General features: G+C 44.5%; 73 protein-coding genes and 1 tRNA gene (2 of these 74 cut by a window edge). 27 read left to right on the plus strand and 47 right to left on the minus strand.

The window, feature by feature from the left end; translation table 11 throughout:
* Positions 1-2,137, minus strand: partial view of an ATP-dependent helicase gene (locus J5X94_RS02515; RefSeq protein WP_210539793.1) — the 5' portion only. Its footprint begins 50 nt before the window's first position; 2,137 of the gene's 2,187 nt are visible here — the first part of the coding sequence; its start codon is at positions 2,135-2,137; its stop codon lies off the left edge, out of view.
* 445 nt (positions 2,138-2,582) lie between these two features.
* On the opposite strand from J5X94_RS02515, the gene ychF reads away from it, so the two are divergent.
* The 3 genes from ychF to J5X94_RS02530 all read left to right on the plus strand — a co-directional run bounded on the left by ychF (position 2,583) and on the right by J5X94_RS02530 (position 6,144).
* Positions 2,583-3,674, plus strand: a complete 1,092-nt coding sequence (gene ychF / locus J5X94_RS02520) for a redox-regulated ATPase YchF (protein ID WP_189581133.1) — start codon at positions 2,583-2,585, stop codon at positions 3,672-3,674.
* A 173-nt stretch (positions 3,675-3,847) separates the two neighbouring features.
* The gene (locus J5X94_RS02525; protein WP_210539795.1) at positions 3,848-5,269 is read left to right on the plus strand and encodes a deoxyguanosinetriphosphate triphosphohydrolase; all 1,422 of its coding nucleotides are present in this window, start codon (positions 3,848-3,850) and stop codon (positions 5,267-5,269) included.
* A gap of 191 nt (positions 5,270-5,460) precedes the next feature.
* Positions 5,461-6,144 (plus strand): TetR family transcriptional regulator, encoded by a 684-nt coding sequence (locus J5X94_RS02530; RefSeq protein ID WP_026037055.1) that lies wholly within the window; start codon positions 5,461-5,463, stop codon positions 6,142-6,144.
* Between the two features lie 28 nt (positions 6,145-6,172).
* Here the strand turns inward: J5X94_RS02530 and gspK are convergent, their stop codons facing one another.
* The 6 genes from gspK to J5X94_RS02560 form a co-directional block, all read right to left on the minus strand.
* Positions 6,173-7,255 carry a type II secretion system minor pseudopilin GspK gene (gene gspK / locus J5X94_RS02535; protein WP_228293118.1) on the minus strand — a complete coding sequence of 361 codons (1,083 nt, stop codon included), beginning with the start codon at positions 7,253-7,255 and terminating at the stop codon, positions 6,173-6,175.
* A gap of 42 nt (positions 7,256-7,297) precedes the next feature.
* Positions 7,298-8,146 (minus strand): type II secretion system minor pseudopilin GspJ, encoded by an 849-nt coding sequence (gene gspJ / locus J5X94_RS02540; protein WP_210539796.1) that lies wholly within the window; start codon positions 8,144-8,146, stop codon positions 7,298-7,300.
* Positions 8,143-8,634: a type II secretion system minor pseudopilin GspI gene (gspI, locus tag J5X94_RS02545; protein WP_210539798.1), complete on the minus strand. Its 492-nt coding sequence runs from the start codon at positions 8,632-8,634 to the stop codon at positions 8,143-8,145. Before gspI ends, gspJ begins: the two co-directional genes overlap by 4 nt.
* A 3-nt stretch (positions 8,635-8,637) precedes the next feature.
* Positions 8,638-9,450 (minus strand): prepilin-type N-terminal cleavage/methylation domain-containing protein, encoded by an 813-nt coding sequence (locus tag J5X94_RS02550; protein WP_210539799.1) that lies wholly within the window; start codon positions 9,448-9,450, stop codon positions 8,638-8,640.
* Positions 9,451-9,649: 199 nt separating this feature from the next.
* Positions 9,650-10,333 carry a TetR/AcrR family transcriptional regulator gene (locus J5X94_RS02555; protein ID WP_010196194.1) on the minus strand — a complete coding sequence of 228 codons (684 nt, stop codon included), beginning with the start codon at positions 10,331-10,333 and terminating at the stop codon, positions 9,650-9,652.
* 233 nt (positions 10,334-10,566) lie between these two features.
* Complete coding sequence (locus tag J5X94_RS02560) at positions 10,567-11,355, minus strand: TatD family hydrolase (protein WP_010196197.1); 789 nt, start codon at positions 11,353-11,355, stop codon at positions 10,567-10,569.
* A gap of 311 nt (positions 11,356-11,666) precedes the next feature.
* On the opposite strand from J5X94_RS02560, the gene J5X94_RS02565 reads away from it, so the two are divergent.
* Positions 11,667-12,332 carry an acyltransferase gene (locus J5X94_RS02565; RefSeq protein WP_210539801.1) on the plus strand — a complete coding sequence of 222 codons (666 nt, stop codon included), beginning with the start codon at positions 11,667-11,669 and terminating at the stop codon, positions 12,330-12,332.
* A gap of 53 nt (positions 12,333-12,385) precedes the next feature.
* Here the strand turns inward: J5X94_RS02565 and J5X94_RS02570 are convergent, their stop codons facing one another.
* Complete coding sequence (locus tag J5X94_RS02570) at positions 12,386-14,173, minus strand: GspE/PulE family protein (protein WP_210539803.1); 1,788 nt, start codon at positions 14,171-14,173, stop codon at positions 12,386-12,388.
* Between the two features lie 102 nt (positions 14,174-14,275).
* A complete protein-coding gene (tsaA, locus tag J5X94_RS02575) occupies positions 14,276-15,127 on the minus strand; it encodes a tRNA (N6-threonylcarbamoyladenosine(37)-N6)-methyltransferase TrmO (protein ID WP_210539805.1) in 852 nt (283 codons plus the stop codon).
* 618 nt (positions 15,128-15,745) lie between these two features.
* On the opposite strand from tsaA, the gene J5X94_RS02580 reads away from it, so the two are divergent.
* The 3 genes from J5X94_RS02580 to J5X94_RS02590 all read left to right on the plus strand — a co-directional run bounded on the left by J5X94_RS02580 (position 15,746) and on the right by J5X94_RS02590 (position 18,120).
* Entirely contained in the window at positions 15,746-16,519 is a 774-nt protein-coding gene (locus tag J5X94_RS02580) for a ferredoxin--NADP reductase (protein WP_010199805.1), read from the plus strand.
* Between the two features lie 140 nt (positions 16,520-16,659).
* A tRNA-Leu gene (locus J5X94_RS02585) sits at positions 16,660-16,745 on the plus strand.
* Between the two features lie 172 nt (positions 16,746-16,917).
* Entirely contained in the window at positions 16,918-18,120 is a 1,203-nt protein-coding gene (locus J5X94_RS02590; protein WP_210539807.1) for a tyrosine-type recombinase/integrase, read from the plus strand.
* Positions 18,121-18,240: 120 nt separating this feature from the next.
* Here J5X94_RS02590 and J5X94_RS02595 read toward each other — a convergent pair whose 3' ends face one another.
* From J5X94_RS02595 to J5X94_RS02615, 5 genes are all read right to left on the minus strand, one after another.
* The gene (locus J5X94_RS02595; RefSeq protein WP_210539809.1) at positions 18,241-18,561 is read right to left on the minus strand and encodes a hypothetical protein; all 321 of its coding nucleotides are present in this window, start codon (positions 18,559-18,561) and stop codon (positions 18,241-18,243) included.
* 132 nt (positions 18,562-18,693) lie between these two features.
* Complete coding sequence (locus J5X94_RS02600; protein WP_210539810.1) at positions 18,694-19,188, minus strand: glycoside hydrolase family 108 protein; 495 nt, start codon at positions 19,186-19,188, stop codon at positions 18,694-18,696.
* Positions 19,189-19,230: 42 nt separating this feature from the next.
* The gene (locus J5X94_RS02605) at positions 19,231-19,623 is read right to left on the minus strand and encodes a hypothetical protein (protein ID WP_210539812.1); all 393 of its coding nucleotides are present in this window, start codon (positions 19,621-19,623) and stop codon (positions 19,231-19,233) included.
* A 46-nt stretch (positions 19,624-19,669) separates the two neighbouring features.
* Positions 19,670-20,740, minus strand: coding sequence for a sialidase family protein (locus tag J5X94_RS02610; RefSeq protein ID WP_210539814.1), 1,071 nt, complete (start codon positions 20,738-20,740; stop codon positions 19,670-19,672).
* Positions 20,741-20,759: 19 nt separating this feature from the next.
* Positions 20,760-22,346: a hypothetical protein gene (locus tag J5X94_RS02615; RefSeq protein ID WP_210539816.1), complete on the minus strand. Its 1,587-nt coding sequence runs from the start codon at positions 22,344-22,346 to the stop codon at positions 20,760-20,762.
* Between the two features lie 71 nt (positions 22,347-22,417).
* On the opposite strand from J5X94_RS02615, the gene J5X94_RS02620 reads away from it, so the two are divergent.
* Positions 22,418-22,660, plus strand: a complete 243-nt coding sequence (locus J5X94_RS02620) for a hypothetical protein (protein WP_210539818.1) — start codon at positions 22,418-22,420, stop codon at positions 22,658-22,660.
* Here the strand turns inward: J5X94_RS02620 and J5X94_RS02625 are convergent.
* From J5X94_RS02625 to J5X94_RS02785, 33 genes are all read right to left on the minus strand, one after another.
* Complete coding sequence (locus J5X94_RS02625; RefSeq protein WP_210539820.1) at positions 22,657-24,927, minus strand: hypothetical protein; 2,271 nt, start codon at positions 24,925-24,927, stop codon at positions 22,657-22,659. The genes J5X94_RS02620 and J5X94_RS02625 overlap by 4 nt on opposite strands.
* Complete coding sequence (locus tag J5X94_RS02630) at positions 24,831-25,835, minus strand: glycoside hydrolase family 104 protein (protein WP_210539822.1); 1,005 nt, start codon at positions 25,833-25,835, stop codon at positions 24,831-24,833. The genes J5X94_RS02625 and J5X94_RS02630 overlap by 97 nt, the downstream gene beginning before the upstream one ends.
* The gene (locus tag J5X94_RS02635; protein WP_210539824.1) at positions 25,835-27,334 is read right to left on the minus strand and encodes a hypothetical protein; all 1,500 of its coding nucleotides are present in this window, start codon (positions 27,332-27,334) and stop codon (positions 25,835-25,837) included. Before J5X94_RS02635 ends, J5X94_RS02630 begins: the two co-directional genes overlap by 1 nt.
* 9 nt (positions 27,335-27,343) lie before the next feature.
* The gene (locus tag J5X94_RS02640) at positions 27,344-28,105 is read right to left on the minus strand and encodes a hypothetical protein (protein WP_210539826.1); all 762 of its coding nucleotides are present in this window, start codon (positions 28,103-28,105) and stop codon (positions 27,344-27,346) included.
* Entirely contained in the window at positions 28,102-28,533 is a 432-nt protein-coding gene (locus tag J5X94_RS02645; RefSeq protein ID WP_210539828.1) for a hypothetical protein, read from the minus strand. Before J5X94_RS02645 ends, J5X94_RS02640 begins: the two co-directional genes overlap by 4 nt.
* On the minus strand, positions 28,530-28,853 hold the full coding sequence (locus tag J5X94_RS02650; RefSeq protein WP_210539830.1) for a hypothetical protein: 324 nt from the start codon (positions 28,851-28,853) through the stop codon (positions 28,530-28,532). The genes J5X94_RS02645 and J5X94_RS02650 overlap by 4 nt, the downstream gene beginning before the upstream one ends.
* Positions 28,850-29,173, minus strand: a complete 324-nt coding sequence (locus tag J5X94_RS02655; protein WP_210539831.1) for a hypothetical protein — start codon at positions 29,171-29,173, stop codon at positions 28,850-28,852. Before J5X94_RS02655 ends, J5X94_RS02650 begins: the two co-directional genes overlap by 4 nt.
* On the minus strand, positions 29,170-29,535 hold the full coding sequence (locus J5X94_RS02660) for a hypothetical protein (protein WP_210539833.1): 366 nt from the start codon (positions 29,533-29,535) through the stop codon (positions 29,170-29,172). The genes J5X94_RS02655 and J5X94_RS02660 overlap by 4 nt, the downstream gene beginning before the upstream one ends.
* Entirely contained in the window at positions 29,535-30,950 is a 1,416-nt protein-coding gene (locus J5X94_RS02665) for a packaged DNA stabilization protein (RefSeq protein ID WP_210539835.1), read from the minus strand. Before J5X94_RS02665 ends, J5X94_RS02660 begins: the two co-directional genes overlap by 1 nt.
* Positions 30,937-31,326 (minus strand): hypothetical protein, encoded by a 390-nt coding sequence (locus J5X94_RS02670; protein ID WP_210539836.1) that lies wholly within the window; start codon positions 31,324-31,326, stop codon positions 30,937-30,939. Before J5X94_RS02670 ends, J5X94_RS02665 begins: the two co-directional genes overlap by 14 nt.
* A 3-nt stretch (positions 31,327-31,329) precedes the next feature.
* A complete protein-coding gene (locus J5X94_RS02675) occupies positions 31,330-31,887 on the minus strand; it encodes a hypothetical protein (protein ID WP_210539838.1) in 558 nt (185 codons plus the stop codon).
* Positions 31,888-31,965: 78 nt separating this feature from the next.
* The gene (locus J5X94_RS02680; RefSeq protein ID WP_210539841.1) at positions 31,966-33,225 is read right to left on the minus strand and encodes a P22 phage major capsid protein family protein; all 1,260 of its coding nucleotides are present in this window, start codon (positions 33,223-33,225) and stop codon (positions 31,966-31,968) included.
* 13 nt (positions 33,226-33,238) lie between these two features.
* The gene (locus J5X94_RS02685; RefSeq protein ID WP_210539842.1) at positions 33,239-34,099 is read right to left on the minus strand and encodes a hypothetical protein; all 861 of its coding nucleotides are present in this window, start codon (positions 34,097-34,099) and stop codon (positions 33,239-33,241) included.
* A gap of 149 nt (positions 34,100-34,248) precedes the next feature.
* Positions 34,249-34,545 carry a hypothetical protein gene (locus tag J5X94_RS02690; protein WP_210539844.1) on the minus strand — a complete coding sequence of 99 codons (297 nt, stop codon included), beginning with the start codon at positions 34,543-34,545 and terminating at the stop codon, positions 34,249-34,251.
* 26 nt (positions 34,546-34,571) lie between these two features.
* Positions 34,572-36,929 carry a portal protein gene (locus J5X94_RS02695; RefSeq protein WP_210539847.1) on the minus strand — a complete coding sequence of 786 codons (2,358 nt, stop codon included), beginning with the start codon at positions 36,927-36,929 and terminating at the stop codon, positions 34,572-34,574.
* A 3-nt stretch (positions 36,930-36,932) separates the two neighbouring features.
* Positions 36,933-38,213 carry a PBSX family phage terminase large subunit gene (locus J5X94_RS02700; RefSeq protein WP_210539849.1) on the minus strand — a complete coding sequence of 427 codons (1,281 nt, stop codon included), beginning with the start codon at positions 38,211-38,213 and terminating at the stop codon, positions 36,933-36,935.
* A complete protein-coding gene (locus tag J5X94_RS02705) occupies positions 38,213-38,617 on the minus strand; it encodes a terminase small subunit (protein ID WP_323128893.1) in 405 nt (134 codons plus the stop codon). Before J5X94_RS02705 ends, J5X94_RS02700 begins: the two co-directional genes overlap by 1 nt.
* Positions 38,618-38,675: 58 nt before the next feature.
* A complete protein-coding gene (locus tag J5X94_RS02710) occupies positions 38,676-39,107 on the minus strand; it encodes a hypothetical protein (RefSeq protein ID WP_210539852.1) in 432 nt (143 codons plus the stop codon).
* Positions 39,095-39,259 (minus strand): hypothetical protein, encoded by a 165-nt coding sequence (locus tag J5X94_RS02715; protein ID WP_210539854.1) that lies wholly within the window; start codon positions 39,257-39,259, stop codon positions 39,095-39,097. Before J5X94_RS02715 ends, J5X94_RS02710 begins: the two co-directional genes overlap by 13 nt.
* Before the next feature lie 225 nt (positions 39,260-39,484).
* Positions 39,485-39,952: a hypothetical protein gene (locus J5X94_RS02720; RefSeq protein WP_210539856.1), complete on the minus strand. Its 468-nt coding sequence runs from the start codon at positions 39,950-39,952 to the stop codon at positions 39,485-39,487.
* Complete coding sequence (locus J5X94_RS02725; protein WP_210539857.1) at positions 39,949-40,233, minus strand: nuclease domain-containing protein; 285 nt, start codon at positions 40,231-40,233, stop codon at positions 39,949-39,951. Before J5X94_RS02725 ends, J5X94_RS02720 begins: the two co-directional genes overlap by 4 nt.
* The gene (locus J5X94_RS02730; RefSeq protein WP_210539859.1) at positions 40,230-40,688 is read right to left on the minus strand and encodes a hypothetical protein; all 459 of its coding nucleotides are present in this window, start codon (positions 40,686-40,688) and stop codon (positions 40,230-40,232) included. Before J5X94_RS02730 ends, J5X94_RS02725 begins: the two co-directional genes overlap by 4 nt.
* A 218-nt stretch (positions 40,689-40,906) precedes the next feature.
* The gene (locus tag J5X94_RS02735; protein WP_210539861.1) at positions 40,907-41,323 is read right to left on the minus strand and encodes an HNH endonuclease; all 417 of its coding nucleotides are present in this window, start codon (positions 41,321-41,323) and stop codon (positions 40,907-40,909) included.
* Positions 41,310-41,705: a RusA family crossover junction endodeoxyribonuclease gene (locus J5X94_RS02740; protein WP_210539863.1), complete on the minus strand. Its 396-nt coding sequence runs from the start codon at positions 41,703-41,705 to the stop codon at positions 41,310-41,312. The genes J5X94_RS02735 and J5X94_RS02740 overlap by 14 nt, the downstream gene beginning before the upstream one ends.
* A gap of 147 nt (positions 41,706-41,852) precedes the next feature.
* Entirely contained in the window at positions 41,853-42,602 is a 750-nt protein-coding gene (locus tag J5X94_RS02745; protein WP_323128890.1) for a phosphoadenosine phosphosulfate reductase family protein, read from the minus strand.
* An 8-nt stretch (positions 42,603-42,610) separates the two neighbouring features.
* Positions 42,611-42,823, minus strand: a complete 213-nt coding sequence (locus J5X94_RS02750) for a hypothetical protein (RefSeq protein ID WP_210539866.1) — start codon at positions 42,821-42,823, stop codon at positions 42,611-42,613.
* Entirely contained in the window at positions 42,820-44,211 is a 1,392-nt protein-coding gene (locus tag J5X94_RS02755) for a replicative DNA helicase (RefSeq protein WP_210539868.1), read from the minus strand. The genes J5X94_RS02750 and J5X94_RS02755 overlap by 4 nt, the downstream gene beginning before the upstream one ends.
* Positions 44,208-45,056: a helix-turn-helix domain-containing protein gene (locus J5X94_RS02760; RefSeq protein ID WP_210539870.1), complete on the minus strand. Its 849-nt coding sequence runs from the start codon at positions 45,054-45,056 to the stop codon at positions 44,208-44,210. Before J5X94_RS02760 ends, J5X94_RS02755 begins: the two co-directional genes overlap by 4 nt.
* Positions 45,057-45,171: 115 nt before the next feature.
* Positions 45,172-45,378, minus strand: a complete 207-nt coding sequence (locus J5X94_RS02765; RefSeq protein ID WP_016071870.1) for a hypothetical protein — start codon at positions 45,376-45,378, stop codon at positions 45,172-45,174.
* A gap of 167 nt (positions 45,379-45,545) precedes the next feature.
* Positions 45,546-45,755: a hypothetical protein gene (locus J5X94_RS02770; RefSeq protein ID WP_210539872.1), complete on the minus strand. Its 210-nt coding sequence runs from the start codon at positions 45,753-45,755 to the stop codon at positions 45,546-45,548.
* A 110-nt stretch (positions 45,756-45,865) separates the two neighbouring features.
* A complete protein-coding gene (locus tag J5X94_RS02775; RefSeq protein ID WP_210539874.1) occupies positions 45,866-46,048 on the minus strand; it encodes a hypothetical protein in 183 nt (60 codons plus the stop codon).
* A 30-nt stretch (positions 46,049-46,078) separates the two neighbouring features.
* Positions 46,079-46,279, minus strand: a complete 201-nt coding sequence (locus J5X94_RS02780) for a hypothetical protein (RefSeq protein WP_210539876.1) — start codon at positions 46,277-46,279, stop codon at positions 46,079-46,081.
* Between the two features lie 3 nt (positions 46,280-46,282).
* Positions 46,283-46,462 carry a Cro/CI family transcriptional regulator gene (locus J5X94_RS02785; protein ID WP_210539878.1) on the minus strand — a complete coding sequence of 60 codons (180 nt, stop codon included), beginning with the start codon at positions 46,460-46,462 and terminating at the stop codon, positions 46,283-46,285.
* 106 nt (positions 46,463-46,568) lie between these two features.
* Between J5X94_RS02785 and J5X94_RS02790 the strand changes: the two genes are divergently transcribed.
* The 19 genes from J5X94_RS02790 to dinB form a co-directional block, all read left to right on the plus strand.
* The gene (locus tag J5X94_RS02790) at positions 46,569-47,210 is read left to right on the plus strand and encodes a LexA family protein (RefSeq protein WP_210539880.1); all 642 of its coding nucleotides are present in this window, start codon (positions 46,569-46,571) and stop codon (positions 47,208-47,210) included.
* A gap of 385 nt (positions 47,211-47,595) precedes the next feature.
* Positions 47,596-47,775, plus strand: a complete 180-nt coding sequence (locus J5X94_RS02795) for a hypothetical protein (protein WP_210539881.1) — start codon at positions 47,596-47,598, stop codon at positions 47,773-47,775.
* Between the two features lie 56 nt (positions 47,776-47,831).
* Positions 47,832-48,029, plus strand: coding sequence for a hypothetical protein (locus J5X94_RS02800; RefSeq protein WP_210539883.1), 198 nt, complete (start codon positions 47,832-47,834; stop codon positions 48,027-48,029).
* A 68-nt stretch (positions 48,030-48,097) separates the two neighbouring features.
* Positions 48,098-48,442 carry a hypothetical protein gene (locus J5X94_RS02805; protein ID WP_210539885.1) on the plus strand — a complete coding sequence of 115 codons (345 nt, stop codon included), beginning with the start codon at positions 48,098-48,100 and terminating at the stop codon, positions 48,440-48,442.
* An 11-nt stretch (positions 48,443-48,453) separates the two neighbouring features.
* The gene (locus J5X94_RS02810) at positions 48,454-48,765 is read left to right on the plus strand and encodes a hypothetical protein (protein ID WP_210539887.1); all 312 of its coding nucleotides are present in this window, start codon (positions 48,454-48,456) and stop codon (positions 48,763-48,765) included.
* Positions 48,765-48,953: a hypothetical protein gene (locus J5X94_RS02815; RefSeq protein ID WP_210539890.1), complete on the plus strand. Its 189-nt coding sequence runs from the start codon at positions 48,765-48,767 to the stop codon at positions 48,951-48,953. The genes J5X94_RS02810 and J5X94_RS02815 overlap by 1 nt, the downstream gene beginning before the upstream one ends.
* Positions 48,950-49,180, plus strand: coding sequence for a hypothetical protein (locus J5X94_RS02820; protein WP_210539891.1), 231 nt, complete (start codon positions 48,950-48,952; stop codon positions 49,178-49,180). The genes J5X94_RS02815 and J5X94_RS02820 overlap by 4 nt, the downstream gene beginning before the upstream one ends.
* Positions 49,177-49,470: a hypothetical protein gene (locus J5X94_RS02825; RefSeq protein ID WP_210539894.1), complete on the plus strand. Its 294-nt coding sequence runs from the start codon at positions 49,177-49,179 to the stop codon at positions 49,468-49,470. Before J5X94_RS02820 ends, J5X94_RS02825 begins: the two co-directional genes overlap by 4 nt.
* Position 49,471: 1 nt before the next feature.
* Complete coding sequence (locus tag J5X94_RS02830; RefSeq protein ID WP_210539895.1) at positions 49,472-49,696, plus strand: hypothetical protein; 225 nt, start codon at positions 49,472-49,474, stop codon at positions 49,694-49,696.
* Positions 49,697-49,707: 11 nt separating this feature from the next.
* Positions 49,708-50,499, plus strand: a complete 792-nt coding sequence (gene bet / locus J5X94_RS02835) for a phage recombination protein Bet (RefSeq protein ID WP_210539897.1) — start codon at positions 49,708-49,710, stop codon at positions 50,497-50,499.
* Positions 50,496-51,134: a hypothetical protein gene (locus J5X94_RS02840; protein WP_210539900.1), complete on the plus strand. Its 639-nt coding sequence runs from the start codon at positions 50,496-50,498 to the stop codon at positions 51,132-51,134. The genes bet and J5X94_RS02840 overlap by 4 nt, the downstream gene beginning before the upstream one ends.
* Positions 51,135-51,145: 11 nt before the next feature.
* Positions 51,146-51,718: a single-stranded DNA-binding protein gene (ssb, locus tag J5X94_RS02845; RefSeq protein WP_210539901.1), complete on the plus strand. Its 573-nt coding sequence runs from the start codon at positions 51,146-51,148 to the stop codon at positions 51,716-51,718.
* A 10-nt stretch (positions 51,719-51,728) separates the two neighbouring features.
* Positions 51,729-52,220 (plus strand): hypothetical protein, encoded by a 492-nt coding sequence (locus tag J5X94_RS02850; RefSeq protein ID WP_210539904.1) that lies wholly within the window; start codon positions 51,729-51,731, stop codon positions 52,218-52,220.
* A 181-nt stretch (positions 52,221-52,401) separates the two neighbouring features.
* Positions 52,402-52,626, plus strand: a complete 225-nt coding sequence (locus J5X94_RS02855; protein ID WP_210539906.1) for a hypothetical protein — start codon at positions 52,402-52,404, stop codon at positions 52,624-52,626.
* 4 nt (positions 52,627-52,630) lie between these two features.
* Positions 52,631-52,951, plus strand: a complete 321-nt coding sequence (locus J5X94_RS02860) for a hypothetical protein (RefSeq protein WP_210539908.1) — start codon at positions 52,631-52,633, stop codon at positions 52,949-52,951.
* 11 nt (positions 52,952-52,962) lie between these two features.
* Positions 52,963-53,550 carry a hypothetical protein gene (locus J5X94_RS02865; protein WP_210539909.1) on the plus strand — a complete coding sequence of 196 codons (588 nt, stop codon included), beginning with the start codon at positions 52,963-52,965 and terminating at the stop codon, positions 53,548-53,550.
* The gene (locus tag J5X94_RS02870) at positions 53,547-53,771 is read left to right on the plus strand and encodes a hypothetical protein (protein ID WP_210539911.1); all 225 of its coding nucleotides are present in this window, start codon (positions 53,547-53,549) and stop codon (positions 53,769-53,771) included. Before J5X94_RS02865 ends, J5X94_RS02870 begins: the two co-directional genes overlap by 4 nt.
* Before the next feature lie 11 nt (positions 53,772-53,782).
* A complete protein-coding gene (locus J5X94_RS02875; protein ID WP_210539913.1) occupies positions 53,783-54,001 on the plus strand; it encodes a helix-turn-helix transcriptional regulator in 219 nt (72 codons plus the stop codon).
* 366 nt (positions 54,002-54,367) lie between these two features.
* Positions 54,368-54,534, plus strand: partial view of a DNA polymerase IV gene (gene dinB / locus J5X94_RS02880; RefSeq protein WP_210539916.1) — the 5' portion only. The gene runs 919 nt beyond the window's last position; only the first 167 of its 1,086 coding nucleotides appear in the window; its start codon is at positions 54,368-54,370; its stop codon lies beyond the right edge, outside the window.

The following is a 54,534-nucleotide window of genomic DNA, read 5'->3' on the forward strand; positions in this document are numbered from 1 at the left end:
AGCTTTTAACCTCAACTTCATCTGCTGACAGCTCCGCGATAAATCTTGAAGGCTTATCGAAATACCCTGAATAACTGGCGAAGTAATCAGGTGCGGTTAGATACAATCTGGTCTTGGCTCGACTACAGGCGACATAAAATAATTTTCGTTCCTCTTCTAACTCCTCAAAGTCATCCAACGAGCGATGATGTGGCGTGATGCCATCGACCAATGAATTAACAAACACCACTGGCCACTCCAGCCCTTTGGCACTGTGGATAGTCGAGATAGTGACTTTGTCGCTGCCATTTTCATCCGGCTGACTGGTTGTCGCTACCGAATCATTGGGCGGATCGAGTGCCAAATTTTCTAAGAAATCATCAAGGCTACTGTGCTCTGTTGCCAAATTTTTGAGCACCCGAAAATCCTCGCTACGCTCACGCCAATTCTCTTCAATCGTCTTTAGGATAGGAATGTAAAAATCAAGTACCAGCTCAATGATAGCCTCAACCGACTCCGCTTGTTGCGCTTTGGTCAAAGTCGTATGAAGCGATTCTAACTGCGGACTTTTTTTGCTAAATTTCGGTAGTAATAATGGCTCAAAGGAATTGTTATCAGCATTAATCGCTTGAGTCAAACGCGTCGCGGTGACTGCTCCAACTCCTTGGAACAAGGTCAAAATTCGATGCCAAGCAATGGTGTCATTAGGATTATAAAGAATTTTTATAAAAGCTAAGACATCTTTGACATGACGGCGCTCAACGAACTTAATACCCCCTACCACGATAAATGGAATATGGCGCTCCATAAATTCTAACTGTACATAATTAGACTGAAAAGACGTGCGGCACAGTACCGCAAAATCATTGTAATCGTAGTCTGTCTTGTGCTCGATAATCTTATCGGCTATATATTTGGCCTCTTTCGTTTCATCACTTAAACGGCTAAAGGTTGGTTTGTTGCCCGTTATGCTCGCGTTTGAATACAGCTGCTTTTGATACCCTAATGTGATTTGCGCGGACAAAGCATTGATATAATTTAAAACAGCAGGCGTACTACGATAGTTTTGCTCAAGCTTAATGAGACTCGCCTCAGGATAGGTCTCACCGAAGAGCAAGATATTCTCGTAATTAGCACCGCGAAACGCATAAATACTTTGATTATCATCACCGACTACCATCAGCGAGACCGAGGCTGGCGCACAAATAAGATCAATCAGCTGCTTTTGCGGAATATTCGTATCTTGATATTCATCAACCATAATATAGCGGTAGTTTTCTTGTAGCAGCTGACGGAATTTGTCGTTAGACTTTAGATGACGTACCACTTGGCTGATAATATCGTCAAAATCATACAAATGATTGGCGCGTTTATACTCATGAAAGTCGACAGCCAATTGCTCAATGATAGGAATATGAATAGCAATATCAGGATAATTATCTTCGATCAAATTACGAATAGGAATACGACGGTTTCTAGAGGTTGAAAAGATATTCTGTAAGGTTTTCTTGCGTGGAAATGCTTGTTTCTTAGTTTGCGCTGGGTACTTCTTTTCTTTATAAATCAAGTCAATCGCGTCTTCAGCATCCCCTGTATCTAGAATCGTAAAGCGCGGATTGATACCCAGTAGCCCTGAATATTGACGCAGCAGCCTATTGCAAAACGAGTGAAAGGTGCCACTGGTGATATCGTTTAGCGCTTTGCTGGTCGGCAAAACATCCTCGGATAACTGCTCGTCAGATAGGGTGTTAGTGAGCAAGGTTTTCGCGCGACTCTTAATCTCATTGGCGGCTTTTCGAGTAAAGGTCAGTAGCAATATTTGCTTAGGAGGCACACCATTCTCTAATAGATAACTGGTACGATACGTTAAGGTTTTGGTCTTACCAGAGCCAGCACCAGCGATGACCAATACCTTGCCATCGATAGTAGTGGCTGCTAACAATTGGTCAGGATTTAGCTCACTGGTGTAATCTACTTTTAAGCCTAAATCACTATTCAACCTTTGTTTCAGCAGCTCAACATTTGCAGCATCGTCGGCGTCGATTAGATTGGCTTCTAACTTTTTAATCGCTTTTTCAAGACGCGCAAGCTTGGGCTTAATCTCCATAAAGTTCTGCGGATAGTGGTAGCGGTGCGTGTCAAAAATAGTGGGTGTCATTATAGGAATTTGCCTTTCATTTTATTTTAGCTGCTTTTATCTGTATAAAGCACCTAATACGTAGCAGTTCAGAGATTTAGCTAATAGATTTTGATGTTAATGATTTTTGCTGTTAATGATTAAGATTGTTAGTAAAGTTTAGCGAGTTATAAGCACTCACCTTTAATGCGCTTGTCAGCCAAATTATTATTTTATAGTACAGCTTACCATAATTGATAAAACAGCAAAATTGCCAGCGATGACTAGGACAGACTCGGACAAAATCTTAGTATACCGCACAACAACCTCACCCCTATTCCGGTAAATTTGCTACAATATGCCCAATTTTGATTTACCATTTAACTAAGTTTTATAATGACTAATTACTGAGTTCTATGGGGACTAAGTATCAAGTCTTATATTGACTAAGTACCAACTGATTTTATTCATATATTGAGAGCATGTTATGGGTTTTAATTGCGGCATCGTCGGCCTACCAAACGTGGGTAAATCTACCTTGTTTAACGCCTTGACCAAAGCGGGTATCGCCGCTGAAAACTTTCCGTTTTGTACCAAAGATCCCAACACGGGTATTGTACCAGTACCAGACCTACGCCTAAAGAAACTGGCTGATATCGTCAATCCTGAACGTGTACTACCGACGACGATGGAGTTTGTGGATATCGCAGGTCTAGTCGCAGGCGCGTCAAAAGGCGAAGGTATGGGTAACCAGTTCCTAGCCAATATTCGTGAGACCGATGCGATTGCTCACGTAGTACGCTGTTTTGATGATGACAACGTCGTTCACGTTGATGGTCGCGTTAGCCCTATTGATGACATCGAAACCATCAATACTGAATTGGCATTGGCGGATTTAGAAGCCGTTGAGCGCGCTGTGTTTAACTTAACCAAAAAAGCCAAAGGCGGCGATAAAGACGCTAGCGCCATGCTTGATGTGTTCAAAAAAATCGAACCATTGTTAGCAGACGGTCAAGCGGCTCGCGCGGCAAACCTTGATAGCGATGAGAAAAAGCTCATCAGAAGCTATGGTTTGATTACCCTAAAGCCAACCATGTATATCGCTAACGTCTCTGAGGACGGCTTTGAAAACAACCCTTACCTTGATGCCGTTCGCAACTATGCCACTGGTGAAGATTCTATCGTCATCGCCCTATGCAACCAAATCGAATCTGAAATCGCTCAGCTTGATGAAGACGACAAAAAAGACTTCCTAGCTGAGATGAATATGGAAGAAGCCGGTCTTGATCAAGTCATTCGCGGTGGTTATGACTTACTGGATATGCAGACTTACTTCACTGCTGGTGTCAAAGAAGTTCGTGCTTGGACTGTCGCTATTGGCGCAACCGCACCGCAAGCTGCTGGTGTGATTCATACTGATTTTGAGCGCGGTTTCATTCGTGCCGAAGTCATTGCTTATGATGACTTCATCGAACACAATGGTGAGAAAGGCGCAGCGGCCGCTGGTAAATCACGTTTGGAAGGCAAAACTTACATCGTGCAAGATGGCGATGTGATGCATTTCCGCTTTAACGTTTAACGTTCAAAGTTTAATAAAGCGAATTGCGTGTTTACACAGTCTTAGTAGAGAACAACCAAAAGTCAGCCTTTGTGCTGGCTTTTTTTATTATAATAACGTCTGTTATCTTCAAAAACAGCAAATCCGCTGAAAACAATTATTAAAATAATGATAAAAATAACGGATTATAAACTATGACGGCTCATATTTATCAATCGCTTAACAGCAGTGCACATTGGGCACAACTATTTAGTGCGCAGCGCTTGGGCAGCCACAAAAAAGCACCAGCGCAAGACAGCGCGCGCTCATCCTTTCATAAAGATTATGACCGACTGGTGTTTTCGCACTCTTTTCGGCAGCTCAATCAAAAAACCCAAGTCCATCCGTTGACCAACCAATTGGGCATTCATACGCGCTTGACGCATTCGCTTGAGGTCTCTTGTATTGGACGCTCATTAGGAATAATGGCGGCAGAAAAACTGCATGATAAATTAGCCAGCGGTCTACCAGCAGGCGTCTCGCCAGCCGATGTCGGTGTCATTGTTCAAGCAGCCTGCCTCGCCCACGATATTGGTAATCCGCCTTTTGGTCATGCAGGAGAATACGCAATTCGCGATTGGTTTATGCATCCTGATCGTCAGGCTATTTTGCAAAATCTGAGTAATAATGAGCAATTGGACTTACTGGCATACGAAGGCAATGCGCAAGGGTTTCGGCTACTCGCCCGTAATGAGCATCATCCTGATAAGGGCGGTATGCGCCTCACTTGCGCGACGTTGGGTGCCTTTATGAAATACCCTTGGCTAGCGACGCATAGCAATCATGTTTCTGAAAGCACTTCTCCAAGTAGCTCGCTCACCAATGTACAAAAATTTGGCTGCTTCTATAGTGAAGCCTCTCAGTTAGAAGAATTGGCAGCGTGTCTGAGCCTACCACGGTCGCAGCAACATGATGGTTTTGCGCGCCATCCCCTCGCCTATCTATTGGAGGCTGCAGATGATATCTGCTACGCGCTGATAGATTTAGAAGATGGTATCAATCTGAACATGCTAACCTATAGCGAGGTCGCCACGATATTTTATGAGTTGATTGGTGAGCGTCCTAGTAGCGTGAGCTTGCCAGCGCATATGTCTGTCAGGCAAAGTCTAGCATCACTTCGAGCACGTGCTATGATGCGCTTGGTCAACACTGTCACCGACGCTTTTGTCGCTAATAGCGAGGACTTGCTGGCTGGTACACTGCAAGGCAGTCTATTTGCACATTGTGATGCAAATGTGCAAAATGGTATTAATCAAGCCAAACAATTGGCGCGTGAGCAAATATTCAATCACCCAAGCAAAGTGCGGATGGAATTGATGGCGAACCAATGCTTGCATCGCCTCTTAGATGCCTTTATACCATTGGCTTGGACAAATGCAAAAACTGCCCCGATGTCATTTGAGCAGCAGCGACTGCAAAAACTCCTCCAACCGCACCTTGATGAGCATCGACGGGTACTATCCGATAATATCTATCACAATATTTTAAATATATTGGACTTTATTACTGGGATGAATGATCATGAGGCATATAGATTGGCGCAGGAGCTACAAGGTCATTGGGGTACGATGGTCTAGGACGCGTCCTCATTTTAGAAACGGTCACAGCGTTCATCTCACCCAATGTACTCAGTGTAATATTTGCGCTTAATTGCCCGATACTCACTATAAATGGCTTTGACTATAAATTAACACAGGTTGCGTATTTCAGTCGTATTTCTGCGCTGAAGTGAGTATGATAAACCTCTATCGGATAATTTTGAAATATTATGAGCAGTCGCGAACAAAAGAAACTTCAAACCCGACACGCCTTCTTTAATGCCGTGCTCGATCTCTGTATGACAGGGCAGTCTTTTAGCTCCATCAGTCTCAGGCAGGTGACACGTGAGGTTGGTGTCGTGCCAACGGCATTTTATCGCCATTTCGATGATATGGAATCGCTTGGGCGGGCGCTGGTGGTTGAAGAATTGGGCGGGACACTCGCCATATTAAGCGACAGTCTACAAATTGGCCGTAGGCGCAGCTTTGATCGCCAAATCGCCAAGAGTATTCAGCTGTTTTTGTATATGGTCAGCGAGCAGCCTTGTTATTGGCAGTTTTTGGTCAGTGAACGCTATGGTGGTTCAGAGGCCGTGCGCAAGGCCATTAATGAATTGATCAAAAAGCATGGGCAAAGCTTAGCAGAAGATTTGGCTTTACAGCCCGCATTTACTCATATTGATGCCTATGATTTACGCTTACTGGCTGAAGCAGGGGTTAATATGTTTTTTTCTTGGATTATCGACTGGTTAGAGCTGACGTATACTGAAGATCATGATGACGAAGCTGATTTGTCTGAAATTGAAAAAAAGAAACAGCTGATGCTACATAACTGTACTCGCCAAGCACAAATGTTGTTTTATGGCGCATACAACTGGAAGTCTACTGAAGAGACTCGCCTGAGCGACGACTAAGTAATCTCCGCAAACCTTTGAGTGCTGATTAAAAACTCGGCCGAAATGCCCACAGACGCTGCGTAATAACCTTAATTGACTTCGCTGTTTTGCTCTTATTGTTATTACCTGTACTGTTGGCATCATTGCTATTAGCATCGTTGTTATTAGCAGCACTACTATTGTCGGTCTCACCATCACCAGTGGCAGCTTTGCTAATCAAGACAGTAGCAAAACGTTGCCTTGTTTGACCTGTATTGGCACTATCTGTTGCCGTGATAAGCGCCGTAAAAGCCTGACTGTCAACGGCTAACAATGGCGTTAATGCTGCTCGCTGCTCTGCATTAATGCCTCCCAATTGTGGCAATTTCCACAATTCATCAATAGATGGCAAGACCTGCTTGCGCCTCATCTCGGTCAATCCACGCATCTGCTCGCTAGTCACACCGTCCACCAAAGACGCCAGCAATTCAGGGCTGGCGGTATTGACATTGATAGCCACATAATAAGGGACGGCAGTAATGTAAGGGCGTAGCGCCGCCAGTACTTCAGCGCCTACTCCTCGAACGTCTTGTAGCTGATCGATGCTAATAAATGGCTGGTTCGGTAATGTCCCATCTAATGCCCCGCTGCGCTGCTGCGAATATACCACGCTCTCGTCACCGCCGTCTTGATAGACCTCACCATCTGCATCTTGATAATCCAGTACCGCAATGGCGATATCGGGCTCTAGGTTCAATTGTGTTAAGAGTCTTTGAAAGACAGCCAAGGCTGCCGTATTAACCGCACCATTTTGATATAAGTTATTAATATTAAAACGACTGGCCTCGTCGCGCAGTTCGATGCTAATGCTATGATTATCTAAGGCATAAGGCGGTATTGGCTGCGCCCAAATATCTTGCTCGCTATCCGTATCATTGAGCTTATCATCCGCACGAATCAAGGTCACTGCCAACTGCTGACCGGCATTAATGTCTTGTAATAACTGATTCTGATCAAATAATAAGCCACTACGCCTGATAGCAATTTTTTGACTGGCAAGCATCGCCCCTGCGACCACCGTAATACTAACCACCAGTAGCAATATAGTCAGCAGCGCTACCCCGCGCTGAGAATGCGCTGTCATTGACATAAGCGACCTCTCTGATTGGTACAAGGGCACATTTTCAATACCTTATAAATTAGCATTGCCCACACCAGCGTTAGCAGTATTGCTACCATTAGTATTATCGTTATTGCTGCCATTATCGTTGCTGTTATCATTTTTACTATTAGGTGTATTTTGCATACTACTACGAGGGAATGGCTGCGGCGCAAGTGCCCATTGCCAAGTGATAGGCATATCTTGATAAGTGAAGCTGACAGCAACACCTTTTGGTAATAACTTAGCCTCAGCTTGGCTACTCGCTGTATTAGCCGCTTGCCCAGACGCTCTATTCGTATTGTTGTTATTGCCACTGTTTTCGTCAGGGAACTTTGTCGCTATCTCTGGTAAATAGGCCTGCCAGCGTGCTGCGGTCACCCCTTCCAACAATACACTATCCAAACTAACGCTATCAGGCCCCGTTGCGAGGCTAGTATATTGACGGCGAATCAAGCGCTCATCGGCAAAAATATATTCGACGTGCTGCATACTGGTACTGCTTTGGTAGCGTGGGTCAGGATCTGCAAAGCGTACGAAGCTGACACGCTCGCCATCTAGGCTCATAAAAGGCTCAGGCTCTATCGCGTTGTCCTGGCTGCTTTCGTTGCCACTATTTGCGACACTAATATCTTGAGTACGGGTATCTTGAGTACGGTCATCTTGCGTCGTGGGTAACTGATAAGGAATGATTTGCCCCATATCTTGTTGTAGCTGCAAATAGGCATATTGCAAGACAGCCAGATTATCAGCATGGAATTGTGCGCGCTCACGGGCGCGGTTCACACTATCAAACACTTGCCAACCAGCCACTGCCAACATCGCAAATATTGCCATAGCGACCATCAGCTCAAGTAAGGTAAAGCCGCGCTGCTGTCTCACGGGTTACCTCCACTTGAATTTGGGTTCGCTAAATCCAAACTACCTACATCCTGTTCGGTATTACTTAACAGCACCTTAATATCCGTCACTGTGTTGCCTGTCTGTCCATCGATAATAGGCGCGACAGCGATAGTAACTTGTTTCAATGCTGGGGTAATGGTATCGCCGACTGTCATCACTACTTGCCAATCCCGACCTTGTGCATTAAGCGTTTGGCTGCTATTAGCGGTCAGCCATGTCTCTTGAATCTGTAGATCAGCCGCCGCATTTTGGGCAACGAAATGAGCCAGCGTACGGGTACGCAACACATCAACCGAGCTGAGATACGCACTGCTGGCACGGCTAGCAGCGACAGCGACGACGGCTAAAATCGCTAATGCGACCATCACTTCAATCAAGGTAAAACCGCTTTCGCGTGTCGACTTTAAAAAGGTATCTTCGCTAGGCCTAGTAGCCGAATTGATAGGCAATTTTGATAACTTAACCATCAGCTATAGTCCTTGTCCTAACGACATACTACCGTCCGGCATGATGGTAATTACCTCACCCACCAAACGCGAATTATGACGTACTTCGATCGTTACAGGCGTTGCTTGCCCCGTGCCAAACCAGAGTATTTGAGGTACCGTTTGATCGGTAAACCAAGGCTGTAGCGTCTGATTCTGTCCTGCATTTACAGCGTTGCCAGCATCTAAGCTTTGCACACTCAAACTAACCCCATCAGGCATTTCAGGTAACGTGACTTCTGGTTCAATCTCCCAACTTGGCGTTGGTATTTCGCCATTCGTACCCGACAAATCTGTAGACAATTCCATAGCATTTTTGGGACGACTGTCCGTACCGTCTGAGGCGATATCAGCGGTTTGATAGGCAATATAAGGATTCGATAAGGTGACGATGACCGGATTTACTTGACTTTGTTTATTTGCTTGTAAGCTTAAGCCCATTGGCTGCATACGCTCAGCTGATAACAGCCGAACGTAACTCAATGAATCGGTAAGGTGTTCATAAAAGGCACGGTTTTTTCGGGACTCACTACTACCAACTGACAAGCTCATCATGCCAGCAAAGATAGATAGAATCACCACCACTACCACGATTTCAACGAGGGTAAAACCAGCTTGCGCATGGGTGTTTTTTGATATTTTAGAGGATAAAACGGGAGGAGTTTTTACTATAGCGACATTGCAGCCGGTACGAGCGACCGAACTATTAGCCTTTTCAGTATATAGTAAGTGTTGACTTGCTAAGCCTAAATGGCAAGCGACCACTGAACTGGACTGAGTCTTAGCAGTGACCGGCATATTGCACCTATTGGCCTATGATTAGGGTCTGTTATATAAAGTAGTAAACATAGCAGAGTGATAGATATAGTAGGCTCACACAGAGTGTAATTTCTTGAGAGTTCTCGTCACTCAAACCTTGGCAACTTTGGCGTGTTGCAATAAGAATATTACAACACGGATGCTTTTAAATTTATGTATATGTAAACGCCTACAGGCCCTAGTAATTGGTATTGCGATGCTCTTCTGACTCAGTATCAATTTGCTCTACTAGCTCTTGCATATCTTCATCCATGACTTCTTCGTCGTCGGCAGGATAATGACTAGGCAACTCAAGCATTTGCTGGACAAAAGCATAACGCAGGGTATCACGGCGACCCAAATAACGCTGATAAAAGCTTGAGTTTAATAGTCCCGCACCGCCTTGACCCATCGCCCAAATAGAGGACAAATAGTCACGCGTACTCAAGTTACTGTGCTCATCCTTTAGATAAGCACTGATGATATCAATCAAACGCTTCATACGCTGACGGCGAATATCATACAGCTCACCAAATAAGCGATTGAGACCCGTCACCGATGCTGCTAAACGCTCTTCGATTTGATTGAGTAGCATGGCTTTTTGTGGATTAAACAGTTGCTGAAAAATCATACGAGCAACGCCTGCCGAAGGACAATCATCAATTCGATTAATCTCAAACAACTGCTCTTCATAGCGGATAATAATACGCAAATAGAGCTCATCTTTACTGGAGAAATGCTTATATAGCGTCCCTTTAGCTAAGTCCAGCTGATCCGCCAAACTGTCTAAAGTGATATCACCATCGCCTGACTCAAGTAGCAATTGCTCTGCCATCGCTAAGATATTTTCTTCTCGTGCCTTGAACTGATGCTGACGACTCATAATCTCTCCTAAAACCTGACAAGATTAAACATATGACCTTCGAATGGATTAGTGCGTCGGTGACAAGTGTATGAGGTCATACAAAGTCTACTCGAAAACCACCAAAGGAAATATGCTTATGTTTGCTAAATAGTCATTAATAATCATATGCTTACGCTCGGGATAATAAGTACAAATAGCGTAAAGTAATAAGACTATCTAATAAATGACTGAGTGGTCATAGCATAACGATTTTAATGGTACTGTGCCAGTAAATTTTCAAAGTTTTTTGCGGTCAATGCCCCAACCTCATCACTACTACAACCATACATATCTGCCAAACAACTTGCCACGTAGGGTACATAGGCTGGCTCGTTGGGTTTACCACGCTTAGGTACAGGTGCTAGATAAGGACTGTCGGTTTCGATAAGCAGTCGGTCTCTAGGCATGTTTTTTGCGGCATCTTTGATGGTTTGTGCGCTTTTGAAACTGACAATACCTGAGAATGAGATATAAAACCCTAAATCTAGTGCCCGCTTGGCTGTCTCCCAATCTTCGGTAAAGCAATGAATAATACCGTGCTCAGCGCCCTCTGCCTTTAAGATATCGATCGTATCTTCTTTGGCATCGCGCATATGTATGACGAGTGGTTTTTTTAAACTTTGGCTTGCATGAATATGACGGGCAAGGCTGGCTTGCTGCTCTTTTTTATTTTCAGTTGACCAATAATAATCCAGCCCCGTTTCCCCAATCGCCCATACATGGTCGGCATCAGCCGTTTCGATCAAACGCTCGACCGTCGCTGATTGCAAAATACTGATATCTTCACAAGGATGGATACCGACGCTCATGCCAAGATTTAGCGTCTCATCGCCATAGGAGCTAACGATATGGGCAATCTCATCATATTCAGCAAAATCACACATAATCGCCATTGCCCGAGTGACATTGGCGGCTTTCATTGCGTCAATCGCACCAGACAATTGACCATCATACTTGGTTAAATCTAGACGATTAAGATGGCAATGGCTATCAGTAAACATAAACACTCTCGTTAATAAAAATGAATAAATAAAAAATATTAGGGATAAGTCTTCAAAGTGACAATCGTATTGATAACAATCGTATTAGTGATACTCGTATCTATTGTCCCAAAGGCAGCTGTTTTCAAGTAAAGTTTAGCGGTACACTATCAGAGGTATGGTTAATCGTGTCTGAAACGGTATCAAAACTGACTATAGTTTTGACATGAGCCTTGACATGAGTTTTGATATAAAGACAGCTAACCAACCATAAAAGCCATGCGCTAGCGAAAACATTACGCCTTCTACTCACTTCTCATAAGCCTTTTATTATGAATCACAAAAAAACCATCAGCCTTTCTCCGATCATAAAAGCATTGTTACCCAAACGGTTATACAAAAAGCGGTTTTTATTACAAGATAAAGGGCACGATAATCATATTAATATTGCTAAAGACGCACGCATCATTGGTAATTCAACCATTACCATTCGCAAAGGCCATGACAATCAAATCACTATAGGTCAGGGTGGCAAATTTAATCAGTTAAAAATTGACATCAATGGCAACCATAATCAAGTCACGATTGGAGAGCAGGTTAAGTTTTCGGGGCAATTATTGATTGTCGGTAATCATCTGCATATTTATATCGGTCATCATACCACCGCCATCGATTGCTATATTTTGGCTCGCGATAAAAGTGTGACCATTGGTCAATCATGCATGATATCACGTGGTATCGAAATTCGAGCGACTGACGTTCACAAGGTCTATGATATAGACACTAACGCGCGAGTTAATAAGGCACATACAGACGTCATTTTAGGAGACCATATTTGGATTGCCGCCAATGTGACCATCTCTAAAAACGTCTCTATCGCCAGCGGTTGTATCATTGCAGCAGGGGCATTTGTCAATAAACCAGTCGAGACGCCCAACTGCATGATTGCTGGTACACCAGCCAAAATTATTCGCCAAAATGTACGCTGGGAGCGTTAAATAATCAAGTCATAAAGCGACGTTTTACCATAGCGAGCATTGGCTATTTAAGGTCAATGCAATGGCACCACTCGCATCACCTCTTCTAAGGTCGTCACGCCTTCACTGATGCGCTTTGCGCCCGATAAGCGCAACGGCTGCACACCTTCGCGATAGGCTTGCTGCTTTAGCACGTCCAAATTGGCATCAGCAGCGACCAGTTTTTTGAGCTCATTCGATAGCGGCATAATTTCATACAGACCGATTCGACCTTGATAGCCTGTATGACGGCAATGCTCGCAGCCCTGCGCTATATAAATTTGTGCTGGCACGGGCGCGCGCCAAGGCTGAACCAGTTCCTGCCATTGAATTGCAATTTCACTATCTGCAGTCACGTCCAGCGCTTTTTTGCAGTGCGGACATAATGTCCGTAGTAGACGCTGTGCCATGACGCCTAATATGGTCGCTGAGGTTAAAAACGGCTGAATACCCAAATCATGCAAGCGAGTGAGTGAACTTGGCGCATCATTGGTATGCAACGTCGAGAGCACCAAGTGCCCAGTCAGTGATGCTTGCACCGCCATATTAGCAGTCTCAGCATCGCGAATCTCACCAACCATAATGATGTCTGGATCTTGCCTCATCAAGGAGCGAATACCATCAGCGAAGTGCAAATCAACCCCTGGATTCACCTGCATTTGATTAAAGGCTGGCTCAATCATCTCGATCGGGTCTTCAATCGTACAGACGTTGACCTGCTCAGTGGCGAGCTGCTTAAGCGTACTGTATAACGTTGTGGTCTTACCTGAGCCAGTCGGACCCGTGACCAAGATAATGCCGTTTGGATGCGCCGTCAGCTCATGCCAAGTATCAAGTTGCTTACCTGACAAACCAAGCTGAGCAAACGAGCGCACCAGCACTTCTGGGTCAAATACCCGCATGACCAGCTTTTCGCCAAAGGCAGTCGGCATCGTCGATAGACGCAGCTCGGTTTCCAGACCTTTTGGCGTACGGGTTTTTAGCCGTCCATCTTGTGGTTTGCGTTTTTCTGCGACATTGAGTCGTCCTAAGATTTTAATCCGCGCCGTCACCGCGACGATAATCGCCAGCGGCATCTCGTAGACGGTATGCAGCACGCCATCAATACGAAAACGCACTTTTCCGGTCTCACGGCGAGGCTCTAAGTGGATATCACTGGCGCGCTGCTCAAAGGCATATTGCAACAACCAATCGACAACTTTGACAATATGTTGGTCATTGGCATCAGGGTTGGTATTGTCACCCAATTGCAATAATGCCTCGACATTGGTGACATCCGCCGCCGCCCGCTTGTGGATGCTATTTGCTCCTGCAATCGCTTGCGTGACTTGATAGAACTCTTGCCGATAGCGGTTGATCTGTTCAGGATTGATAAATACCGTACGAAAGCTTTTGGACTTAATGAGCTTTTCAATATTGCCATGCCAATCACTATAAAAAGGCTGGTCGGTGCCGATGACGACTTCATCAATTGTCACCTCAATCGGCAAAATATGCTGTGAGCGCGCATACTCAAAAGACATCAACTGAGTGACGGCTGGCACATCAACTTTCAGCGGATCGATACGTACGAGCGGCATATCTGCTTTGACAGCCAGCCATTCATTGAGCCATGGCAGTGTCAATTTCTGTTGTTGCTCATTATCCAAAGCATGTCCATTGGGTAAGCCAAATTCACTAATCGTGAGGAGCGGATGCTGCGCCTTATCACGGCGACTGGTAATCACCAAATTGTAGCCACGCTGATCAATCACCTTATCCGCCAATAATTCATCTAGGCACCAACGCAAATCAATCACGATCGAATACTTTTGAGCAGACATATTTTTCTTCTTTTATTAGATTTTTTTGCAAACCAACCGTTTTATAATGTCGATAAATTGGTATAAATAAAAACGACATACAGAACGCGCTACTCTCTCACGCTACAAAACCACTGCTACAACGTCCGTGATCTGCAACTGTCCCGATTCTATTAACTGAAAACTAACATCGACACACTTATAGCGCATAACAAACTGTTTATTTACTTCCTCACGGCGATAGGCAGGACGTGGATCTTGTGCAATTAATGCTTTGATAGCATCGAGGTCAGATCGTATGAGTTGCGTTCTTACCTTGTCAATGACTACCGCTACCGTATATGGCTCGCTAGGTTCTTTATAAGGCTGTTGATTGACCACCATTTGTGTAAATTGATGGTAAGCAAACTCCGTTACAGTCACATCCAATGACATGGGCGCAGAAGGCGCAAAGCCACTTTTTGCATGCACTAATGCATCACTATAAGCCACATAAGGTTTGATATCGATAATGGGCGTGCCATCTATCATATCAGCACCGCTGATAATAAGTAACACTCGACCTTGTACTATTTCAATACGCTCAAACTTGACCACAGACAATCCCAAAGCGGATGGTCGGTACATACTGCGACTGGCAAATACCCCTATTTTCTGATTGCCCCCAAGCCTTGGTGGTCGAACTTGCGGGCGAAAGCTGCTGTCTGCTTTATTTACCTGTTTATCTTTACTCGCTTGATTGGTTTTATCCACATAATTATGATGAAACTGCCAACTGATCCAAATATGACTAAATGCTTCCAAACCAATAAATGCCGCTGGCGTGTCATAAGGCGCTAGCATCTCAATCACACTGGTCAAGGCCACCAAATTCGGTTGCCTTGGCGCGCCAAATTTCTGTGAAAGCGGCGCACGATGATAGCCAATAATAGGTGCTCGATGATGGTCATCCAAAGATGCATTATGGTCAGACATATATCCACTCCAATGATGGCAAACGGCCCTTATTAAGACAATCGGCCCAATCATACAAAATTACTCACTAACGATATTCCATTTTATCATGCTACATAGCGGCTGCTAGACAGATTTTTATTTTAAAGTTTGGTATTATGATCGAGAAATTTATTGAGAATGGCTTGCATTCATACGACAGCGGTATTGCCCATGAGGATAAAAACCCTCGCTATTACTGTACAATTCCTAGGGCGTGTCCTCATTTTAAAAATGAGGATAAAAGTGAGGTAAATGGCAGTCAAACAAGGAAAATAGCGCAGATAATATCGATATATTACCTAGCTAATTGACGATGTTTGGCAAGATTTAACCACTTTTAGCCCATTTAGATCGCTATCGGTTGAATTGAGGACACGCCCTAGTATGAAAGTGGAAAAACGCCTTATAAATTGATTCATAAATTTACGACCTTATTGGTTTATAGATAACAGATATTTCAAAGTATGAGCCGTTATTAGCAATTTTGATGATTACCCATTTATATATTGTTAGCCCCCAAAACATATCATTGAAAATTTCAATTTAATACTCATTTACACTTAACGATAAAAATAGTGATTTATTAACGAGGACTTTATGTCAAAACTTCGCACCGAAACGGTCACAGAGGTTCATCATTGGAATGATGCCTTATTTAGCATCAAAACCACACGTGACGATGGTTTGCGCTTTCGCAATGGCGAGTTTGCGATGATTGGTATCGTTGTCGATGGCAGACCACTCTTGCGCGCTTATTCGATTGCTAGCCCTAACTACGAAGATCATCTAGAGTTCTTCTCTATCAAGGTTCCAGATGGTCCTTTGACGTCACGCCTACAGCACATCAAGGTCGGCGATGAGCTGTTGGTCAGCAAAAAGCCCACGGGCACGCTCGTCTTAGATGATCTACTACCAGCCAAACACCTTTATATGCTGTCGACTGGTACTGGGCTTGCGCCATTTTTGGCCTTGGCACGTGATCCTGAAGTCTATGAACGCTTTGATAAAGTCATCATGGTGCATGGTGTACGCCATGTCGATGACTTGGCTTATCGTGATATGTTCGAAAATGAGCTGCCCAACGATGAAATCTTTGGTGAATGGTTCCGCGAGAAGTTTATTTACTATCCAACGGTTACTCGCGAAGAATTTAGAAACCAAGGCCGCGTTACCGATTTAATGAGATCAGGCAAACTCTTTGAAGATATTGGTTTACCGCCAATTAACAAAGACGATGACCGTGTCATGATATGTGGTAGCATGCCGTTTAATGCGGAAGTCTCTGAGATTCTAGATGGTTTCGGTCTCACTGTGTCACCACGCATGGGCGTTCAAGCTGACTATGCAGTCGAAAGAGCGTTTGTCGGTTAAGATTAATTTGATTAAAAGCACAATTATTATAAATAATTCTTGACGCTCAAAAATAGGCTGCTATAATACGCAGCCTATACAGAGTTAACCCTGTAGCCCGATTCAATAAAGTTCGCATTATAAACTTTATTATCTAACATGCCAGTGTGATGGAATTGGTAGACATGACGGATTCAAAATCCGTTGCCTATAAAGCGTGTCGGTTCGAGTCCGACCACTGGTACCATATAGCAGTACAAGCAAGTCCGAGAACGTCTGATTAGCCCTTATGTTTCATAGCATAGGGGCTTTTTTATGTCTGTATGTGTCTGTATATGTCTGTTGCAAACCGATATTTATAACAGTAAACTTGGCAGTAATTACCGTTTTTACTGTTTTGATTACTGGGATTTACTGTTATGGCTCGCATTACTAATCCGCTGACCAATACTGAGGTGGCTAAAGCCAAGCCTAGAGATAAGCCATATCGACTCTATGACGGCAACGGTTTAGTGCTGAACATTGCGAAGTCTGGCACCAAGACTTGGTATTATCAATACAGCCGACCTTATACCGGCATAGCTGATATGTTCAAACTTGGTCGCTACCCTGCTTTGTCGTTAGCTGATGCGCGCAAAAAACGTGCTGAATGTGATGTGCTGATTGAAAACAACGTTGATCCAAAGACTGACAATCAAAATCAAATATTATCTGAGCGCAACAAAATAGCGAATGATTTTAAATCAGTGTTTGATGAATGGCTGCAGACTAAAAATTATTCAGAAACGACGCTGAGCAAAACGAAAACGGCTGTTGATGAGATAATTGCGGTCATCGGTAACAAGCCAGTGAGTGAGATCACAACCGTCGATTGCATGGCAGTATTAAAACCAATTGAGGCAGCCGGCCATTTTACCAAGCTGCAAAAGACTCGCACTAAGATTAGTCAAGTCATGACTCATGCAATCGCTACCGGTCGAGCAACACAAAATCCAGCTTTGCACCTGCGCGGTGTTTTTGCGACGGGCGAAGTAAAACACGCCCCTGCGATATTAAACGAGCAGAGACTAGGTGAGCTTGTATCAGCCATAGACGGCTATCACGGCAACTTCTCTACACGTAGAGCTTTGCGCTTTGCAATCCTGACCTTTGCGCGTGTCGGTGAAGTACGGCACCTTAAATGGTCTGATTTAGACTTAGATAAAGGCGTTTGGATCTACACGCCACCAAAAACAAAGAAATCCACGGGTGTTGATATGGTGTCACCATTATCGACGCAGACATTACAAATAATCGATGAAATGCGTGAATATGCAACTGGCGAATATGTGTTCCCATCATCCATGTCAAAAAGTAGGGTCTTATCTGAGAATACACTCAACCAAGCGTTAAAGCGCATGGGGTTTGACGGTAGCGAGCAAACGAGTCAAGGCTTTAGGGCGATAGCTCGCACGCTGCTAGAAGAACGCCTAGAATTTGATTACGCGCTGATTGACATGCAACTGGCACACAAGGTCGTTGACGGAAACGGTCGCGCTTATAACCGTGTTAAGTGGCTTGAAAAAAGAAGGGTTATGATGCAAGCGTGGGCTGACTACTTAGACCAACTTAGACGCGCTTAGACCAACTATCCGGAAATTCCGGACAGTTCAGTTATTTCCAAAATGGAAACAACTGAAAATTTAGACAATAAAAAACAGCCCCGACTGAATTAACAATCGGGGCTTGTGGTGAATTCTATATTAGATATTACTAAAATTGATACAACAACCATTTCTACTATTATTTTTAGCAAGACTTCCGCTTATATGTGCAGCGTAAGCTTTACTAAAGTAGGTATTCAAGACTAATTCAAAATGATCTTTGTTGTCTTGTTCGTTTTGTAATTGCTCTAGAGTGACCGTGGCTTTATACGTATAACCATTAACTCTGCGCTCATACAATATCGACTCATTACCGTGATTACTCAGTCTGTATCCGTATTGCCATCCATCTATTTCGTGGATGGTCAGTCCTAGCCTGTTTATTTTTTGATAAAATAACTCTGTTTTATCAAATATCATAACATTACTCGCTCTGTAATCGCTAATAAAGGTGTCAGAAAGGTGCGTGTAGCGTCACACACCTACCAGTTATTGGGAGCTACCTAACAACCTATCCGACAATTAATTATAACAGCTAAATGGGACTAGCTATCAATTATCTTTAGCTGCCCATCGCAAGTTGCCTGCAATACGACGCGCCCAACCTTTGCCAAACGTCTGCCAAATTCTCAGATTGGCGTAAAACTCTAAACGCTCAGCATTGAATAGCAAGACAATATCGTCGGAGTCTATGCACTTGACCGCTGCCAGTGTTTTGGGGCCGATAATACCGTCGTCATTCGCGCCAATGGCTCGTTGCAGGAACTTAACAGCTTGACGGTTGCCGTGATTGTATGCAGCATCGACTACTTGCCAAGCAACGTTAATAGGTAACTCATCGCCATGTACCGCTTGCCAATAGCTCTTGTCAGCAATGCGCTGTGCTGTGGCTTTGGGTAGATTCCGCATATTGCCAGTATAGCCATGAGCAACGGCAACACGCTTGGTCACGCCCCACATTGTTTCACCGCCCGGGTCGCTTGGATGATTCACATAACCACCCTCATGCGCCATCAATCTATCGAAAAAACCTTGAAATACATTCATTTTTTTAGCTCCAAAAAAAAGCCCTAATTAAGGGTCGATTTATTACTTATTGAATATCGCAAACGCTGCGTCTTTGACCTCTTTGACCACCTCAGCAAGTGTCTTGCCCTGCATGAGCGCCACGGCTTGATAGATGATGCCTATCGCCAACATGCCAAAGACTGCCCACACAAGCATGATTGCCCCATGTGTCATGACGCTGTAGCTTTGGTAGCCCATTAGCTCAATATGCGCTGCACCGCCAAATAAGGAGATTGTGACAGCGATTGTAAACTTAACGATTACCGATATATTGACTTGTATCTTACCGTCACGCCCAATATCGCCTGACAGCATCAAGCCGAAAATAGCACCGATCACAGCTGCAAATACTTTGGGCATAAACACCAAGAGCTTTAGTAAGATAATATCCCAAAAGGGTGTATTGTTTGGCATACGCCGTCCTCAAATTTTAGATAATAAAAAACCCCAATTAAGGGGTTTAGATGTTAGTAGTGTTCATCGTACAGCTATTGATTGACGGCTTGCCCTTTGTCGTCTTGCGAGCGTACCAAGTGATAAATACGTTACCGCTGCCCAAATCGACCACATAAGGCTGACCACCATCAGTGCTGTAAATAGGGCTGATGCGCGTTCTGAATGACCATGTTGTGCCGCCATCGGTGCTTCTAAAGATGGTTATACCTGTCGTATCGACACCATAAACCACATCACCTGCGCTACCTGCGTAACCTGATATACCTGTTCTGTCACCAGTGCCCAAGATGATAGAGCCGTCACTCAGCTTTGTAAGGTTTGGCTGACGACCATTGATGAGTTTAAAATCAAGCACCGTGGGCGTTGACCATGTAACGCCATTATCTGTTGATTTGGACTGGTACATATTGTCATACAAGCCAGTATCTTCGCGCATGATAGCAAGCCAGTTGTTGCCGCCTGTGTTGACGATATCGGTCTCATTGAGGCTTTTACCTGCTAACACACCTATCTTGCTTTTAAACACCCATGTCAAGCCGTTGTCGCTAGATTCAAGCAAGGCTGACTCATTGACTGCGCCCACCAATTTATAGCCAGTTCGATATAACTTAGTACCTGCCACTTTAGGGCGTGACCATACCGCGTATCCGTCAACTAATGGCGTGCTTGTGACTGATATTGTCGCGCCTGTTTTTTTGAGATTGAACACCTTTAAATCAACTGACTCGCCATCTGCTAATAAGTCGTTAATCAAGCTCGTATCATAAAATCCAGTTGCGTTAACTAAAAAATCTCTAGTGGTAAATGTTAGACCGTTATCATCTGATCGAAACATGACCTGCTTATCTGATTGTGCATGAGCTGCGCCAGTGCTGAAAATACCGACAATACTGTTGCCTATTTTGGTTGCATAAGGAAACGCATCATAATTCTCATTGTAGATAATCTGACTACGATAATTGGTTAATTGTGCGAATGTGGCTTGCGATACGTCACGAGGGTATAAACATAAATCCCCTTCGTTGTCGCTACCATAAATCTCATACTCTCTTTTATCACCTGCGACTACTGCCATTTTGACACCTCGTTTTTAGTTAAATTAAGCTCTCAGCTGTCCAATGACAAAGCAATCTATCGCCTGTGACCACTGTTGCATTGTTTGTGATAACCACGCCTTTATTGGTTAAGTCATACGCCTGACCGTTGATGTTTGCGCCTGTGGTTTTATTAAGTAGTCGAAACTCTGTGCCTGACGTTGGGCTTTGGAATGTAAACCAAGGCGTATAAGCCATAGGCGGTTCAAATCGTACTGATATTGCAACGGCATACTTACCTGTTCCTGAGCAAATCGCTTGAACACTGCCGCCCTCAATCGGTGCGCCACGACCAATACCGCTTTGATACGTTGATTGATAACGAGTGGCTGCCTTGTTTTGTATCGACTGGTCTGACTCATCAACACACACAAAAGCTGTGTCACTGACCGCAAGGCACATTTGCTCAAACTCAACCCAATCCTCAACACCTGCTGCACCTGTAAACGGAATATCAATACTAATAGATAATTGCGACGCATCTTCTGGAACGTCAAAAGTCAATAAATAAGGTGCTGATTGCGGTCGCAGTATAGGCTTGTGAGATTTAGTAATTAAATCGATATTGCCGCCTGTGTATTTACCGTCATCACGCAGTATCGGCTGCATTAGTTCTTTTGATGCTTGAACCTTCACCGTAATGTTAGTATCAGCGTAATTAGCACCTTTGGCGCAATGGTACATCAGTGTGCAAGTTTGCCCTGCAATCAGCATGGTTTCTGACGGTGTGAGCGTAATAACCATGTTATGAGTAGCTGTGTTCGTTGTAGTGGCATTGCGAGCCACTTTGATAGCGTGCGCTCCGTAATTGCCGTTAACGTGATAGATTGTGGTATCTACTACAAAGCCGCGCCTTGCATGGGTCACACCTGCTGGTATCTGTTTGCGCTGGACGGTGCTTACTTTGTCCGAGTTGCCCATCTGCCACGATGAAAGCGCACCTTGCCATAGGTGATTGATACGTGATTCAGGTTTTACTGGATACTTATAACCGTTGTATATGATGAATCCTGATCCGCTTGGCTTGTTAGCGTATAGCGCGTCAATGTCACCTGCGTACAGATAATCTCCTGTTGTGCTGACAATATTTACGCCCGATGATAGAGCGCTGTCGATGGCTGCCGTATCATCGTCAACACCGTTGCCAATAGCGCCAAAACCCTTAAAGCTGTCGCTTTCGCTGTTCTTTTCGCTTAACGGACGCTCGATACTACCGTTTTTTGAAACAACTGTTATGCCTGTGTCAAGCTTAACCTTGTTTACTTCGGTCTCGAAATTGTCAACTTTAACACTAAGAGCGTCGGTGCTGCTCTGACTTGCCGCTTGCGTCACATTGTCTTGTTCTTCGATAAATCGACCTGACTTATCAAACACACGTATGCGATAAGAGCCTTTTAGGAATATATCCGCGCTGCCAGTATCATCTAAAATAACGGGATTGGTGTTGGGTACAGTCAACGCTGCATCGCTGTAACTGTCTTGATTAGTGCTTGTTCCTGCAAAGTAGGTGTAAACCTGACCGCCTACTAATGGCGAACCTAAGTCATTGGTAAATCGTGTCTTAATGCCCAAAAGTTGTGCCGCCATACTTTTCTCCAGACGTAAAAAAACCACCGTTAAGGTGGCTTGTGTTAATATCGATAAAAAGAGGGTTAATTATGAAAAATGTGATCGGTGGGTTGTTCAGCCTGTTATTGATAGCCGCTGCCATAGGATTGTTTATAGCGGCTATCGTGTGGGCGTTTTATAACGTTTGGCTGGTGCTTGGCATACTTGCCACAATACTTGTCTTAGCCATCATTTACGGCATGGCGACAAGCGATAACGAGTGGGTTAGCAGTTTAACCAACCTCACTTTAACCGTTATTGTTGGTGGCGCACTCTATGCTATATTTGCCTAATCACCTATATTCGCACCCAATCCAGCACCGACTTGACCGCTGCGTTTTGGTATCATGCCAAGCATTTCTAATTGCTCGTCAGTTAACCCAAGGCTTGAACCTTTTGTAACCCCTGCTTGACCATTCATGGCTTTAGCCGCTGCCCCACTAGCATTGATATCAGTCACCTTTTTGGCTGCTGTACCGACCGCGCCTGACAGTAAGTTACCGCCAACTGGCACACGACCAACGATACCTTGCAAAAATGGAATAATTGCGCTTGCTGTGTTCGAGTGATTGACTGCTGATCCGCGTGGCTGTTGTAATAAGATATCGCTAACTTGCTTCACATCATTGATGCGGCTTATTTGTTCAGGTGTAAATAGCGCCTTCATTCGATTATCGCCAAATGATTTGATAGCGTTATTTAGCCCTGCTGGACTAAACGCACCATCATTACCACGGCTTGCTTTAGCGATAAAGTGCTCAATCGTTGCGCCTTGCAAGTCTGCAATATTCTGCTGACCTTGTGGTGTTTGCTTTAAATCATCGACCAGCTTTACCAAGTCACGCTCATTGCCGCGCAAAACGTACTTGTCAAACATCTTGTCAACTGGCTTCTCATCAAGCGCGTCTTTTAGCAGTGGATTGCTATCGATATTTTGAAAGCGGTCACGAGCCGCGCCTCTTGCCTCTTGCCATGCACCCCTTGCGCCTGCCAAACCATCGCCTGCGAACTGGTCGGGGTTAGACAAATCTGTTGAGCCAGCATTATCAGCGCCTCTTGCTGCACCGCCTAACTCATCAATGGACTGCCCAACTTCGTTATCAAGGTTTTTACGCACGATTGCGAGTGCTGCGCGTTCGTTGCCATCAGTGGTGGTTTTTAGCCTAGCATTAAGGATTTTAACGATTTCTTCTGATTTGCCGTGTGTTAGCACAAAATCAGGGTTATCAAACATACCCTTAAACACACCGCGTATATCGCCTTTGAGGAATGAGCCTAAACCCTGCTCTTCTAGTTCACGACTTGCTTGGTCAATAAAACGCATGTGATTAAGCTGTACGTCATTGCCGCCCATTTCACGCGCACGACCGTACAAGCTTTTGATATTGTCTTGCGCCACTTCATCCGATTGTTTTAGCGTTTGGAACGTAGATTCCATACGAGCATTGTTGTCAACTGGTCTTGCATTGGTATCGTCTGCGAGCGACTGCCATGTGCTGCGTACTTGGTCATGGTTCTGTATGCGTACATCGTTAAGTTCAGGGTTATTTTTTGCCAGCTCGACTTCGTTTTTCCATTCGATGGGGTCACGGCTTATCTGTGCTTTTGTACCTTTTAAATTGTACTGTTTAAGCAGTGATTGACGCGCCAATGCTGCTGCATCAACTTGCTTGCCTTTGCTTAGATTTTTGGTGGCCTCTACGACAATATTTCTGCGTACAGCTTCACCAACCACCATATCCTCACGGCTGATTAAATCATCAACCATGCGCTCTGCTGCTGCTGCAGTTGTACCTGTCTTGTTTGCCGTCCTACGTGCCACAGCACCCACCGCTTTACCGATGGCTGGTGCAACTACCTTTTCACCGATGACACCGCCCACAGCACCACCAATCGCGCCACCTGCTGTATTGCCTACTCGTTGCTTGCCATTTTCAGCATAACGAGCTGCGCCTACTCCTGCACCAATAGCAGCTTGACGACCTGCGAACGCTGCACCTGCTTTTACGCCAGCACCAGCGCCACCACCTGCCAAGAACATCGGCACAGTTGCGCCAAGTTCAGTGCCACCGCGCACAAAGTCACCACCGCCACGACCTGCATCAGCTCGCATTGCGTTTGCATTGGCGTTGGCTGCCTTGTAATCGTCGTTATATTCCTCGTAAGCATCTGTCTTGTAGTTTGTACCTGCTACGCTGTTTATACCTTTATTAACGCCATCAGCAGCCAATGCCATGCCCTGCACGATACCTGCACCAGCATCAGACAAGCCTAATGCTGCGCTCGTTGCATATGACTTGGCTTTTTGACCGATACTGGGGTTTTTATTAACTGGTTTTTTGGCTTTTGGATCAACTGCACCCGTTTTCAAACCAAAGTAATCCGCTAGTGATTCAGTGGGCGATAGACCGGCATCGCGCAATGCCTTGACCATTTTGTTGGCATCTTTACCTGCTTGACCTTCTAGCTTAGTGATTCCCACGACGATTTTTCCATCGGGCGTCCCTTTTCGCTGCTCTCGTTTAACGTAGAGTCTAATGATATCTTCTGAGTTTGCCATGGTTCACCTGCTTGTGTTGGCTGTTCAATGGGGTTATTAGCTGTAAATTCCTCAAAGCTTGGAAATGGCGGTAATTCTTGTTGTGGCTGCTGCTCACTATCACCTGCTGTAAATTCCTCAAAAGACGGGAACGGCTCAGGCTCAGCATTGTTTTGGGTAAATTCCTCAAAACTTGGAAACTGTGGCAGCTCCTTAGCGGCTTGTGGTTGGCTGCTAGGTACTTTTAGCCCCAACTGACTAGCAATGTCATTGATGTTCTCACCTTGCGCCATTAGCTGCTTTATTTCACGACCTGCCAAGCCGTTGTTGTTGGATAGCTCATAGAGTATCTGCAAATCCGACCGCTTTTCTTTGCCTTTGCGTAGTGTTGCAAGTAAGTCGGGCGCTGACATTGATAGTCGCGGATCAACTTGTGGTTGCTCGTAATCATTACTGACATTACCAATTTTGCCGCCTAAAAACTTATTGACGTTATCCCATGACCGCTTATTTTGCTTGTAGTTAGATGATGGCAAGCTTGCCCATTCATCGCCCGTTTTCTTTATGGCGGTTTGATAATCGCCTTTAAGTAATGCAGGTATTGCACCACGTTGGAATAGCAGTGCCACCGCGCCCAAGTCTTGATTTTGTGGGCTAAAGTCACGTAAGCCATATTGACGCGCCACACCATCCCAAGTTTTACTAACAAACTGATAACGCCCTGCTGCTGACGTTTTATTACTCTTGCCATCTGTTTGCGTGAATGATTTAAGGTAGCGAGGATGGTCGTTTAGACTATTTAGCTTGCCACCACCAAAAGCAGTGCGATAGCCATTACCTTGTGTGCCCTCTGTATAAGAGATTAAATCAAGAAACTTACGCACGTTAGGGTTTTGCAATGCTTGCTCTAACTGCTTGCGTGTTGCCATTAGCTACCCCCTAAGATACCGCCAATGATTGACGCACCAGCGTTGTTTTTCGCTTTTGGTTTTGCGCTGCTAGAGCTATTACCTTTAGGCATGGCATAGCTGCCAGTACGGATAGCCTCTTGCTGCTTCTTGCGGTATCTAACTCTTGCGGCTGACGCTCTAAGTGCTGCTGCAATAATCTTTTGCTTTTGCTCAGGCGTTTTATCCACAGACGCTTGCAAATCCATTAAGATTTTACGTTCGCCCTCGGTTGGCGCTGCACCAAATGTTGATTTAAGTTGTTTCAACGCAAGCTCGATAGCAATGTTCTCAGACACCACTGTGGCATTGGCTCGTGTTTTATCTACAAACGGTAGACGGCTCATAGCTGTACCTCTAAAGCCTGCGCCTGCACCACTATAAGACTGTTCTACTAAACTGCTTAGCCTATTAAGCGACTCACCAACACCAATATCAGCATCAATCTGTTCTTGCAGCTCGAATATCTTGCTGCGCTCGTTTGCTTCCAGTTTTCGAGCAACTGGCTTGCCGTTAGCATCAACACCACCAACACCTGTTTTATTGGCTTTAATGCGATTGGTTTCAGCATTCACGGCATCGGTGTTTGCCTTGTTTTGACCGTTGTACCAAGCAATAGCTTGAGCGTCGCTTGCTGTCGCTGCTCGGCTATCTGCACCGTAAACACTGGCGTTATAACTGTTATCTGAGCCATACATTGACGCTTGTGTGCTTCTAGTGTTGTTGCGCTCACCTGCATCAACCGTGTACTGGTTGTTTGCTCGGCTAGTGTCATCTTTCATCTGATCGGTGGCTGACACACCATAACCAATTTTGGCGGCCGGCTCGTTTGCTTCACCCGTAAAGCCATTGGTTGTATAGAGATAAGCCCCGTCTTTAGCATCTAGCACCTCAGATTTAGGCTGGAATAACTTAGCCAGTTCAGGATTAGCCATCACCATCGATTGCATGACTTTTGCAGCGTTTTGTGGGTCGGACACAAGCATCTTAATCATCATGTCGGTACGTTCAGGCGTAATAAGTCCCTGTCTAGTCATTTCACCCAGTCCAAGCGCGAACAATTTTGGGTCTTGCGTGACTGCTAGTGCTGATATGTCATTTTGAATACCTGCGGTGTTTTCTCTGACCAAACCCGTTGTTTTTGCGCCAATCTCACCTGACTCAGCGCCCAACTTGCCGACCTCGGCATTGGTCTTGTTGATATCAGCCTGACCTTGGTTGTAGGTCTGCTCGGCTGTCAATCGGTCTTGCTCATATTTTTGTAGGGTAGGAATGAGCGAACCTGCATATCGACTTTGACGTGCTTGTTCTAAGCGGCCGTTATAGTCTTGTGTCTGCATGATTTTACCAAGCTCTTTCTGAGTTTGGCGCGCGTCATACTCTTGACGTAGTTTTTGACCATCGCGGAATTGGTCGGACAAGCCGCTAGTATCAACTACCGCTTGTGCGCCTAGCAGTGCTGCATTATTGCCCTGTAACATATCTCACCCCTAAATAAACATTCCTGCTGCCTTCATGCCAATTCCAAGCAGATTATTAATACCGTTTGTCTTAGCTCCTGCTGCGCCAATCAAGCCGTTTGCTTGCATATTTGCACCATTGATAGCAGCATCACCTTGCGTGGCTGCGTTTTGAGCACCAAATGCGCCAAGATCATTGGCGGTCTGTTGTCCGACACCTGCCATGTTTGCAAGCTGATTGTACTGGCGCGTGTCTTCATTGCTAAACAAGCTGTAATCTTGTGACCGGTTGCCGCTGAGTGTGCTAAATAGATTTTGCTTTTCGGTTTGGTCACGTTGCCACGCATTGCCATACTCTTGACTGGCTAAGTTGCTGTTGTACTCGTTGAGCGACTTTAATGCTGCGCCTGACAATAGACTACCGCCTGCTGCTGCACTTGATTGCAAGCCGTCCATACCTTGTTGCTTGCGGAATTGATAGGACGGGTCGTTTTGAAAGTTATTGGGGTCAAGACCGCCTGTTAATTGACCTCCTTGATAAGCTTGCTCAATACGACCGCCCCACTTATCGTTGAAGTCGGGGCTTTTATTAATGTACTGTGTCAAATCGCCCAGTGCGCTTTTACCTGCATTTAACCATGGCATTTGGTCTTGTCGTGTCTGATTAAACTGCTTTTGGCTGATATCGGCTGCGTACTTGCTTGCGTCAGCCTGAACCTTACCAGCATCTGTTGCAGCCTTTGCACCTGTTTTACCTGTAATGCCGTTGAATACATCTTTGACGAAACTCATGATTGCACCTCACAAAAATAAAGCCGCTCAAGCGGCTCAAAGTTATTCTTTTCTAAAAATCTATCAATAGGCGCACTATCACGGCTCGCTGCATACCAATAATTCACACCCATGCGCTTTAATCGATGCTTAATGCCTTTGATAAAATAAGCACCGTTACCTCTATGCTCGGGTTTTACCCATAGCACGTCGGTTGATGCGTCGATAATCGATTGATTGCGTAGTGACGGGCTGATAAACAGTAACGCCACCGCCCTGATCTCATTAGCATCGTTTGTCCAGATAAACGGCTTTAATACACCTAATTCATCAAGTTCACAGTACCGCGCAACTGGAATATCAACCGTTTGCGGTTCAAGATGCAACATGTCCATCATCATTGATGTGATTTCATCTTGATAGTCTGCAAACCTAACTTGTTTTATCATGGGTTTTTATCCCTTTCTCGCAGTTCGACAAAGAAATCCTGCATAACACCAAGCAGGCGATCAGGTTTGTTCTGTTTTTGCTCGCGCTCTAATTTTGCTAAATCTCGATAGACGGAAAAAGCAAACGAACCACCACCAAAAGGCGGCTCAAGCTCTCCGCGCTCTAACCGCTCAGCCCTTTCTTTGTCGTACTGGCGGTTTATGGCGGCTATTTCTTTTCTCGTTTTGCATGCTATGTACGCATCAACCGCCATTACTATCAATTGACCTGCGACAATGCCGACCATTAAACCTGCGACCATCCAAAGAGTTAAGTTCATGTGAACGTCACCCCACTGACTACGATAACTGCGCCCTCACCTAATGCTTGAACGCTCATACCTGCTGCCAATGTGTGATTGACCAGCTCAGGGCATGAATAGCTTTCAAACTCTTGCAGGGTGCGTGACAGCACTTGATTGGTTGCATCTGCCGCACCTGACTGATTGACGTAATGCACCTTGATATTGATAGGCGCGTTGGTTGGATTGTGTATGGTTGCGCCCATGATTTGAGCTGACAAACCCTCTGCCACGGTATAAAGTGGGTTGACTGTTGCGCTCAGTGCTTGCGGTGCTATTAATATTTTGCGCTTAATCATGCGTTTAAACTCCAAAGTTCTTGATCGTATTGTTGTTGTTCAATCGCTGACATGAGCGCATAAGGATTGTCTTGCGGCAATTCCTCATTGTTTATCACGGGTGCTACGTTTTCTATCGGCTCATCCTGAATAACGACGGGCGCAACATAGGTGCTCATTTCGTCATCGTTTGGCATGATTATGCTAGACTGCTTTAAGCCCTCAATGATTAACGCTTCATTGCCGTTTGCTTTGTCGATTACATCAGACGATATGACTTGATTGCTTAGCCGTATCAGCTCATTAGTAAAGACAAGCCATTCTTGCGTCATCATGCCACGACTATCGACAATAGGTGATTGCGGTATCATTAACGTTTGCATCAACTCACCTCCAATTCTGCACCTGTGATAACGAGCATTCCCGCATCAGTCACACGTACTCGATAAGCGCGATTACGACTGGCGCCAAGCCTTGTCCAGAATGTGCGCTTTTTATGCTCACCACGTTTGCCAAGACCGCGCCAACGGGTATCTGACCAGCTCACACCGTCATCATCTGACCATGATAGCATTACTTGTGGGTCATCAATGCTGTTAGGCTGACCTGTGGCTTGCTGTGCTATCAATGTTAAGCGGTTATGCCTAATCATGCCTTGTGTGCGACTGACGGCATGTGTGGTGCGTTCACGTACTTGTGGTAGCGACTCATCACCGATGTTATCCATACTGCTATTGCTAATAGTCATCATTATTACTTGGTCGGCATGTGCAAAAACGTGCTGACCTCTGTGCATAGCGTGATACTCGCTAGGGTGTCGGACAAACTCACCATATCTGAATAAGGCGCGTTCGTGCCATAGGCTTGTTGCGCCATCAAACACCCATGTTTTATTTTCTTTTGGAATATTCAGCACATAAAAACTATGACCGGTTTCTTGATAAACGTAAGCACTTGCGTCTGTTGTGTCGTAGCTTGTTAGTTCTTTTTCTAGCGCGTGGTTGCTGATACGTTGTACTTGGTAGCCCTGCGTCATGACTACCTGTGAGTTGCCGTTGATACTGTTTGATAGCCATACAAGTGACTCCCCAAAACGTTCAATCGTGCGAGGCAATAGGCAGCCGGCATAGATAGCAGCGCCTTGCATTGGTAAAAATGCCGCGTTGTTATCGCCCGTTGCATACCATATCTCGGTCGATGTTTCGCCAAATATCCACAGTGTTTTCTGATGCGCCTGAATAGCTGTTACATTGTCAGGGCTTGCTTCGGCTGTGGCAAAACTCAATGGGTCAATGTTGGTTGATAGTGTGTCCGTCCAAAATATTTGACCAGTACCACGACGGTTGAATATAAAACGCTGTGCTAGTGTCGTCACATCGTCAGCAGGATAGAGTAATTGCGCTCCATACTGCGCCCATTCGCCTGTAATCATGTCTAAGGTATAAACGGTGCTGTCACTGACAAAAGCGGCATACTGGCTATTTTCAGCGATAATAACGGGCTTATCACCGTCAATATAAACATCGGGCATCGGCTCAAATGTGTCATCTAAGCGGTAAAGTTCATGACCATACACCGCGTAGATACTACCGTTTGACAATGCAGCAAAGCCACGACAAGGCGCTTTAATGCCTTTGTCGTATAGTGTTTTCATAGCTGGCGTTGGCAGTAAGGCGCTAACTGACTTATAGCTGTCTTGCGTGACCTCTGGGTACATATTGATGCACGTTTGACAGCCGATGGCACTGTTTGGGTCTTTGTAAGCACCACCAACGATAGGAAGTTTAATAGAAGCCATAGCGATTGCGTCCTACTGGCAGTTTTGAGCATGTGTAAATAGGACAGACATTGGCACGTTTAGCGACGACCATAGCGCGTGATTGCTGACGTAATAACGACGGTGACGGCTCAACGCCATAATCGGGCGCTAAATCCACTGCTAATCCAAGTACGATAACTCGCTGCAAACTATTGGTCATCTCTATGTCGGTGTCAACGTCAATCGGCAAATAGAGATCAGCAGGCAGTTTCAATAACGGTTGTAGCTCATACTCACTCAGTAAGCCGTTAAGCGTTTCTAGTGCTGTTGCCGTATCGTCTGCGCTAACCTCGTCACCTGTGGCATAAACTCCAAGCCGTGTTAATGCTGCTCTGATAATCTCGGTTGCTTTCATGGGTTACTCGCTGTCTTTGGCCTTCTGAATTAAATCATCAAGATTGTCACGCGATACATACTTGACACCACGTTTATCAAGCAGTGATTTCAGCTCGTCTTTTTCCATTTCATCGTATGACACGACACCATCACCATTTACATCTTTGCTTTCTTCATAGATGGCAAGTTTGGCTTTTAGGTCTGCGACTTCTTGCGTGTCGTCATGCGGTAAGTTTGGTCGTTCCGCCAACGCAGCTCTTAGCGTGTCGATATGCTCATGGTTGGCTGCAATCGCCTTGTCTTTACTATCAACCTGACCTTTTAGATCGAGAATTTCGGTATCTTTAACCTCAATTGCGCCTTCTAGCAACTCAATGTGCTCATTGGCTTCTGCCAGCTGGTCTTCAACATCACCAAAACTACCACTAAATGTTGGTGTGTCATCAGCTTTTGGCTCAATCTTCACCGCTTCTGCGTGAGTGACATAACCGCGCTTCGTTAGCTTGTCGTATTCATCGTCATCATGTGCAATTGCATGGCTATTTAAGCCGCCAAGGTATAGCATTACTGGATAGTCCATAGCTTAATCTCTCTGTTGGTTAAATCTATCAGCATGTACGCCATCGATTGACAGCGCACATAATTATAAATCTAGTGGTTATGCGGTCGGTGCTACAACACGCGCTGCATGATTGGCGCGGATAGGTGCAAAGCCGTATAGAACATCGATACGAGTACCCTCGCTATCATTACCAAAGTCACCGCCTGTCATTACACGTAATGCCATTGTTGAGGCGTTGAAGGTATAACCCTCTGTACCTGCGAGCACTTTTAATGGCGCAAATGCTGCTGCAAATGCGTCTTTTTGGAAACAAAGTGCTTGTTCTACCAATGAATCGCTAGACATGGTAAACGTAATTGCTGCTGCTGCTGCTGGGCTTGTCAATACCGTGGCATTTGACTTGCTTTGAGCTGCAACGACGGCAGGTGTAATTTCAGGGTAGATTTTAATCGTAGCAGTCGTGCCACCTGCAACAATATCTTCCATGACCACGAATTGAAGTGGTGCGCTGAAAGTTTGACGTGTAACCGGATGAATCTGATCGACACCTGCAATGGTAAATACTTCGCCTTTCTTGATGGTTTGACCATTAGTAACACCTGCGACCGTCAGCATATTGCCTGTCTGACCTGCGCCACTGACTGACATACCAGTTTTACCGTGTGAGCCAGTAAGCTGACGATAGATATGCTCAGACTCAACAAACTCAAAGCCACGGCTGCGACCGATATAACCTTCTTTCCATTGCTTAGCGATTTCAGCCGTTGGGTTAAACAATGTGCCTGCTGGATCAACAATCTTATTGGTTAAATCGCTAGACAGCATACACATGCGGTCACTTGATGGCGCTAATGCACGATTCATTAGTGTGCGAGCACGACCCCAAGCGGCTGTTGGGTGTAGCTCAGACGCGCTCATTAGTGCCATGTTGTTCACACAAACAATGGCGCGTTGCAATAAGTCAGCATCGACTGTGGTGGCCAGTGAATTAATAGCTGGCTGCAAAAAGCGTTCTTTAAACTTGGTAAGGCTTAATGCTTGTTCTGCTGCACCAAATGACAAACCGACGTGCTTTTGTGTGTCGATGGTCAATAGACTTGAACGCTCTTTTGCGTTCTCGTCAGCATCCGCTTGCTTGAATACATGACCATCTGTGACAACTGGTGTGGGTGGAATGCGAATGCGTACACTATCACCGACTTTGTAACCGTTCTTATCTGCTGCAAACTCTTTCTCACGGTTACGGTTGATCGCTTTAATAAACTGCGATTCCTCAACCAGCATTGCGGCCGCTTCTTTTGCAACCACATCGTGAGTTAAAATGTTGTTCTTGTCGTTTTCGCTGTAGTTAGCCATGCGTGTCTATCCTCTATAATCCCCGTGCTTCCATGAAGTCGTCATCCGACCCACTGTATGGACTGCGCTTTGTTGGGGCATTTGCTTTAGTATGGTTTGGTGGTGGTGGTGCTTTACTTTGTCTTACGGCTTTTGATTGACCACCTTTCTTAGCTTGTATCGTGGCGTGAATACGTCCAAATTCTGCATATTGCTTGGACTGTGGCATTTCTGCCAATTTGTAATACAAGTCATGGTCAGCGGCAACGTGCTCTAGCAAATCCATCAAGTCATCACCTGAATAGAGTTCACTAGGGTCAGCTTGAATCGGCTTATCTTGCATAAGCTCCGCTAATTGCTGAAAGTTCTCTTTAAACTCAGGATTAGCTTTGAACCTTGCGTTGAAAGTCTGAGTTATTTCAGCATTCTTCTGCTCTTGCTGCTTTGCTTGTTCACGCTGTTGTAAGCGTTGGTCAAGTTTCCAGTCTTGGTGCTTTTCGTCATATTCTGCTTGTGCTGCAAAATACGAATCAAGACCACCTTCGCTATCAAGGTCGTAGTCCTCAATGCTTGGCTTAACTGGTGCACCGTCGTTGCTAGCTGCTCGCTTTGGCTGCTGTGATTGCTCATTGAGCTGTGCATACTTAGCCTCAAGCTCTTTCTTCTCAGCAACTAACTGCTTTATACGGTCACTTGCTCTGCCGCCTTTCTTCTCGGGTTCAGGCTCAGTTTCGGGCACATCATCTGCATCACCCTCTGCATCATCACCTTGCGACGGTTCATCCTGCTCAACTTCTTCGACCTCTTGTGGTTCTGCTTGCGCTTCATCATTGGTGGTCGCCTCTGTTGGTTCAGGTGCTTCACTTACTTCTTCGACTGTGGTATCAAAAGCCATTTCTTACTCTCCATTTACGCATGTTGTGCGAGGTTTACCGCTACTTAACGCAATAATCCCACTCGTAGCGTCAGTGGGTTGCGAGGTCAAAATTTAGGCAATAAAAAAGCCACCGTGTAGGTGACTTATTTTGTTTGTTTGGGATTAGTTTATTTTGGTAGCAAATCAAAACCGATTATATCTTTAGATAAGCTGTTACCAGTTATAAAAGTGCGTCGCTGCTCAACAGGTGTGTTCCGCATTAAACTATAATAATGCCTTTCATCATCTTGCTGTTTTTGAGTCATACTAGCCCATCTTTTAGCTACCCACTCTTGATGTTCGGCTTCAGCTTTGGCATCTGCAAGCCATTTATTCGTCTTTCTGTTTTGAATTATATTCCAGGCAAATATACCTACAACATAAATCAAAAACAGCACGAAAAATATGAATGGCAGGTATTCCATAAATAACTCCTTGTTTAATAGAGTTATTATAGCATTTCACCGCCTTGTGGTGGTGGCATTTGCATACCATCAGGCATAGGCTGCTCAAACTCACCTTGCGGGCTTTGCTCAAAGTCAGCAAAAGATTGTCCTTCCTGCATTGGTGGTAAGTTTTTCATTATTTCAGCATTCATCTGACCGTCATTAGATGGCGGCTGCTCAGGCTCATCATTAGACGTATAGCTGTCTAAGTCCTCACCTTGCGTTGACCACTCTTGCGGTGCTGCTTGCATTTGCATCATCGCTTGCTGTAAGTCAGCTGTTCTATCCAAGATTGTCGTAAGCGCACTACTAAACGCTTTGATTTCCTCTTGATCGGTTCTGCCACTCTCACGGATTTTAGCCACCTCAATGTCAGTCTCTTGCTTAATCTCAGCCTTGAGCATTTCAAGCTCACGGTCTGCTGATTTATCGCTGAGCTGCTGCGAGGCTTGTTGTAATGCCTGTTCCATCTGCTGCATCTGCTGTTGTACTTGTTGCATCTGCTGCTGAACTTCGGGTGGCATTTCAGGCGCACCATCTTCATTTTCTTGAAGTTGTGGCGGCAATAGCATTTTAAGGCGCTCGCTAATCTTATCTGCATCTGGGAAGTCAAACGCTCGAATAATCAAGTCACCTGCTACTTCCATCAACTGTGGATAAGCTCGACCAAGCTCAATCAACACCTCACGCGCTTCTTCACGCTGCGTATTGTAGTCTGCACCTGCTGCAATGCGAATGTCGTACTTACCGACTGTCACATCATTAAACAAGCCGTTAACGCCCACTTTTGCATCGCCAATCTCTTTCTTGTACTTCTCAAGCAGTGGCGAACCTTCGGGCGTATTAATCAGCAACGTCTTATACACAACATCGTCTTGCGTAATGCGTAACACTCGCTGTGTGTCATAGTAGTTCGGTATCATCGATAAGATAACACGTCCTAAATGCTCATAGGCTCGCTTGAAGTTATCAAGAAAGTGGAAGTTACCTTGGTCACTTTGGCGCTGTCTTGCCATGATTGCGCGACCTGACGTTTCATTGCTCTGATTGCCAAGTGTTGCATCATTGATGTTCGTTGTGCCTTTGATTTCATCGCTAGCTGTCATTGCCTCACGCATCAAGTCGGGCGAACCTTGGTAAACGCTTGCCATGAATGGCGGCGCTAATGGATTGTTATTCTCATCTGTTGAGTTGTAGGGTAAAAACTTTTGATTGGGATTGTCGGCATCTTCCCAAAATGACTCGTAACCCTCAATGCTGCGACCATCAGCTACCCATGGACGGTTGCCAGCTTTCTGCAACTGTTCAAGCTGTAATGTGCGAGCATAGTTGTAGATAATCTGTGGGTCTTTGGCGTTACTGATTAATGACTTCCAGTAGCGTTTATCATTGACCCATTGTTCATCACCGACCACCAAGATGATTGGGATAAAGTCAGCTTTAATTTCAGTCTGTTCTAGCACCTCATTGCGGCTGCACTTGTACCACATGATCTTCTTAGTCTGCGTCTTGCGCTCGTTACTTACTTCAACCTCAACACCAGTCAGCACATACTGAGCAAGCGCCATTAACTGATTGTTGTCCATGCCCTCAGCAATAATTAGCATGTCAGCATCAAGCTCAACCTTGTTCAAGTCAGAGCCTAAAGCCGTTGAACCGTCGCTAAACAAGTAAAGCGTGTCGTCAATGTAATCAATAGCGTAATACTCAGCGACAAACACCGTGTCTTCACTCTGCCAATCTGTCAGCTCAGTGATATCATCAGCACTTACCGCCTCTTTACCGTCGAATTGACGCTTAAAGTCAGCCTTGCTCATCCATTCGCCAGTGATAGCCTCAGTAGCGTCAGAACCGTAAGGGCATTTGATTTCAGGTGACAAGTAAGTTGATAAAGGGTTTTCAATGCGTTTGACTTTAATATCTTGATTGAATGACAGCTCGCTTTCGTACTCAGTCGTCACGCGGTAGAAGCCAAAGCCACCCATGATAGCGCGACCACCTGCCCAATCTGTTGCAACATCAGCCTTACTGGATTTGAGCACGTATTCAAGTAGCGCGTCTTGTACCTCAGCCTCAGCAACATCATCATTGCCAACTGGAATAGCGTTAAGCGTCATCTTGTTAGCGCGTAATGCGTTAGTCTGTTGATGCACAAATCCTGCAATCTTATTGATGGTCACACAAGGGCGTTTAGCATCTGCACGCTCTTTGCGAGCCGCTGCGTCCCATTGACTGTCCTTGTTGACACAAAACTCAATGTCAATCTCGGCTTGGTCGTAAATGTCGCGCCAATAGTCTTGCGCTCGTTGTCGAAAGTCTCGCATTGACTGCAAGATGTCTTTTTTATCGTCTTTATCAGTCATTGCTTATCCTTGCCAACCACTGCGAGGTGGCGGTGCTTTTAGTTTAGGTGCTTTCTTGATGACCATGCGGTCAATGGATAGTGCGACATAGCGTAGAGCATCAGCGGCATGACTTGCCCAATCATGGACTGGTCTTGGCTTAAACTCTTGCATCTTGTCGTTGTATTCGCGTCGATAGTTACGGACGCACTCAATACCACGAGCACATCGCTTCTCATCAATCCATACGGTTTTTAGTAGTTGACGTGTCGCATCAATACCGTCATCGATACTGATATTAGTAACCGTCGTAAAGTTAATGCCCATCGTTTGCGCTGTCTCAAGCCGTGACTTACCGCTTGTGAACTCGCGAACTTTAATATCATGAGGTGCAAAGTGACCGCCATAATCGTAACCTTTCGACTTAATCAGCTTGATGTAGTGGTCAATACCTTCACCGTTTGCCTCATAGTAATCAACTAAGCGCGGCTCTTTACCATAGACCTGCACAAACCATATAACCGTACTGTCAGACACACCCAAATCCCATACGGTATAAACGGGCAATATGTCGTCAACTGGCACACTTGTTATGCGTCCATCTTTCTGTGCCTTGTGGAGCTCGTCTTTGTAGATAGCGCCATCAGCGACTAGCTTTGGCTGTCCATCGTAGATATTCACCCAAGCGTCGTAGTCATCGCGCTTCATGTTCTCAGCAAGCCGGACAATCTCAGGAGGGCAGTTTTTGTTATCGTTATAGTTAACACGGATCAGCGTCACATCATCACGTTTGCCGTCAAGCGTTGGCTGTATGTAATCATTCCATACCGCATCTGTGAGTAAGTAAGGGTTAAGGCTCATAATCACTTGACAGTCAGGCGTACGGATAACCGTTGGTATTAATATGTCTAGCGAGCGTTTAGAGACTGTCTGTGCTTCTTCAATCCATGTGCGGTTACAACCCTCAAATGATTTGATTGTGTCGGCTGTGTGCTCAAGTAAGCCGCTATACATAAACAGCGTACCGTTGACACCGCGTATCTCAGTTTCAAGCACATTGTAAAAGCGTCCTAAGTTCCATCGCTTGATACGGTCTTTGAATAACTGGTGCACTGATTGCTTGATTGACTTTTGCACTTCACGACAACACAAGTTACGGTTAACGTTCTTAATACCATCAATCAGCAAGTAGTCTGCAACCTCCCAAGACTTACCGCCACCACGACCACCATACAAGACACAAAAAAGCCGCTCACGTAAGTAAAGCGGCTGAAATAGTCTGGACTTGGTTTCGGTTAGCTGCATTAGTCAAATCCAATATTGATGTTAACGTTACCCTCAGTCTTAACCTCTGACTTATCTACAAACATTCCTAGATGTTTACCTAAGTGCGCCCATGCTGAAACTCTAGCGCCATGGCTAGAACCCTCGGTCATATCCTCAGCCTCGTTCAGCAAGCCTCTAAGCACCATTGCAGCGTCAACAATAGCTACATCAGCGGCTTTTGCCTTTAATTTATCAATCCTATGGGAAACCTCACTTTTATGTCGCAATCTACTTGCTTCATTATGGATCGTGTTTGGCTGCATGTTACTGGTGTCGTAATGCTTGCGATAAGCAGCTGATTGAGTTGCGCCGCTTGCTACTTCTTGAGCGAACAACTCTTCTTTGTCTGTCAGTACAACGCTGTCGAGCGTATTATTAGTCATCACACTCTCCAGCGTCCATGTATAAAAAAGCCCACGGTTAAGTGGTTAAAGTGGTTAATTAGCGGCTTTCGTAATCTTCAACATCTTCGTCATCGGAAACCATTGACTTAAAATAATCACGTACCAACTTACCGGCTTCTGGGTGCTCATCTTCTAGAATTTGAGATAAGTCGTCAGAGTGAGTCAAGCTATTTTCCTCTGACTGAGTTTTTTTAATATCATCAATAACTTGATTGGCATCATGGCACGATGTAGGGTTGCTTATTCCAATTAGTTCGTCTGTAACCTTGCCATATGCTTCAATGACAGCATTAATAGTTTCTGCTGGTAAATCGCTGTAATTACTCATTTTGAACTCCGTTAAATTTATATAGTCATCATACTTATCAGCATCGCTATCATATAGCCACGCATTGTCTTGGTCATCTGAGTAATCACACTCGTTATCAAGTATGACTCTCAATGACTCGCTTAGGTTTACGCTACACATGAGAAGAAATCCATTTCTTTAAGCTTCGTCTTGGCATCTTTATCACCGTACTTAGCGCGTTTCTCCATGAACTCATACCAATACTGCTTAGCGGTATCTTTCTTGCTCATCTTCCAGCGATTCAGTACCTCAGCATTAGATAAGTCACACATGAGCAATTCCCTTGCTAAATAATAGGCATAAAAAAGCCCCACTCGTTAAAGTAGGGCATTTAGTAGATAATGAATACGCCAATATTCTATATCATGAAGTTTGTACTATCGACTTCCACAAGTGGTAAGAAAATAGAATAACGTCCGTTCTTAGGGCTTATTGTAGGACTGCTTTACATAAAATGCGTAGCATAAACTGATATTAGTACATAGCTCGATGAGATGTCAAGACATTAATAACGCTTCAATGAATCCGGCGCCACGCTCCATGATCGCCTTAACTTTTACATCCGTTATCTTTTTACCTATTGATTTGGTCAACTCTCTCGCAATATGACTAAATGACTCATCGCCTCGAAAGTGATCTCTGAGCACTGGGTACATCAAATTACACATGAGTAAGTTATCATCTGCAAGCTCAAGCTCTAACATGACACCCATTGCTACGTCTAATCGTGCTGAGTAGCGTTTAAGCTTCGCCATAGCCCTTTCCACCTCCAACGCTTCTTCATCGCTTATATGCTCAAATGCTTCGTATCTAGCATAGCGCTTGTAATCACTATCACAGACTGGCGCACAGTTGATAAGTGCTTGTGCTGGGCTTGAGCAACCTTGACCGCTACCAGTGTTACGAGTCCAAGCGCCCCATGCTGCCAGCTTTACTTTTACATCACGGTCTATTACGTCGCTCATCGCTTAATCTCCAACAGTCCATTATCAAACCAATACTTCAATGTTTCGTTCTGCGCTCTCAAAATATCTTTGTACGTATCATCACTCTTGACTCGTCCGTCTATCGCGTCATGACAGCTACTACACGCAAAGCAGCCCATATAATCAGGTGGCTTCATGCCGACACCGCAAAACTGGTTATTTCTGATATGAGCCAATACCACAGTCTCAGAATTATGATTGCAACCCTCTAGCCTTAACGTACAATTCTGACCTCTTGCTGACTTGCGTAGCTTACTCATAAAAACCACCTATCCTTTGGCTGTGTCAGCACTGCGTTAAACTTCTCAGTTAGCAGCCTATGTGTCGCGTTTAGATACTCTTTCATCTGATCGTCAGTCATTCCCCTTGTTACTGGAAAATCCAACGGTGCCATCATGTACTCAACCTTTGACCAATAATCCATTGGCTTGATTAATCTGTCGTATGCTTCGCGGTATTCCTCGCTATCTCGTCTTAGCACTGGCACACCGCAATGCAGCTTGCAGATACCCCTGTATTCTTCGCGTGAGTGCTGCTTGTTCTGCTGTGCTACCTCTGTTAGCCATTTATGGTTCAGGCTGTTCTGTGGCGTTGATTTGTCCTTCTCAGCGCCTTCTTTGTCTGTAGCTGTGTAAGGCAATTCTTTTTGTGCTAAATAGCTCATGTGCTTTAGCCGCTGGTCGTCTGTCTTAACCACCCATGTTTTTTTAGTCATTTCAACACCAGCCATGCGATAAAACATATCGCTAATAAAAACATTACATCAGTCATCGCCCCTGCTCCTTAATCGCTCGCTCAATCAGCTTGTTTTCTTTCTCACTAGCACTTGCATCACTTGCAAATTGAAACGGCTTCACGACCCACTCATGGCCATTTAATATCACCTTCCCTGACAGTTCCCCGTCCTTGCAGCTCATCATTGTTATTTTTGGGTTATTCATTGGTTGCCTCGTATTTTTCAAAGTAAAAAACAACATCAATATCAGTCTCAACAACTAAACCGTATCGTTTGGCTTTTTGATAACTGGCGTAAATAGGGCTTTCGTTTAACGTTTTAATTCTGTCTTTGATAACTCTGCGCCAACTCTCCAGCGTCATACTTGATTTATCGTTATTGCACTTGACGCATGACGGCATCATGTTATCGATATGGTCATGCTCAGGTTTTCGCATATCACCGCTTTTTCTTTTCATCGTCCGTGATTTTTCGCACTTAAACCAAATCACCTCACGCTCTACTGGCTCTAAATGGTCGGCTTGCCATCGGTTGCTTAGCTCAATACCGCAATATGAGCAATGACCATCGTACTTTTTCTTTAGTTCTTCACGCTGCACTTTAGTTAGCTTCATCACTTAATCCCTTTTGGTTACCTTTTAACTCGTAAAGCTCAACGTCTATTCGACCACCCTTGATAATCTCGCCACGCTTAATGTTCAGCTCATCAATCAGCTCATCATCATCAATCACTCTTGCGTGTGTCAGCGCATCCCATAGCGCCTTTTGGTAATTATCAATATCAAACTTGCGCTTATCCCTGCCATGTATCGTTACTTGTGCTCTGATGCGTCCTGTGTGCGTCCTGATGCGTCCTAAACTTGCCACGTATGCAATGACCTCACTTCTAAACTTTCGAGCCTTAGCGGACAGATACTTGCCTTTTGGCTTTACCAGCCAATAACCGTTTACACTTGGCGGCATTGGTAGCTGTGCTTTGAAAAATGGCTCAGTCATATCAATCCTTAATAATCTGGTTAAAACTCTTGCGTGACATCGTTTCTTTGCTGCCGTCCGTGTAGGTAATCACAACAGTGTCGCTCTTGATCCACTCCGTACCCCGCACCGTCTTTTTGTTGTATATGTTTTTCATGCTTGCTCTCCTTAAATCTGACAAATTAAACAAAGTTGGTCTGGGTTATTCCGCTGTACGCCGCCTTTGCTTGTAAATACGTTCTTGCCAATCTCCTGCTCAACAACTCGAACCTTTGCTAGCTGCTCGGCGCCAAACTCATCAAGTCCAAAAGCTCGCTCTTTTGACCAATCGCCACCAGCCAAGCAAGGGAAACAACCAACACGGTCAAAGCCTTTTGCATATAGCGGATTCTCAGCACCATCTAAAAACTCAAACACTTCTCTTGCTGTCCAATCCATAATTGGCAATCTGAACCGAACCCCCATTTTTCCTAGATACTTCGGGTAATTGCTCGGTAAAATCTCATGCGGCTCGTACAATTCATCATCAATCTTGTCCTCGTATCGCTTGGCTCGTTCGTGGCTTTCACCGCTTCTCATGCCGTACCACACCTCAAACCCTTCTTCTTGATACTCGGCCAGCGTTTTGTAGAATTTCTTACTAACATTTATCTTTAATTGATCGGTACAGAATCTCGCTGTGCCTGATGGAAAGCGTTTGTACTTCCTGACAAGGCTCAGAACGTCACCATCACACCTTGTGATAATTTCTACGCCATACATACCTTTCATCTTTTCAACGTGCTCATACGTCAGCTCATGCTCATATTGCGTATCGCAAAATAGACCAATGACGTTTTCAGCACCAAAGTGTTTTACAGCTAACGCTAAACATACTTGGCTATCCTTGCCGCCTGATACTGGCACTACACACTTCACTAAGTTACTCATGCGCTCATTCTCCGTAATTCTGCTAACTTGGCCGTTATCTGCTTGTCCGTTTCGCTGCCTGCTTGTACTGGCTCAACATCAAAATTTAATCCAACCGCTTTCAACTGCTGTCTTTTTTCTCGCTCTTTGGTTGCCGGACAATTAACAATCATCAACCAATAGCGGTGCGGTTCATTGAACGGGTCTGGCCAATTATTTAAAGTGCTCATGCGTTTTCTCCGTATGGCGGTATCTCGTCCGTGTGATAGCTTGGCAGTAGGTTTGTAAAGCGTGAGTAATTACCTTCAAAGCCAAGTCTTACTGTGCCAACCTTGCCTTGTCTGTTTTTGGCAATGATGACCTCAGCCGTTCCTTTGTGATCTGAGTTTTCGTTGTAAACCTCATCGCGGTACAAGAACATAATTACATCGGCTGCCTGCTCAATCTCTCCCGACTCTCTTAAATCGCTCATGATAGGGCGTTTGTTTGGTCGGCTCTCTAAGCTACGGCTTAACTGTGAAAGCAGCAGCACGGGGCAATTAAACTCCTTTCCGAACGCTTTTAGGTTGCGTGTCGCCTCGCCCAATGCGCCAATCCTATCTTTACCGTCTAAGCCGCCCATGATTTGCAGATAATCGACCATAATCACGCCAATTTCACCGTGGCGGTTACGTACTCTGTTTAGCTCGGTTCTCATTTCGTGATAAGTGAGCTTCGTGCGTGAATCAATCACCATTGGATAATCCTTGCCATCGTCTTGGCCGTATTCAGCAGACGTTTTCATGAGATTTGCCCAGTCATCAGTTTTAAGACCCATACCGCTACGGATGGTATGAAGCTCTACACCTGACATTGAAGACATGAAACGCTGTGTTACTGAATCATCAGTCATTTCTAGACTGAAAAACACACCAGCGCGTCGCTTATATACCCCTTGAGCATCGGTATAAAAATCGTACTTAACCATGTTTTGAACGATTGATTGTGCAAACGTGGTCTTACCCATAGATGGTCTACCGCCGACCACAACCAAATCGCCATTTTGGATAGGTGAATGAGCATCTAACTCCTCAAAACCTGTTGGTCTAAATGGCATAACCTTGCCTTTGCTTGCATCACTAAGATCATCAAAGAACTTTTGCATCATTGATCCAACGGTTCTAGCGCCACCGCCTTTGCTGCCTGAGTCGATAACACCGCTTAAGCCTTCAATAATTCCGTTTACTTTCTCATCCAGTCTCACGTCTTGCTGCTTCAATCGCTCACGAGCTTCAACCAGTAATTTATCCGCTGCTCTCAGTCTTGAGTAATTACACACCGTGTCCGCATAAGCTGATAAGTTGAACAAGGTCGCTGGGCTTTCGCTCAATATCTCGGCCACATAACTGTCAGTGACATCTTTGCTGTGCCCGTTAGCTTCTAGCCAGTCATGAACCATTACGTTGTCGTAAGGCAGTCCTTGCTTCGATAATTCCTTAACCGCTGTGAATAACACTTGGTTCTTAGCCGCTACAAAGTCATCGCTGTCAATCTTACTTACAACGTGGTCAAGCGAGTTATCGATACTCATTAGCGAGGCGATCACCGCCTTCTCAATGTCTATGCTGTAGAAACTCATAACGCTACTCCTGCGGCTCTAGCCTTTTCCATTTCAATGTTGTTTTGTTCAATCTGTTGCTGACGAGTTAGGCGTGGTGTATTACTGCCAAATGAATCACTGCGAGTATCGTGAGGTCTGCTAGCTGTATCCCCACTTGCATTCATGTTCTTGTTGTGACCTTCACGCTCTCGTTGTAACCAATCTCTTAACTTCGCCTGACACTTACCGTCGCTTTTCAATGGGTGACCATCTTTTGCTCTGTCTTCAAAATGAGCCTTGAAGTCATCTACATATAATTGATACTGTCCGTCAGTCATCTGCATTGGCGTACCAGCCATAAATAATTTAGCTTCCATCGTTTCTCTAGTAGGTGGTTGCCAATTAACTATGAACTCAGCATTACTATCTTTTACTTTTTCAGCGTTGTCGTTGCTGTTGTTTTTCTCCCCCGCTTCAATGGCAGGTTCAATGATAGGTTCAATGATAGGTTCGGGTGACTCTCTGTCACTAGGTAGTGACTCTGTGTCACCACTTACGGTCACATTGTCACTAGGGTGGTGACTCTCTGTCACTAGTGACATTTTTACACCCCTGCTTATAGTGAGCTGATAACGGTTGCTAAAATTCTTCTTATTGGCCTTATCGTAGGTCTTGGTTATGTTTAGATAACCATCTTCTTCTAGCGACTTAATATGCCTAATAACTGTTCTTCGGCTAACCTGACAAGCCTCTGCAATAGTTTGATATGAAGGCCAGCACAAGCCATCGTCGTTTGCTTGGTCGGCTAATTTGATAAGCACCATCTTCTTAGCGAGGCTGCCAACATTAAGCTTCATTGTTTGCGCCATTAAAGTGAAACTCATTGTTCGCCTCCTAATTGTTTCTGTTGTTCTTGAAAGTCTTTGGATCTCATGTCATACTCCAGTTTCTAAGTTTGTTTGTTAAACGCTCTCAGTTCGCGCTGACGAGCGTTTTTTATTACCTGCTGCAAATCCAGCCCTGTACTGCATTCAAGTGGTTGTACTTAACTGAATAGCCAAAACGAACCAAAACACCTCTAAGCACTTCTTTGTTGAGTATGTGATTGACTCTATCTTTTGGTAAAAACCCTTCATCGTTCGTGCCTTCGATAACTGCCCTTTCTGCCTTGATACGTGCGCCTGATTTAACTGTTCTACCGACCATTGCTCTTACTCCATTTCTTTGTTTGTTTAATTACGATCTGCTTCGACTTCTTGCTGTAATTGCTGCTGTTGCAAAATAAGCCCGTGTTGTCCATGGCTGTGAGCTGCTTGATGCCAAACTCTTTGTTAAATTGCTCGATAACTGATTGACTAGTTGCCATGACGACCTCACGCGAAATGGATTAATGTGTAGATAACCAATGCTGCACATGCGATTAACAAGACAACGTGCTTGATGATTTGCCAAAACTGGGCGTTGATATCACGTTTGCGCTGCTTCTCTTTTTCGATGGTGTCCATGTTTTTAGCCTTAATTTGCATTTGCTCATCTTGTGAGTCATGAACTAGAGATAGATGTGCTGCGTAATCACTTTTCATCGTTACTTCCTTTCTGTCCTTGCTTAATCTCTACGTGTTCAAATTCACGCTCCCATGCTTGTTCGTCTTGTGTATTCACTTTTAGCCCCTTTTCGGTCACCGAAAATCATCTACTTGATGACCTTGATTGAATTACTGTTATGAATACGCTTTCGCATATCCTCTTTTGTGTTTCTGACAAGCTGATTTGCTGCATGGGCGGTAAATTCTTCTATCGTCATTCCAAGTTGGTTTGCTGCCCACTCTAAATCTTCTAATTCATCTTCCTTGAAAGACGTTGGTATATCAGGCATAAGCCTCTCCTTTCGGTTACCTAAAAACGTCTAAACTGCGTCTTCCATATCAGTCAGACTTCGTTCAAACTCCTGTTTAAGTTCTTCGATTAGTCTTAACGTAGCTTTGCGTACCAATGTGCTTTTTTGCATACCAGTAAGCCCAGCTATGTGAGTGATAGCCTCAATCTCATGGTCGTTAAAACGAGCATTGACGCGATGGTCTTTAATGAATTTAGGGTCGTCGTACATGGATTAAGCCTCCTCTAATTGTTCTGCTTCGCGCTTGTCGATGATTTCTTTAATCTGATACTCGCGAAGTTCTGGGATTTTCTTATCGCTCCATTGCGATATAGCGTTATGTGAAATATTTAGTAATCGCCCAAGTTCAACGACTGAACCATTGGCTACCTTTAAAGCCTCATTCTTAGTCATTTTGGTTACCTCGTTATTTAATAAAGTAAGTTAAGTTACCCATTAAAACACAGAAAACTTACCTTATCAAGTGGTAAGATAACTTACCTGTGTTAAAGGAGGATTTATGAGCACTCTAGGTCAAAGGCTGTATAGGCTTCGCAAGAATAAAAAACTTGCTCGTGATGCGCTTGGCAGCAAAATAGGCGTATCAAAAACATCAGTTAAAAACTGGGAGGATGATGAAAACCCGCCAAAACTAGAGCATCTGCAAGCAATGGCTGATTTCTTTGGTTGTAGTGTTGAATACTTAACCGATGGTATTGGCGACGGAGATAACTTCCAAGTTGCAAAAAGAAAGCCTGTTAAGTATGCGCCTGTATTGAATTACGCACAGGCAGGTGAGTTCTGTGAGTACCATGATGATGCAATAGTGGATGAATTTGAGCCAGTATCAGCAGAATATAGCGACCGTGTTTATTGGGTTGTTATAGATGGCAGCAGTATGGAGCCTGATTTTTACGCTAAGGACATGGCGCTGATAGATCCTGACATCCAACCCAACCCGTCTGATTTTGTATTGGCATTGAAAGAGGGAGAGAAAAAGGCGACATTTAAAAAGTATCGCCCTAAAGGTTTTGATGAAGAAACAAAGGAGGAGTTTGTTCATCTGGTGCCATCCAACCCCGACTATCCTATTTTAGACAGCCGATTTGTAAGGTTTTCGATATGCGGTGTGGCTGTTGAACACAGAAAGAAGTTGAGGTGATTATGAAGCCTTATGAGTATTACTGGATATGCCACTTCTTGAAACACGCTAAGCCCGTAGGTACTTTGCCGATTGGCTGGTGCGTTTATCGTGAGCCTATAGAGCTTTACGATTAATTAAAAAATAATTTAGTGCTACAAGCCCCGTCGTTGATGGGGTTTTTTATTGCCTATCGAAAATAAGGTAACTTTTCTTACTTTCTTTATTGACTCACTAGGTAAGTTAAGTTACTATTACTACATCGCAACGAACAACGCAGACGATGCAAGCGATAGCAAAACACTTTTTAAAAACTTGATGAAAAGTTAATTAATTATTAGCGATTGGCAACAGTCGTTAATGCTGAATTAACCAACGGTCTATGACCACAACCGAGGATAGAGGTATGAGTGACAACAATACAGACAAAAAAATGAGCTTACGTGAGCATTACGCAGGTTTAGCGATGCAAGGAATGCTGGCTAATTTCGCTGGAGAAGTGAGAAATGCTGACTTCTTATGCAAAGAGGCGGTTGAGTATGCTGATTTACTGATTGCTGAATTGAGCAAACAAGCGAATAGCTAGTAAGTTATAGCCGTTTTAATCGACGGCTATTGCGTACTAACTAAGAGGATAAGGGTATGCAAAAAATTGAATATCACGCTGCGCTGGTAAGGAAGTTTAACAGGCTGAAAGCTAAATACTCAGCGATTCTGCGTCAGATAGATGGTTTATCAGGAAACGTAAGCGACGATTTGCAAGCTGAACGAATAGCTGTTTGGAATGAAATGGTTAGAGTTAAAGACAAGGCAGATGAAATCAACACACGAGCCAAATAACAGACAACAAAAAGCCCTCGCCGAGTGGAATCAATGAGGGCTTTTACTTACTAATAAGCGAGGACAGTATGACAGACATTATCAGATTAGACAATGACGCTGACCATGAAATCAGCGATTGCGGCACAAGCGGTACGGTTTACATCGCGATGCCAAACGATGTATCAATCGAAGTTTACTTCGAGACTGACGATAGACAAAACATCAATCTACTGAGCGTAGGTGATTGCTACAAAGAGATAAACGGTATCAGTGAAGACTACGCTTACACGCTGCAATTCGAGCATGAGCAGCCGTTTAAAGCGGTCATCAAGCAGTTTCTATATGACCACCCTATTGATGACAGCGAGCCGCAAGATTACGACACAGCCGCCTCACTAGGTTTTTCACACTCAGACTGGCTATACGCATAAGGAGCATGACCATGTTAGAACAAAAAACGATATATGGCGTATGTGACGTGACTTTCTTTTGGTCATATCACGAAACGCAAGCTGGCAGCCCTTATTGCATCATCGAGAAAATAGAAGTGGGTCACTGCAACATGGTTGAGATACCGATTACCGACGATGACAAAGCGTATTGGGCTAAACAAGGTGTGGCTGCTTGTGGCTTTGACTGCTACTGGTCAGAGAGTGAGGCTGAGGCGTATGACCGCATTAGCCTAGAGTGTTACACAGAGTGCCCTGACTGCGGTGTTGTTGGGTGTGTTGATGAACATAGCGAGGTGGCGTAATGGAACAAGACCCCAACTTTACGTATCAGCAATGGCTTGATAAATACTTCGCCGAACCGAAGCAGGTCACTGTTTTTTATAAGAAAAATGGCGACGGGTTTATCACTGAGAAACAAGCCAAAGCCTACTATCAAAGAGCGTTTTGCAGTCATGGCGGCTATGTAGAAATCAATGAGGTGTCGAAATGAAACAGCTAACGCAAGCGGATTTGATAAAAGCACCTAAACGAATCAATAGTGCTGCTATAGATGAAAATGGCGATGCGTGGGGTTATTCAGCATATAAGCAGGACTTAAAGCACAACCATAAACGGTGGAGCGATGACACACTAAACTGTGATTTTTGGTTTATTGGCGAAGGCTTTGACACAACCGACTGGCAAAACAGCGCAATCGATAGGGAGTCTGCAAAATGATTAAATTTATAGCAGCAAATCTAGTCATTTGGGGTGGTATCGCTTTCGCGGTGCTGCCTGACGCATGGGCGATAGATGACGCGAATAATCAAGCAATCGTTGACAGTCACAAGGTCGAGATAAGCGAAGGTAAAGCTTACACGGTGGTCGAGATTGACGGTGAGTATCTAACGTCTAACGAGTGGCAGCCGACTACTGAGAGTGGCTACACGGACGAGTATAGAGCGTCTGACGAATACAAAACGGTTAAGGCTGCGAATGAGAGTTTAAAGCGGATTAAAGGAGGCTGACATGGCTAAGCACTCAGTATCGTTGTCGAAAAGGCAGCGAGACTTTAACCAACTGGAAGCCTTTAGTTTAGACATCAAATCTTTCAATGATTTGTACCACATAAGGCTGACAGCGCCAACCGGTCACGAAATCAATTACTACCCCACTAGCGAGAAATGGCAACGAATGAACCGCTGGTACAAAGGATTTGGCGAATTAATCGAATATCTTAACGAGATTTCATAAGGAATAAGACGATGAACGAATTAATGACAGAAAATCAAAAAGCGTGGCTCGAAGCGCGTGGACTGAATGAAACGACTTGGCATGTACTTACCAACTCTATTTTTGTAGGCGCTCAACCTCAGTCAATCATGATGGCTGTTGAGTATTGCAAAGCGCGTGGCTTGGATATTATGAAGAAGCCCTGCCATATCGTGCCTATGTGGGTCAAAGACGCTAAAACAAACAAAGGCGGTATGCGTGACATTATCATGCCGTCAATCACTGAGCAGCGCATTACAGCAGCTCGCACTGGTGAGTACGCAGGGCAAGATGCAGCAGTGTTTGGTGAAATGGTAACTATAAAGTTTGGCAATAGCGAGCACGTTGTCCCTGACTTTTGCACTATCACAGTGTATCGAATCGTCCAAGGGCAAAAAGTACCGTTCACTCACACTGAGTATTTTGAGGAAGCCTGCGCCACTACCAAAGATGGCAATCTCAATACGATGTGGACTAAGCGCAAGCGCGGTCAATTAGCTAAATGTGCCGAAGCTGGCGCACTGCGAAAAGCGTTTCCTGAAGAAATTGGCAATGAATACACTGTTGAGGAAATGCAAGGTAAGACCATTAATATCAACGGCATTGAAGATGTAGAAGTTAGCGAGCCACAAAAAATAGAAATGGATATAACCAATGATGACGATTTATACAAAACCGTAAAAGCGTCTATTGAGAATGGCAGCTTAGAAAAGAAGCACGTATTGAGTGGCGATGCAGGTTATATCATCAGCGAAAACCAACGTGAGGAGCTACTAGCATCATGACTTTTAAATGCAGAGCTAGCGCGTTAGGTGGACTGATGACGCGCTTACAGAACAAGACCACGCTTGGCAAAACATCAAAAAAAGTGGTGCTCAATGCTGTTTTGCTCGATGTGTTTAATTATCGTCGTGAGATTGACGCAAAGATGATTAACAAGGGCTTGGCGCTAGAAGATGACGCAATCAAAGCTGTCAGTTTACTAAAGGCGGTCAAGTTATCAAAAAACACTGAGCGCAAAAGTAATGACTGGTTTAGCGGTGAGTGCGACTTACTTACCGACGATAGCATACGAGATACCAAGTGCTCATGGTCAATTGATAGCTTCCCTTGGACACATGAGGACGCTGTGCAAAAGGTCAAAGACGGTGGTTATGATTGGCAAGGACAAGTCTATATGGAGCTATGGGGTAAGAAGGTGCATTACGTGGACTTTGTGCTGCTACCCACCCCTCACAGCATGATTGGCTATAACGACGATGAGTATGAGCACGTTGATTTGGTCAATGAGATACCGCTACAAAAGCGCATTAGGTCAGTCAAGATTGAGTATGACGAGTCACTTATTGAGCAAGCAAAAGAGCGAGTCGAAATGTCGCGTGACTATTACAACGAATTATTTAAACAACTATCGAATTAAGAGGCAAGACTATGCGCGGAGTTAATAAAGTAATACTGATCGGTACATTGGGCGCTGACCCAGAAGTTAAGCAATTCAGCAATGGTGGCAGTATTGCCAATATATCGTTAGCAACGTCTGAGCAATGGACAGACAAACAAAGCGGTGAGAAAAAAGAGGCAACTGAATGGCATAGAGTGTCGCTAGCTAATCGACTTGGTGAAATTGCAGCTCAGTACCTACGCAAAGGCTCAAAAGTTTACATCGAGGGCAAGCTAAGCACTCGAAAGTATCAAGCACAAGATGGTACTGACCGTTATGCAACAGAGGTCAAGGCGTTTTCAATGCAGATGCTGGACAGTGCCAACGGCGGTCAGCAGAACCAACAACAAAACAACCAAGGCTATCAGCAGCCGTCTAACAATCAGCAAGCGCCTAACAACTACGCACAGCAGCAAGCGAATAAAGCGCAAGGTATGCAAGGTCAAGTTAATCAGCAGTTTGCACAGCAGAACCAAGCGCCTGCTATGAATAGGCTGTACAACGCAAACGGTGAAGAAGTTGACGAAAACGGCAAAGTAATTGGGTCGGACATTCCATTCTAAGGAGCTAATCATGATTAATTGTAAATACTGCAAAACCGATAAGCCGATAGATGATTTTTACCAGTCATCTATTCGCAAGTACGGCAAATCAGGTAATTGCAAAGAGTGCATACGCGCTAGAGTGAGAGCCAACCGAGCCGACAAAATCGACTATTACCGTGAGTTTGACCGTAACAGGGCTAACCTACCGCATCGTGTGGGTGCTCGCAAGGAGTATGCACAGACCGAGCAAGGTAAGGAGCGCCACGCAGCTGGCATAAGAGCATGGCGCAGTAGAAACCCTGCTATATATCAGGCTCACAACATGGTCAATAACGCTGTCCGTGATGGCAAGATAATCAAGCCTAGCCAATGCGAGTCATGCAGCGATGAGACATCTCTACACGGTCATCATTGCGACTACAACAAACCGATGGACGTTATGTGGCTTTGTGATCCATGCCACAAACAATGGCACAGAGAAAACGAACCAGTTTATTGCAGCGAATTGAAAGCGTCATAACCAGTTACACCCTGCATCGGGGCTAATAGGTGCTGCGTATAGCTAGAAGGTGGCAAACAACCGCTAGCAGCAATGATTGACAATTCCTCACGTGTGAAAGCATGTGCGTTGAAAGCGCAGTCGAGGCAAAGCCGATTGACCTACGAGACAGGTCATCTATTTATCAATGAGGAGAATTATAATGATTACTTGGACAAGCTTTAATGATAGCAAGCCGTCAGCCGACGATACCGAAATCGTGGTTGCTGAGCCTTGCAAGATTATGGGGATTATTCCATCGTTTCATGTTTTTACAACAACTTATAGACAGTCGATTGGCTGTATAACAAATGACAGCGGTGATTACATTGAGCCGAAAGAAGGCAGTTTTTGGTCTAGTGTGAATCTGCCGAAAATAGAGGACTGAGATTATGTCACTAGATATCGATTTGATTGTAGATGGCGAGTGCGTTTGGTCACGAAATATCACGCATAACTTAAACGTAATAGCCGACAAAGTAGGTGCTTACGATCACATATGGCGAGCTGACGAAGCTGGCATCAAGTACGCAAAAGACAATATACAAAATCTGCGAGTAGCATTAAGCCGATTTTATCTTGAGTATGACGAATTATTGAAGCTAAGCCCTAGCAATGGTTGGGGCACGTTGGACGGATTGATTGAGTTTACAAAAGCATATTTGGAAGCGTGTGTGGAATACCCAAACGCTGAAATAAAAACGTGTAGGTAAGGAGCAAAACGATGAATAATTTACAGCCGGTTAAGTGGTCAAAAATAGACCTAAATGACTTAGATGAGTTAACGGTAACTGCATATAGTGCATTGCATGAATATTTAATTACTGAGCTAAAGACGGGAAAATTTGAGCTAAAGAAAACGCGATTAAGCCGACCTGATAAAAAGTCTGAGTTTATGTCATATTTTGACACATCCAAAGAAGCCAGAGATTGGGCGTGGGCGCATTATCAACGTAGTATGCAGCCGTATGTTAAACCCTCGCCTACTAAGGTGTTTGAACTAACTTATGATTGCGGTGATAGCTATTTCACTGTTTTCATGACAACTGATAAGCAAAGTGCAATTGATTTTATGGAAAGCGTGAAAGATGCTGACCAAGATTTTATAAGCAGTTATGGCTTTGATGATGATGCGGATGAGCTACTGGTTGAGCAATACGATGATAATCATCCGCTTAAACCTTACGCGAGAAAGATATTTAACTCGATACACGAGGATAGTTTTAGTGAATGGGCAAGGTCATACGCAGGCAACTCTTTTGTATCACAGCTAAGCATTATTGAACATGAATTAAGAGAGGTGACGAAGTGAATATATATGAAGTAGCGTTCGAGCCGCTTTATCCGGTACCACATGGTTTTGTGTTGATGGCTGGTAATAAAAATCAGGCTCTAGTTTTTGCAATGGAGTATCTGCTTGATAAAGGTATGAGCGTTGAAAATGTATCGGTAACGCAGATGGATTTTGGTGCAATGAAAATTACAGGACTTGATAAGCCGCAAGTTATATTTTTTGAAAGTGGCGACTACTAGGAGAATGACAGATGACTAACTTACGACGACTGCGAATTGACCAAGTGGTTGACAAGGTAGCTTTGCCAAGGTCAACGATTTATGAGAAAATCAAGGCTGGTAATTTTCCAGCGCAATACAAAGATGGTAGCTCGTCTTTTTGGTTTGAGCATGAGCTTGACGCATGGCTAATAAAAGTGCATGATTTGCACCTAGAGCCATTGACTGAAAACGAAGCAGAAACAGCCTGACATTAACTAATAACAGTAAAATTAACAGTAATTGACCATTAACTAAAATAACAAGTCAATTAAATCAAAGGTTTAGCTGTTATGTTCGAGTCCGACCACTGGTACCATTTTTAAAATAAAAAAGCCTCCCTATTCGGAGGTTTTTTTATGCCTATACAATAACTCATGCAGCAGCTCTTTACTGATATATGGTCGATACAAACAGCTGCATTAATAAAAGCACATTAACGCTCAAAACCTTCAAATAAAAGTTGCTGATTGCCGTTATTCCTTTTGCATGAATAGGTTCAAAAACATCGCTGTAACTCATTCATATACCTAACAATCAATAGTAAAAGAACCATAAAATCAGGTAAAATAGTGGTCATGACCGCTTCTATCAACCCTAGCCCGCGTAAGATTATTCACATCGACATGGATGCATTTTATGCCAGTGTTGAACAGCGCGACTTCCCTGAGTTACGCGGCAAGCCCTTGGTAGTGGGCGGCGACCCAAATGGTCGCGGTGTGGTGGCAGCGGCGAGCTATGAAGT

The organism is Psychrobacter sp. K31L (assembly GCF_017942195.1).
Taxonomy (GTDB): domain Bacteria; phylum Pseudomonadota; class Gammaproteobacteria; order Pseudomonadales; family Moraxellaceae; genus Psychrobacter; species Psychrobacter glaciei.

Coding starts and splice junctions, on each gene's coding strand:
- J5X94_RS02775 (WP_210539874.1), bottom strand. CDS start 46,048: ATGCCTGATATACCAACGTCTTTCAAGGAAGATGAATTAGAAGATTTA.
- J5X94_RS02600 (WP_210539810.1), bottom strand. CDS start 19,188: ATGAATGTATTTCAAGGTTTTTTCGATAGATTGATGGCGCATGAGGGT.
- J5X94_RS02805 (WP_210539885.1), top strand. CDS start 48,098: ATGACAGACATTATCAGATTAGACAATGACGCTGACCATGAAATCAGC.
- J5X94_RS02530 (WP_026037055.1), top strand. CDS start 5,461: ATGAGCAGTCGCGAACAAAAGAAACTTCAAACCCGACACGCCTTCTTT.
- J5X94_RS02780 (WP_210539876.1), bottom strand. CDS start 46,279: ATGTACGACGACCCTAAATTCATTAAAGACCATCGCGTCAATGCTCGT.
- J5X94_RS02635 (WP_210539824.1), bottom strand. CDS start 27,334: ATGTTACAGGGCAATAATGCAGCACTGCTAGGCGCACAAGCGGTAGTT.
- J5X94_RS02690 (WP_210539844.1), bottom strand. CDS start 34,545: ATGGAATACCTGCCATTCATATTTTTCGTGCTGTTTTTGATTTATGTT.
- J5X94_RS02670 (WP_210539836.1), bottom strand. CDS start 31,326: ATGAAAGCAACCGAGATTATCAGAGCAGCATTAACACGGCTTGGAGTT.
- J5X94_RS02650 (WP_210539830.1), bottom strand. CDS start 28,853: ATGAACTTAACTCTTTGGATGGTCGCAGGTTTAATGGTCGGCATTGTC.
- J5X94_RS02875 (WP_210539913.1), top strand. CDS start 53,783: ATGACTAACTTACGACGACTGCGAATTGACCAAGTGGTTGACAAGGTA.
- J5X94_RS02865 (WP_210539909.1), top strand. CDS start 52,963: ATGAATAATTTACAGCCGGTTAAGTGGTCAAAAATAGACCTAAATGAC.
- J5X94_RS02830 (WP_210539895.1), top strand. CDS start 49,472: ATGGCTAAGCACTCAGTATCGTTGTCGAAAAGGCAGCGAGACTTTAAC.
- J5X94_RS02665 (WP_210539835.1), bottom strand. CDS start 30,950: ATGGCTTCTATTAAACTTCCTATCGTTGGTGGTGCTTACAAAGACCCA.
- J5X94_RS02840 (WP_210539900.1), top strand. CDS start 50,496: ATGACTTTTAAATGCAGAGCTAGCGCGTTAGGTGGACTGATGACGCGC.
- gspI (WP_210539798.1), bottom strand. CDS start 8,634: ATGGTTAAGTTATCAAAATTGCCTATCAATTCGGCTACTAGGCCTAGC.
- ychF (WP_189581133.1), top strand. CDS start 2,583: ATGGGTTTTAATTGCGGCATCGTCGGCCTACCAAACGTGGGTAAATCT.
- J5X94_RS02605 (WP_210539812.1), bottom strand. CDS start 19,623: ATGCCAAACAATACACCCTTTTGGGATATTATCTTACTAAAGCTCTTG.
- J5X94_RS02720 (WP_210539856.1), bottom strand. CDS start 39,952: ATGAGCGACGTAATAGACCGTGATGTAAAAGTAAAGCTGGCAGCATGG.
- J5X94_RS02860 (WP_210539908.1), top strand. CDS start 52,631: ATGTCACTAGATATCGATTTGATTGTAGATGGCGAGTGCGTTTGGTCA.
- J5X94_RS02660 (WP_210539833.1), bottom strand. CDS start 29,535: ATGCAAACGTTAATGATACCGCAATCACCTATTGTCGATAGTCGTGGC.
- J5X94_RS02655 (WP_210539831.1), bottom strand. CDS start 29,173: ATGATTAAGCGCAAAATATTAATAGCACCGCAAGCACTGAGCGCAACA.
- J5X94_RS02675 (WP_210539838.1), bottom strand. CDS start 31,887: ATGGACTATCCAGTAATGCTATACCTTGGCGGCTTAAATAGCCATGCA.
- J5X94_RS02705 (WP_323128893.1), bottom strand. CDS start 38,617: ATGACTAATAATACGCTCGACAGCGTTGTACTGACAGACAAAGAAGAG.
- J5X94_RS02710 (WP_210539852.1), bottom strand. CDS start 39,107: ATGTGTAGCGTAAACCTAAGCGAGTCATTGAGAGTCATACTTGATAAC.
- J5X94_RS02795 (WP_210539881.1), top strand. CDS start 47,596: ATGAGTGACAACAATACAGACAAAAAAATGAGCTTACGTGAGCATTAC.
- J5X94_RS02820 (WP_210539891.1), top strand. CDS start 48,950: ATGAAACAGCTAACGCAAGCGGATTTGATAAAAGCACCTAAACGAATC.
- J5X94_RS02525 (WP_210539795.1), top strand. CDS start 3,848: ATGACGGCTCATATTTATCAATCGCTTAACAGCAGTGCACATTGGGCA.
- J5X94_RS02815 (WP_210539890.1), top strand. CDS start 48,765: ATGGAACAAGACCCCAACTTTACGTATCAGCAATGGCTTGATAAATAC.
- J5X94_RS02725 (WP_210539857.1), bottom strand. CDS start 40,233: ATGAGTAAGCTACGCAAGTCAGCAAGAGGTCAGAATTGTACGTTAAGG.
- J5X94_RS02790 (WP_210539880.1), top strand. CDS start 46,569: ATGAGCACTCTAGGTCAAAGGCTGTATAGGCTTCGCAAGAATAAAAAA.
- J5X94_RS02560 (WP_010196197.1), bottom strand. CDS start 11,355: ATGTTTACTGATAGCCATTGCCATCTTAATCGTCTAGATTTAACCAAG.
- J5X94_RS02595 (WP_210539809.1), bottom strand. CDS start 18,561: ATGATATTTGATAAAACAGAGTTATTTTATCAAAAAATAAACAGGCTA.
- J5X94_RS02565 (WP_210539801.1), top strand. CDS start 11,667: ATGAATCACAAAAAAACCATCAGCCTTTCTCCGATCATAAAAGCATTG.
- J5X94_RS02610 (WP_210539814.1), bottom strand. CDS start 20,740: ATGGCAGTAGTCGCAGGTGATAAAAGAGAGTATGAGATTTATGGTAGC.
- J5X94_RS02625 (WP_210539820.1), bottom strand. CDS start 24,927: ATGGCAAACTCAGAAGATATCATTAGACTCTACGTTAAACGAGAGCAG.
- J5X94_RS02730 (WP_210539859.1), bottom strand. CDS start 40,688: ATGACTAAAAAAACATGGGTGGTTAAGACAGACGACCAGCGGCTAAAG.
- J5X94_RS02580 (WP_010199805.1), top strand. CDS start 15,746: ATGTCAAAACTTCGCACCGAAACGGTCACAGAGGTTCATCATTGGAAT.
- J5X94_RS02750 (WP_210539866.1), bottom strand. CDS start 42,823: ATGAGCACTTTAAATAATTGGCCAGACCCGTTCAATGAACCGCACCGC.
- J5X94_RS02715 (WP_210539854.1), bottom strand. CDS start 39,259: ATGTGTGACTTATCTAATGCTGAGGTACTGAATCGCTGGAAGATGAGC.
- J5X94_RS02850 (WP_210539904.1), top strand. CDS start 51,729: ATGATTAATTGTAAATACTGCAAAACCGATAAGCCGATAGATGATTTT.
- J5X94_RS02620 (WP_210539818.1), top strand. CDS start 22,418: ATGAAAAATGTGATCGGTGGGTTGTTCAGCCTGTTATTGATAGCCGCT.
- J5X94_RS02855 (WP_210539906.1), top strand. CDS start 52,402: ATGATTACTTGGACAAGCTTTAATGATAGCAAGCCGTCAGCCGACGAT.
- J5X94_RS02570 (WP_210539803.1), bottom strand. CDS start 14,173: ATGTCTGCTCAAAAGTATTCGATCGTGATTGATTTGCGTTGGTGCCTA.
- J5X94_RS02810 (WP_210539887.1), top strand. CDS start 48,454: ATGTTAGAACAAAAAACGATATATGGCGTATGTGACGTGACTTTCTTT.
- J5X94_RS02680 (WP_210539841.1), bottom strand. CDS start 33,225: ATGGCTAACTACAGCGAAAACGACAAGAACAACATTTTAACTCACGAT.
- J5X94_RS02740 (WP_210539863.1), bottom strand. CDS start 41,705: ATGACTGAGCCATTTTTCAAAGCACAGCTACCAATGCCGCCAAGTGTA.
- J5X94_RS02590 (WP_210539807.1), top strand. CDS start 16,918: ATGGCTCGCATTACTAATCCGCTGACCAATACTGAGGTGGCTAAAGCC.
- J5X94_RS02700 (WP_210539849.1), bottom strand. CDS start 38,213: ATGCAGCTAACCGAAACCAAGTCCAGACTATTTCAGCCGCTTTACTTA.
- J5X94_RS02550 (WP_210539799.1), bottom strand. CDS start 9,450: ATGCCGGTCACTGCTAAGACTCAGTCCAGTTCAGTGGTCGCTTGCCAT.
- tsaA (WP_210539805.1), bottom strand. CDS start 15,127: ATGTCTGACCATAATGCATCTTTGGATGACCATCATCGAGCACCTATT.
- J5X94_RS02825 (WP_210539894.1), top strand. CDS start 49,177: ATGATTAAATTTATAGCAGCAAATCTAGTCATTTGGGGTGGTATCGCT.
- J5X94_RS02785 (WP_210539878.1), bottom strand. CDS start 46,462: ATGACTAAGAATGAGGCTTTAAAGGTAGCCAATGGTTCAGTCGTTGAA.
- J5X94_RS02760 (WP_210539870.1), bottom strand. CDS start 45,056: ATGAGTTTCACTTTAATGGCGCAAACAATGAAGCTTAATGTTGGCAGC.
- gspK (WP_228293118.1), bottom strand. CDS start 7,255: ATGTCAATGACAGCGCATTCTCAGCGCGGGGTAGCGCTGCTGACTATA.
- J5X94_RS02695 (WP_210539847.1), bottom strand. CDS start 36,929: ATGACTGATAAAGACGATAAAAAAGACATCTTGCAGTCAATGCGAGAC.
- J5X94_RS02685 (WP_210539842.1), bottom strand. CDS start 34,099: ATGGCTTTTGATACCACAGTCGAAGAAGTAAGTGAAGCACCTGAACCA.
- J5X94_RS02800 (WP_210539883.1), top strand. CDS start 47,832: ATGCAAAAAATTGAATATCACGCTGCGCTGGTAAGGAAGTTTAACAGG.
- J5X94_RS02755 (WP_210539868.1), bottom strand. CDS start 44,211: ATGAGTTTCTACAGCATAGACATTGAGAAGGCGGTGATCGCCTCGCTA.
- J5X94_RS02735 (WP_210539861.1), bottom strand. CDS start 41,323: ATGAAGCTAACTAAAGTGCAGCGTGAAGAACTAAAGAAAAAGTACGAT.
- J5X94_RS02645 (WP_210539828.1), bottom strand. CDS start 28,533: ATGATAAAACAAGTTAGGTTTGCAGACTATCAAGATGAAATCACATCA.
- J5X94_RS02765 (WP_016071870.1), bottom strand. CDS start 45,378: ATGGTCGGTAGAACAGTTAAATCAGGCGCACGTATCAAGGCAGAAAGG.
- J5X94_RS02630 (WP_210539822.1), bottom strand. CDS start 25,835: ATGGCAACACGCAAGCAGTTAGAGCAAGCATTGCAAAACCCTAACGTG.
- J5X94_RS02555 (WP_010196194.1), bottom strand. CDS start 10,333: ATGAGTCGTCAGCATCAGTTCAAGGCACGAGAAGAAAATATCTTAGCG.
- ssb (WP_210539901.1), top strand. CDS start 51,146: ATGCGCGGAGTTAATAAAGTAATACTGATCGGTACATTGGGCGCTGAC.
- bet (WP_210539897.1), top strand. CDS start 49,708: ATGAACGAATTAATGACAGAAAATCAAAAAGCGTGGCTCGAAGCGCGT.
- J5X94_RS02615 (WP_210539816.1), bottom strand. CDS start 22,346: ATGGCGGCACAACTTTTGGGCATTAAGACACGATTTACCAATGACTTA.
- J5X94_RS02640 (WP_210539826.1), bottom strand. CDS start 28,105: ATGAGTTTCGTCAAAGATGTATTCAACGGCATTACAGGTAAAACAGGT.
- J5X94_RS02770 (WP_210539872.1), bottom strand. CDS start 45,755: ATGAAAAGTGATTACGCAGCACATCTATCTCTAGTTCATGACTCACAA.